This window comes from Acinetobacter sp. YH12233, from assembly GCF_013417725.1.
In the GTDB taxonomy this organism is placed as follows: Bacteria; Pseudomonadota; Gammaproteobacteria; order Pseudomonadales; family Moraxellaceae; genus Acinetobacter.
Genome location: NZ_VPDK01000015.1, coordinates 1 through 57,671 on the forward strand (window position 1 = coordinate 1; position 57,671 = coordinate 57,671).

The window sequence follows — 57,671 nt, forward strand, 5'->3', positions numbered from 1 at the left end:
GCTCATTGATTCGTGCCAGCGTGCTTCGGGGAATAGACTTTGCTCCGAGATGACTTAGCTTTTCCTGTTGGCACTCCAAATTGGATTGAATATCTCTCAGACTTTGCCTACAAGAGAATTGAGACATCAATATGGCAATAAACTGATCCCACCGGGAAGCCGCTCTAAATTTCTGTCCAACATGGTGTACTTTAGCAAGTTGTTCAAAATCCTGTCGCACAACAGGTTTAATTAGCTCATGAAATACGGTATTCTGATGTGACAAAACCTGAATCCTGGTCGTTAAAGTGTTTGTTTGCACTCATATTTTAACTGTTAGGACTCAGGTTTTTTTATTTAAAGCAAACTATGGGACAGCAGTGGGAACTCCTCTCCTTTATTAAAGGAGGGGTTGGGGGAGGATTTTAGATTTTAAAGATTAACGCTGTTTCCGCTTTCGATATTCAACCGGTGTTTCATTGGTCCAGCGTTTAAACGCACGGTAAAAAGTACTTGGCTCCGAGAATCCAGTCAGATAAACAATCCGCTCCACACTTTCATTGGTACTCGCCAATAGACGTTTAGCCAGACGACAGCGATAATCAGACAGAATCTGCTGGAAACTGGTATTAGCCTCACTGAGCTGGGTACGTAAACGGCGTGGGGTAATATTCAGTTGAGCGGCTACAGTTTCCAAAGTCGTTTCACCACTTTCTAAAGTAGAACCGATTGCACGACGTACTTCCCCGACTAAATCGTAACGAGCCAGTTCCTGTAATTTTTCAATTGCCAGCTGTTCATGTAGCTGCAACAGTTCCGGTTCTGCCTGCCAAAGCGGGAAATCAAGAATGCTTGGATCAAAATACAAACGGGTTTCTTTCTGTCCCAGACTTACCGGACATTCATAAACCCGGAAATATTCTTCATCTGCCGCGCCTTTGGAAAAATTGAAATCGATATAGATCGGTTCAAAGCGGCCTTCAGTAATAAATTTAAAGAAACGCAGCACACCCGACATCGCACATTCGGTAAAGTGACGATTGACCAGACTTTCAGCAAAAGGCTGTTCACCATTGGTCAGATAGCAGCGATCGTCTTCGACCACCAGCTTGGCATGAAAGGCATCACTGATCAGACGCTGATAAGCCAGTGCACGTTTCAAGCCTTCACCAAAATTCTCTGATGAAATAAACAGATGCTCGATCACCTGTCCGCGATAGAGCGGCAAATGTTCACCCAGATGCAATCCGATATCCGGGTCCTTACTGACCTCTTCTGCGGCAACCCAGAAGGCATACTGAGCACTGAGCGGAGTACGGTCATTGGTCTCCACCTGATTTAAAGCGACTCCTGCTTTTGTCAGAAGTTCTTCTGTTGGCAAACCTGCACGACGAATCGCTTGATAGCCTAAACGCAATACGACTGATGCATCCGTTAGCTGACTCACTCAAAAACCTTCCTTGTATGTACTTCATTTATACTTAAAAAGATTGAAATTAGATTAACTGTGATTGACCAAACTGACAACAGATACCATACGCTTTTTAGTTAAAAAGTTTAAACTCACACTTCGCTTATTTTACTGACAGATGATCAGTCTAACGCCCGTTACACCTTGTGTTTTGCGAAAAAATTGACTATAATTTGCGCCTTTCCAATTTATTCATTCAGGTAGGCTATGGCCAATAAAGAGGAACTCATCGAGTTCGAAGGCGTTGTCACCGAGACGCTTCCTAATACTATGTTCCGTGTACGTTTAGAAAACGGTCACGAAGTAATTGCCCATATTTCTGGTAAAATGCGTAAACACTATATTCGTATTTTGACTGGCGATAGCGTGAAGGTCGAAATGACTCCTTATGATTTGACTAAGGGTCGTATCACATACCGTGCGCGCTAAGTTTTAGCGGAAGCAAAAGCCACTCATCCAGTGGCTTTTTTATTGTCTTTTCTTTTATATCAATTCCCCTGCACATTCCCTATACTGCATTCGAAGATAATAATTTCTATTTTTCCTCTAATAAAAACAGTGAATCATTCATGCAAAAAATCTTGCTTTCTCTGATCCTAGGAATCAGCCTGACTGCCTGCGCCACTACCAATTCGACAAAATTACGACAAATAGATCAGCAGTTATAGCAATATATCGGCCAATCTGCAGAGTCGATTCGCAAGGATCTGGATTTAACTGCACTCGGTTTTAAGACCTCAAAAGCACCTGTACAAACGGAAAAACGTCTGAGTTATACCGTACTTCGCACCATTGAACTTCCGCTGGGAACACCGGCCATTCAGCAAAGTGTCAGTATAGGTGCCCCTGTACGACTCGCAACTGCACCCGGCCCGGGTTATCAGGTTAAAATGCCCTGCCAGATTCATTTTCAACTAGAACAAGGGATTGCTCAATCCGTGCAATATAGCGGACGTGCCTGTTAAGACTTATTTTTGCGTTTTATTCATTTTAAAGTGGATATAAGAGCGTTCTAAGTTGTCTTGAATTTGACAGCTACAGCTAACTGCCTGATTGATCCTGTCTTGCCTAATAATAAATTACAACAGTTCCTCTCACACTTTGCTACTACACTGTTTTTAAGCGTTCCTTGAGTAGGAGTGATGTGATGTTGTTAAGCAAAGGTACTTCTCTGGTATTGGGCTTGAGCATCCTGTTGCTCGGTCTGTCAGGGTGTGCACAAACACCCACGATCAGCCAGACTGACCGTGAAACTTATTTACAGCAATTTATTGGCCAGAGCAGCCAGTATATTGATCGCAATTTAGATCTGAAACGTTTGGGTTATCAGCAAATCAGTGAGCCTGAGCTCAGCTCCCAACAGCTCAGCTATGTCGTAGAACGTCCTGTGACCGTTCCCTTACCAATTGCCCAGTTTCCGGCAGCAGGTACAGGCACAGTTCCGGTTCCAGTCACTGTGAGTCCTGCATCAGGTTATGATGTGAATTTGCAATGCAAGATTATCTTTTTGCTCAAAGACAATATTGCAACTTCTGTCAGCCTTTCGGGTCGAACCTGTTAATCAAAATCAGTCGTAAAAAACGCAGCTCAAGGCTGCGTTTTTTACGTGGAACTAATGTGTAACTTAGTTCAATGCAGTTACCACTGCCTGACCCATTTCCACTGTACCCACTTTAGTCATGCCTTCAGACATGATGTCAGCAGTACGCAGACCTTGGTCTAAAACATTCCCTACTGCATCTTCAATCGCTTTAGCGGCTGCTTCTTCACGGAAGGTATAACGCAGCATCATGGCTACAGACAGAATGGTTGCCAATGGGTTTGCCAGGTTTTGACCTGCGATGTCTGGTGCAGAACCATGGCAAGGTTCGTACATCCCTTTACCATTTTCATCCAATGAAGCTGATGGCAACATACCGATTGAACCAGTCAGCATTGCAGCTTCATCAGACAGGATGTCACCGAACAGGTTAGACGTTACGATCACGTCAAACTGTTTAGGCGCACGTACTAACTGCATCGCAGCATTGTCTACATACATATGAGACAGGTTAATGTCCGGATATTGCTCTTCTTTCAGTGCAGTCACGGTTTGTTTCCAAAGCTCAGTCACTTCAAGCACGTTGGCTTTATCAACTGAACATACTTTACCGCCACGCAGACCAGCAAGTTCGAACGCAACCTTGGCAATACGTTTGATTTCAGATTCTGCATAAACGTCAGTGTTGAAACCTTGTTTTTCGCCATTTTCCAGTTCACGGATCCCGCGTGGCTGACCGAAGTAAATACCACCAGTCAATTCACGTACGATCAGAATATCCAGACCAGAGACGATTTCCGGTTTCAAGCTAGAGGCATCAGCCAATTGTGGATAAAGAATTGCTGGACGCAAGTTCGCAAACAGATTCAATTCACTACGTAGTTTTAACAGGCCACGTTCTGGACGGATTGAACGCTCAATCGTATCCCACTTTGGACCGCCTACAGCACCGAGCAGAATCGCGTCTGCTTTTTTCGCCTGTTCAGACGTTACGTCTGGATAAGGTGAACCGTGTGCATCAATCGCAGCACCGCCCAACAGACCTTGTTCCCATGTTAAACCCAGATTGAATTTTTCATTAACTCGTGTAAGCACCTGTTCTGCGGCTTTTACAATCTCAGGGCCAATACCGTCACCAGCTAAAATCAAAATTTGTTTAGACATGAGCTTTTCCATTTATAAGGTCAGGCATCCACCTGACTAGGTTAAATTTTTTTTTCTACAAACTCTGCAATGCCATTGATGACATTATAAGGTTTGCAAAAACGACGAATCACTTTCTGCTCTTGCAACAGGTCCACACACAATGGATCAGGTGCAGAGGCATTTAATAAACTGGTGCTACGTGCATTTCGGTCACGGAACATTTTCAGGGTATAGCGTTTATTCGCCTTAAACTGCTGGAACAGATGCAAGGTCTCAGCCTTATCCTTGCTAATCGGATAGAAACGCACCACCAGTTCATGCTGCCCTTCCGGCACAGATAAATAAATCGGATTATCCTGTTTCAGGTTTTTGGCCTGCAGACGAACCAGACGCTGATCCAGCGCTTCTGGGCTGATTCGCTTGGTGGACTCATCCACAATCATGGTCCGATTTAAACGTTCAAACTGACAATCCGGTGTGCCTGCACAATAAATCAAGGCATTGGATTTGCTTTCTGCATCTTCTTTGGCATGTTTAAGTTTGAAGGTATCAATGCTCTGACACGCGGTCATCAGCACTGATACTGCACTTAGAGCAAGCCACTGTTTCCAATACGTTGCCATGATGTCTGTATTAACCTATCAAAAAAAATTAATAATCTTCTGATATTAGCAAGGCCTTCGCAGTCATGCCATGACAATTTTTGCTGTTTTATGAATGAATTTCAGCAAATACCCATGGGCGTGATTGTTTGGTTTTTTCTTCGTAGGCACGAATATCATCTGCTGCCTGCAAAGTTAAGCCAATATCATCCAAACCATTTAACAAACAATGCTTACGGAATGGGTCCACTTCAAACTTGAAACTTTCGCCATTTGGTGTACGAACTTCCTGCGCTTCCAGATCAATCGTTAACTGATAACCTTCAGCTGCTGCACATTCCTTAAATAACCGATCAACCGTTTCTTCCGGCAAGATCACCGGCAACATGCCATTTTTAAAACAGTTATTAAAGAAAATATCAGCAAAGCTTGGTGCAATCACAGTACGGAAACCGTATTCATTCAATGCCCACGGCGCATGCTCACGGCTTGAACCGCAACCAAAGTTAGCACGAGAAATTAAAATCGATGCACCTTGATAACGTGGCTGGTTTAACACGAAGTCCGGGTTAATCGGACGAACCGAGTTATCCTGACCCGGATAACCTTCATCCAAATAACGCAATTCATCAAACAGGTTTTCACCGAAACCGGTACGTTTGATCGATTTCAAAAACTGTTTTGGAATAATTAAATCTGTATCGACATTGGCACGGTCTAAGGGTGCAACAATACCTTGTTCAACGGTATAAGCTTTCATATTTCTGCTCCTGCGTACCAATTAAAATGAACGGACATCAACAAAGTGACCGGCAATCGCTGCCGCCGCCGCCATGGCTGGACTCACCAAGTGGGTACGACCGCCATTACCCTGACGACCTTCAAAGTTACGGTTTGAAGTTGAGGCACAATGTTCGCCTGGCTGCAACTTGTCAGCATTCATTGCCAAGCACATAGAACAGCCTGGTTCACGCCATTCAAAACCAGCTTCGATAAAGACTTTGTCCAAACCTTCAGATTCTGCCTGCTGTTTCACTAAACCCGAACCCGGAACGACCATGGCCTGCTTAATGCTAGAAGCCACTTTACGGCCTTTGATTACTTCAGCCGCAGCACGAATATCTTCGATACGTGAGTTGGTGCAAGAACCGATGAATACACGGTCTAACTGAATATCTGCTAAAGGCTGACCTGCAGTTAAGCCCATATATTGATAAGCACGGTTCCAGTCATTGCGCTGTACATCATCTTTGGCCTGTTCCAAAGTTGGAACCGCTTGAGACACCGGAATCACCATCTCAGGAGAAGTCCCCCAAGACACTTGCGGTTCAATCTCTTCACCTTGTAACACTACAACTGTATCGAAGTGAGCACCTTCGTCGGAGTGCAAAGTATTCCAGTACGCAACCGCCTGATCCCATTGCTCGCCTTTCGGTGCATATGGACGGTCTTTAACATACTCAATGGTTTTTTCATCGACTGCGACCATACCGACACGTGCACCCGCTTCGATTGCCATGTTACACACGGTCATACGGCCTTCAATCGACATGTCACGGAACACCTGACCACCAAATTCAATCGCGTGACCTGTACCGCCCGCAGTTCCGATTTTACCAATAATGGCTAAAACCACATCTTTCGGTGTTACGCCCTGACCCAATTTACCGTCAACGCGTACCAACATATTTTTCATTTTCTTCTGAACCAGGCATTGGGTTGCCAATACATGTTCAACTTCTGATGTTCCAATCCCGTGTGCCAAGCAGCCAAATGCACCATGTGTTGCAGTATGTGAGTCACCACATACAACGGTCATACTTGGCAAGGTTAAGCCTTGCTCAGGACCAACAACGTGCGCGATGCCTTGACGAATATCGTTAATATCAAATTCAACAATATCGAACGTCTTACAGTTATCATCCAGGGTTTGTACCTGGATACGTGAAGTATCATCTTCAATCCCAGCCACGCCCTGCTCACGCTCTTTTTTAGAGGTCGGTACGTTATGGTCAGGTGTCGCAATATTGGCACTTAAACGCCATGGCTTACGGCCAGCAAGTTGCAAGCCTTCAAAGGCTTGTGGCGAAGTCACTTCATGCAATAAATGACGGTCGATATAAAGTAGAGCTGAACCATCATCTCGTTGTTTTACTAAATGGTCATCCCATAACTTATCGTATAATGTTTTTGCTGTTTGGGTCTCGCCTGCCATGTCGATGTGCTCCACTGGACTGGGTAAATTCTTTCGCTAATTTTGATTATATCGCTGCATTCACATAAATCTAATTTATCATTTTTATTAGTTAAAAAACTTTTTGGAATCTTTTAAAACTTAAATTAAATCATGGTTTAGCTCTCTTTTTATAAATCTAATTTTCCGATCGTTTTATTAAAAATATTCGTTTTTACAAATTAAATGAGAATTATTATTATTTCCTCATCGGCACAGATCATTTGTTTTGAGGAAGATCCACATGGCACATATTCAACGTTTCGTAGACAACAATCAGCGCATGTTCAAAAAGACATTTAGCTATTACATCATGCACATCACTGTCGCGATGTTAGTGGGCTATTTTGTCACAGGCAGTTTAACCATGGCGATTGCCTTGAGTTTATTAGAACCGACTGTACAGGCAGTTGCTTTCTTCTTCCACGAGAAAATCTGGGAAGCAAAAAGCCAGCAACAGGATGAGGAAATCACCGCATAATTTTTTGTCGATCTTCCTCTTTGAGCCACCTACCCTCGGTGGCTTTTTTTATGACATAAAATAAAACATTTAAAAATGTGTATTAATTCAACATTAAACCAATAGTTCTATATTTTTACTTTGATTTATTCTTAAATTATTACAATAATAAACTTAAGCATAAAAAAACTTTATAGGTGATCAAGATGAATCTCGCAGCTTTTGAAGCCTTTGTAAAAGTCATGGAAACAGGTTCGATTTCTTTGGCTGCAGATCAGCTTTTTATTACCCAACCGGCTGTGACCAAACGTATTCACAGTCTGGAAGAATATTTTGGGGTGAAATTATTTGAATCTGCGGGCCGTGGTGTTCAGGCCACTCATGCGGCACATTCCCTGCTGCCTAAGGTAAAAAACTGGCTGAACGAGTTGGGTGATATTCACTACACCCTGAGTCATGAACAAGGTCAGGTCCAAGGCAAACTGAAAATTGGCACCAGCCATCATATTGGCCTGCATCATTTACCGAGCCATCTGCGTGAATATGTACAGCAATATCCAAATGTGACGCTAGATGTACATTTTGTAGATTCTGAACAGGCGCATGAACAGGTCATTGCCGGTGATCTGGAACTGGCTTTCCTTACTCTGCCACCGCATGGTGATGAACGCCTAAAATATGTCACTATCTGGAATGATCCTCTGGTTTTTGTGGTCGCACCATTCCATCCACTGGCTCAGCAAAAAAACCTGTCTCTTGAAGATCTGGTGAATTACCCAAGCCTGCTGCCTTCTGCGCAGACCTATACTACGCAGATTACGATGGCCGAGTTTGAAAAGCAGGGCATCAAGCCGAAAACGACCATGAGCAATAACCCGCTTGAATCCATCCGGATGCTGGTTTCGATTGGTTTAGGCTGGTCAGTCTTGCCCAAAACCCTGGTCAACCATGACCTGCAAGAACTGGATCTGAATCTGGAAATGAACCGTCAGCTCGGTATGGTCTGGCATCCGGGTCGTACTCAATCGAAGGCGGCTGAAGCATTGGTTCAACTGATGCAAGGCCCATCAATTTAAAATTAATTTTCACATTTCTCTGCTGCATCGATATCGATGCAGCATTTTGTTACCTAAATACATCGCATCAGTTGCTTCCTTTCAAGTACTTTTAAAAGTATCAAATTCATTTTCCTGAAGATGAAAAATTAAAACGTATTCAAGGAAGCACAGAATGCAGATCAAATCTTCTGATTCCAAAACTTTATTATCTTCTTCTCATGACCTGCTCGAAGAAATGGGTTTATGGAAACCGCTTAAACCAACGCTACACCCGACTCCCAACCTTGATTTTGAAGATGAACCGACAGCGCGTGCCGTATTACGTGATTATTTTCTAAATACCTTTGACACCTATGAGCAACTGTTTGACTGTCTGAAAAATGAAGAAGCCTTTTATGACAAACCGATTGCCTTACGTCATCCACTGATCTTTTATTTTGGTCATACTGCCACTTTTTTTATCAATAAGCTGTTGCTGGCTCAACTGATCCCGGAACGTTTAAATCCGCATCTGGAAAGTATCTTCGCGATTGGTGTAGATGAAATGAGCTGGGATGATCTGGATGAACAGAACTATCACTGGCCTAGCATTCAGGCGGTACGTGATTACCGGCATCAGGTGCGTGCCCTGGTCTTGAAAGTGATAGAACATGCGCCGCTACAACTTCCATTGAACTGGCACAATCCCTGGTGGACCATCATCATGGGCATTGAGCATGAACGAATTCATCTGGAAACCTCTTCAGTTTTAATTCGCCAGCATCAGTTACGTTATGTACAGAATCATCCGCAGTGGCGTGCCAATGTCATTACCGGTATTGCGCCTGAAAATAGTCTGGTAAAGGTACCGGCAGGTCAGGTCAATTTACATAAAAATTTCGAACATGCTTTTTATGGCTGGGACAATGAATACGGCCACCATCATGCCGAAATTGCAGAATTCGAAGCCTCTAAATATCTGGTGTCCAATCAGGAGTTTTTAGCCTTTGTTGAAGCAGAAGGTTATCAAACAGCTGACTACTGGACTGAAGAGGGCCAGCAATGGTTAGCATTTTCTCAAGCCACACATCCTACCTTCTGGGTCAAAACGGAACTGGGTTGGTCCTTAAGACTGATGCTGGAAGAAGTTCCAATGCCTTGGGACTGGCCAGTCGAAGTGAATTATCATGAAGCCAAAGCTTTCTGTAACTGGAAATCAACACAGACCGGAGAATCCATTCGTCTGCCCACTGAGGATGAATGGTATCGATTGTATGCAGTTTCAGGACTGGATCCAAAATTACCAAGTCCTGAGCAAGCCAATATTGAATTAAAATATGGCCCTAACTCTTTTCCGGTGGATCATTTTCAGCATGGCGATTTTTATGATGTTCAGGGCAATGTCTGGCAATGGACCGAGACCCCGATTTATCCTTTCGAAGGCTTTCAAGTCCATCCCTTCTACGATGATTTTAGTACCCCGACCTTCGATGGCCAACATCATCTGATTAAAGGCGGTTCCTGGATTTCAGCTGGCAATGAAGCCCTGCACAGTTCACGCTATGCGTTCCGGCGACATTTTTTCCAGCATGCCGGTTTTCGTTATGTTGCCGCGGAAGAGACATCACCGCAGTTTCACTCTCAATATGAAAGTGATCAGCTGATTTCCCAATATCTGGAATTCCAGTATGGAGCAGAATATTTTGCTGTTCCAAACTTTGCCCAAAGCCTCATTCAACTGGCCCGTCCCTATTTTCAAAACATTCCGTGTCATAAAGCGCTGGATATCGGGTGTGCAACCGGACGCGCCAGCTTTGAACTGGCCCAAGATTTTGATCAGGTCACCGGTCTAGATTTTTCAGCCCGTTTTATTCAGCAAGGTGTGGTGCTGGCGCAAGGAGAGACCCTGCGCTATAGCATTCCTGTTGAGGGTGAACTGGTGGAATATAAATCCTGCTCACTGGCAGAACTTGAACTTAAACAGGTTGCCAATAAGGTCGAGTTTTATCAGGCCGATGCCTGCAACCTGAAACCGCAGTTTAAAGATTATGATTTTATTCTGGCAGCCAACCTGATTGATCGTCTGCATCATCCTAAAGCTTTTCTAAGTGAGATTCATAATCGGCTGAATATGGGCGGAATCCTGATGCTAGCCTCGCCTTATACCTGGCTGGAAGAACATACAGCACGCAGTGAATGGATCGGCGGATTTAAGCAGGCGGGAGAAAACCTGAGTACCTTAGAGGGTATCAAAGCTTTGCTAAGTCCACATTTTGAAATGCTGGACGAACCTGTGGATGTGCCTTTTGTGATCCGAGAAACAGCGCGTAAATATCAACATACCCTGTCCCAAATAACTTTATGGAAAAGGGTACGATAATTCCAAAATGAAAAAGCCAATCAGTTGATTGGCTTTTTGTTCACTACTCAATTCCGCTAGTGGCATCCTCATGCAGAGATTCATTGAGCTGATCCACCACAATGGCCCATTCTCCATCTGAAGCAATTTTTTCAGCCAGGAACTGGCGCTGTGCATCTGACCAATACGGCGCCTCCATCAGGTTTACATCTTTGGGTAATTGATGCTCATGAATAAATTTGGCAATCCCTTCTGCACTCGAATCCAGACCTAACTGTGCAAATAGATGAGTCATACGCGGTCTAACTTGGGTCATTTTCATTACCTCAGCGCTTGCTATCGTTATTGTCGACTTGCTTTATTTATTCTGAGCATAGCATGTTTATTCAGCAACGGGCATGTCAAAAAGTACCCTATTCTGCTTATAAAAAAGCACAACCGAAGTTGTGCCTGATTAAATCAAAAGAATTGCTTAAATCGACCAGTCCTGAATTTCCCAGCCCTGTTCTTTGGCCAGTGCTTCCAGACGCTCATCCGGATTTACGGCAATGGCATGATCGGCATATTCCAGCAGAAAACGGTCATTGATTGAATCTGAATAGGCCCAAGACTCAGTCACGCCACGACCAGCCAACCATTGATTCAGACGGGTCAATTTGCCTTGCTGATAGCAGGCGATATTGGTCACCTTACCGGTATATTTACCGTCAATGACTTCAGCATTGGTGGCAATAATTTCAGTAATCCCAAACTCACGGAAGATCGGTGCAGTAATAAAGTCCGAAGTTGCAGTAATGCCTACAATTTCATGCCCTGCATCTTTATGGCGCTGAATCGCTTTAAAACCTTCCGGACGCATCTGGGGGCGAATGACTTTTTGCATGAACAGTTGATGTAATTCGGTCAGATAATCATGGTCATGTTGGGTCAAAAACTGGAATACAAATTCATTATAGGCATAAGGATCCAGTTGACCCTTTTTATAGTCCTCATAGAACTTGTCATTCATGGCGCGGTGATGAACAGGATCCACCAGGCCTTCATTGACCAGGAATTCCCCCCAGGAATGATCCGAATCGGTGTTTAACAGGGTGTGATCGAGATCAAATAGCGCCAATTTCATGAAAATACTCGTAAAAACTGAAATTTAAGAAAAAAATTGTAAATCTATCTCCGCTAGTCGATAGAAATTCGTTAAGATCATAGCAATTTTAACATTTTTAAACTTTGCTTTTTTTCGAGTTGGATAAAGAAATAATATTCCCCGAAAGCAAAGGCATAAATTAAACAATTTTAGGTAGCCAAATGATCGACTCAGAAGGTTTCCGACCGAATGTCGGGATCATTTTGGCAAACGATGCTGGACAGGTTTTATGGGCAAAACGCATTGGTCATAATGCATGGCAATTTCCACAAGGAGGTATCCAATATGGAGAAACCCCTGAGCAGGCACTTTATCGTGAGCTGAGAGAAGAAGTTGGCTTACTGCCTGAACACGTCCAGATTATCGCGCAGACCAAAGGATGGTTGCGTTATCGTTTGCCGTATCGATACATTCGCACGGATTCAGATCCGGTATGTATCGGTCAAAAACAGAAGTGGTTTTTACTCAAACTGACGGCGCCCGTACAGAACATTCAACTTGATCTGTCCGATCCGCCCGAATTTGATCAATGGCAATGGGTCAGTTACTGGTATCCATTAGGCCAAGTGGTGAATTTTAAACGCGATGTTTATCGCAAGGCCATGATTGAACTCTGTCAGCAATTACCACAACAAAAACCTTAAAAAAATCGCGTGCATGTGCAGATTTTTTGCTCGGCTATTGTTATAAATAAACTAAATTACCGGACTTCTAAAAAAATACGGAGCAGCTCCCATGTCGAATATGCAACTGGATACCCTGAGACGCATTGTCCAAGAGATTAATGCGTCTACCAGTTTGCATGAATCACTCGATATTATGGTCAATCAGGTCGCTGAGGCCATGCATGTGGATGTCTGCTCCATTTATCTGCTCGATGAACGCAACCAGCGCTATCTGTTGATGGCATCTAAAGGCCTGAAGCCTGAAGCTGTCGGTCATGTGTCTCTACATACCGGTGAAGGTCTGGTTGGTCTGGTGGGTCAGCGTGAGGAAATCGTTAACCTCGACAATGCCCCTAAGCATGATCGTTTCCTGTATTTACCGGAAACGGGCGAAGAAATTTATAATTCCTTTCTGGGCGTTCCGGTCATGTACCGCCGTAAGGTCATGGGCGTACTGGTGGTCCAAAATAAAGAATCCCAGGATTTTAGTGAAGCGGCTGAATCGTTCCTGGTTACGCTATGTGCCCAGCTTTCGGGCGTAATCGCTCACGCCCATGCAGTCGGCAATATTGATGTATTCCGCAAGCCAAATAATTTACCGGCATATAAAACCTTCCAGGGCGTATCGGGTTCTGGCGGTATTGCACTCGGCCGTGCCATTGTGCTTTATCCACCTGCAGATCTGGGCGCTGTTCCGGATCGTGAAGCGGATGATATTAGCGAAGAACTGGCTTTGCTGGATAATGCCTTAAATTCGGTACGTGAAGAAATTCAGTTCCTGGATGACAAGATGCAGGATGCGCTGATGGCCGAAGAACGTGCTTTGTTCAGTGTGTTCCTGCGTATGCTGGATGAAAATACCCTACCATCGGAGATTAAAGCACTGATTCGTGATGGTCACTGGGCACAAGGTGCGGTTCGCATCGTGATTGATAACCATGTGGCGCAGTTTGCCCAGATGGAGGATGATTACCTGCGTGAACGTGTCGCTGATCTAAAAGATCTGGGACGTCGTATTCTGGCCAAGTTGCAGGAAGCCGATGAAAGCCATCGCGAACTGACAGATGAAAGTATCCTGATTGGTGAAGAAATTTCAACGGCTGCGCTGGTGGAGTTACCTGTCGATAAGATTGCCGCGATTGTCACCACTGAAGGTGCCATGAATTCGCACATGGTGATTGTGGCACGCGCACTCGGTATTCCGACTGTCGTGGGTGTGACTGAACTGCCAATCAATACCCTGGATGACGTCGAGATGATTGTCGATGCGCATCAGGGCCGTATCTTTATCAATCCACCACGTCGTCTGCGTACCCGCTATAAAGAAATTCAGAAAGAAGAAGAACAGATTGCCAAAGATCTACGTCAATACGAGACCAAAGATGCAATTACGCCAGATGGTACCGCTGTACGTCTGTTTGTAAATACCGGCCTGATGATTGATGTGGTTCGTGGTGTACAGCGTGGTGCCAAAGGTGTTGGCCTATACCGTTCGGAAATCCCGTTCATGCTACGTGACCGCTTCCCGGGCGAAGAGGAACAGCGAGCCATTTACCGGCAGCAACTGAGTCACTTTGCCAATAAACCGGTAGTCATGCGAACGCTGGATATTGGTGCAGATAAAGACCTGCCATATTTCTCGATTGAGGAAGAAAATTCAGCATTGGGCTGGCGCGGAATTCGTTTCACGCTGGATCATCCTGAAATCTTTTCTTCACAGATTCGCGCCATGCTAAAAGCCAGTATTGGCCTGAACAATCTGCATATCCTACTGCCGATGGTGACCAGTGTCAGTGAAGTTGAAGAAGCGCTGTATCTATTAGAGCGTGATCATCATGCCGTTCAGGAAGAAGAACAGGTGAAGATTACTAAGCCACAAATCGGGATTATGGTGGAAGTACCAAGCGTACTGCATCAGATTGATGAATTTTCTGAACTGGTCGATTTCTTTTCGGTCGGGTCTAACGATTTGACTCAATATTTACTTGCCGTAGACCGGAATAATCCACGTGTGGCCAATGTCTATTCACACTTACATCCAGCGATCCTGCGTGCCCTGACCCGTCTGGTAGAGGATTGTCACCGTAATAACAAACCGATCAGTATCTGTGGTGAAATGGCCGGTGATCCTCTATCGGCCGTACTATTAATGGCCATGGGATTCAATACCCTGTCCATGAGTTCTAGCAATATTTTGAGAGTCCGAAAAACGATTTGTCATGTACCGATGCCTGATGCACAGGAATTACTCAAACATGTACTAAAACTGGACAATCCACTCATGGTAAAAAGCTGGATGGAGCATTATTTTAGAACACATGGTTTAGGAGATATGGTGAAATCCACCACCCGTATGGTCAGCGCTTAAGGAGGAACTTTTCCATGTTCCTCTGCATCAGTCGAGGTACTTATGGAATTTGTGCTTATCCTGCTTATGCTGGCTGCAGCGTTTTATTTTATTATTGTTGCACCGGCCTTACGTTCGCAAAAATCCAGATATACATCTTCTGGTGGTCGTAATAATACAAATACCAGTCACCAGTATATCCGTGAAAGTGAACGTCCTAAAGCCTGTCCCTTATGGGGAATTGAAATTTCTCGTACCCAGCAACGGCGTTTAGGCAAGAATGATCCATCGGTCATTGCGGCAAAACTGTATCGGCAACAGCTAGGAAAATTTGCCAGTTTTCAACAGACCCGGCCTATGGCTGATGCTGATCCAAATAGATCTTCGAGTTCTGCGACCCTGCCCCGTTTTTTTCAAAATATGTTTCCCGAACAAGCTTCTTCAACCACCCGGCGGACTTCACCGCATTCTTCGAAAAGAAATTCATCTTTTCACTATACCCTCCAGAATCCCTTAAAGTCAGCTCCTGTCCAAAGCAGATCTACGTCTTCCTGGCCGCCCTAAGCTGCCCATAAAAAAGGGCGATCATCTTGTTGATATCGCCCTTGTTTGTGTTTGGTATAACCACGTTTTGCATTTTTCTTCCGGTCTACAAAAACCTGGCTTTTATTGACTTCATGCATATGTTTGGCCACGAAGTTTGGCATGACTGCCTCTACAGTTTTTTTCTTTGCCATCTTGCTCTCTGTTTAATTTGGGCTAAGGAAATGATCCGCTCGGGATGTGAAATAATTATAGGGGCGACTGGCCAATTTTCAAGCAGATCAGAACTTAAATATTTTCCAGAAAATAGATAATTTGGTAGATATTCTTGCTGTAAAAATCAGAAAATTGTGAGCAAGATAATAATGTTTTAGCTGCCTGTTTAATCTTTATATTTTAATTTCAAATCTAGCTATTTTAAAAATATTTATATAATTAATGGCTTACGCAATAATTTATAAAAAAATAAAAGAAATATTGAAATGTTTTTCTGACTTAGAGAAGACATCTTAAATTCTGATTTTCTTACTTAATCATTTTAAACTGAGTGAAAAATTTGCATATTTTAACATTGTCACATTTCTAGAAATATCTTATGTTCAAATTAGATTATTTATTTTCAATGACTTAATTTTTATTCATTTAGGCAGTATTTTCTGAAGTTACAGAAAAACCAAACTTATTGCCAAAACACCCAATTCAACAACTCACTTAATTAAAAATCTGTTGGAAATAAAGCCCCTAATGTTATTCCTGCGCTTATAGATGATTTTTTTGAATGCTGGAATAACGAATAAAATTCTCAACGCTTGGAGAGAAATATGAGCCAAGATATGAAAAAGTGCCCTGTCACCCATCTGACTACTGAAGCTGGCGCACCTGTAGTCGACAACCAGAACAGTATGACGGCAGGTAGCCGTGGCCCATTGCTGGCCCAAGATTTATGGCTGAATGAAAAACTGGCTAACTTTGTTCGTGAAGTGATTCCTGAGCGCCGTATGCACGCAAAAGGTTCAGGTGCATTTGGTACCTTTACCGTAACCAATGACATTACTGAATATACCCGTGCAAAAATTTTCTCGGAAGTCGGTAAAAAAACCGAACTCTTTGCCCGTTTTTCGACCGTCGCCGGTGAACGCGGTGCAGCTGATGCAGAACGTGACATTCGTGGTTTTGCCCTGAAATTCTATACCGAAGAAGGGAACTGGGACCTAGTCGGTAACAATACACCGGTATTCTTCCTGCGTGATCCACGTAAATTTCCTGACTTAAACAAAGCAGTAAAACGTGATCCGAAAACCAATAAACGTAGCGCCACCAATAACTGGGATTTCTGGACTTTATTGCCGGAAGCACTACATCAAGTTACCATCGTAATGTCCGATCGTGGGATTCCGGCTGGTTACCGTCATATGCACGGTTTCGGCAGTCATACCTACAGTTTTATCAATGCCCAAAATGAACGCTTTTGGGTAAAATTCCATATGCGTACCCAGCAAGGTATCAAGAATCTGACTGATGCTGAGGCAGCAGAGTTGATTGCTAAAGACCGTGAAAGCAGTCAAACCGACCTGTTTGATGCGATTGAACGTGGCGATTATCCGAAATGGAAAATGTACGTTCAGATCATGCCTGAAACAGATGCCGAGAAAGTGCCTTATCATCCGTTTGACCTGACCAAAGTCTGGCCGAAAGGTGATTATCCACTAATTGAAGTAGGTGAATTCGAACTCAACCGTAATCCGGAAAACTATTTCCAGGACGTAGAACAAGCCGCTTTTGCGCCAAGCAATCTGGTACCAGGTATCAGCTATTCACCGGATCGCATGCTACAGGCACGTTTGGTCAATTATGCTGATGCAGCGCGTTACCGTGTAGGTGTGAATCATGCCCAGATTCCGGTCAATGCCGCACGTTGCCCGGTACATTCAAATCACCGTGATGGTTTGGGCCGTATGGATGGCAACTATGGTTCATTGCCGCATTATGAGCCGAACAGTTTCAGCCAGTGGCAGGAACAGCCAGAATTCAGAGAGCCCCCCCTCAAAATCACGGGTGATGCAGATTTCTGGGATTATCGCAAAGATGATAATGACTACTTCAGCCAGCCACGTGCCCTGTTCAACCTGATGAATGATGAGCAGAAACAGGCTCTATTTAATAATACCGCAGCCGCAATGGGTGATGCGCTTGATTTCATCAAGTACCGTCATATCCGTAACTGTTATGCCTGTGATCCCGCCTATGGTGAAGGTATTGCTCAAGCTCTTGGGATGAGCGTAGCTGATGCCCAGATGGCTCGAGCAACTGATCCAGCTAAAGGCCTACCAAGCTTTCTCTAAGTTTTTTAGCTTGAACTGAGCGAATAAAAAACCACCCGAGGGTGGTTTTTTTATTGGTGTTAAATTAAAGCATTAGGAATATGAATTGCAGTTCATTTCAGGTCATGTGTTTGACGGTCACGGATTTCAAAAAGGTTCTTCTACCGGTACCCAGATCTTTTTCATATCCATCAGATTCACGAAGAAATCATTGCTCAACATACCCACCCGATCAGTCAGTATGCCATGCTTGTTTCCACCACGATTGGCACCTGTACCCTTCAGCATAGGATTTAATCCTATACAAATGAGAGCTACTCTATATGCTAGCTAACGACTCAATCGTTATACAGGAGTGATCTTAAGCCCTTAGACAATAATCCGTTTGCCTTCACGAATACAGTAAAACGGGTTAATCAGCTTGGATGAATGCTGAATAATATGCTGCAGTTCATTTTCAGGCTGGTCACGTGCTTCATCAGTGAGCTGGAAGGTCCGATAATGAATGGCCATAGAACAACGTGCCATTAAGTCCTGATGGGCATGAAAAGCATCTTCCGGATTCATATGAATATTGCGCATCAGTTCACGCGGTTCATAGGCACCGATCGGCAACAGCGCAATTCGTGGTGGTCCCAGGCGTTTGCGAATTTCCTTGAAATGCGGCGCATAGCCGCTATCCCCAGCAAAATAGCAATGATCCTTGCCATTCAATAAGGAAAAACCGCCCCATAATGCGCAGTTCTGGTCACGCATTCCACGTCCTGAAGCGTGCTGTGCTGGCGAATAGACAATCTGGATATCTTCAAAAAATGCATTTTCCCACCAGTCCATTTCAATGACATTATAGTCTTTAGGCAGGTACCAGCCATTACCAAGGCCGGTATAGATCGGCATTTGATAGGTCTGATGCAGCCAGGCCAAGGTCGCCAGATCCATATGATCATAATGGTTATGGCTGAGCAATACGGCATCAATATGCGGCAGCTCATCCAGGGCAATGCCAGCAGGAATGACGCGCTGTGGCCCTCGGGATGCAGAAGGACTGGCATATTCACACCAGACCGGATCAGTCAGAAAATTATACGGCCCGATCTGGATCAGAGCGGTAGCATGCCCAATAAACCAGATTTGCCAGTCATCTAAAGTGGCTTCCGGCCGATTTTGTGGTAAAGCACGCGGACGTGAAAAAAACTCGGCACGTTCCTGTTCCAGATTTACTTCCCAAGTTCTGGATTTTCTGGTGAATAACCATTTATACAAGTCAAAGCGACTCTGCTCGAGCGAATGATGCTCCAGATTCTTAAACCGCTCACCATCAAAATGATCGGAATGTAGATAATCAAATACCGGCTTGGACCAGAGATGTTTCCAACTGGACTCAGTCTCAAGCTGAAATTTTTTAGTCTTGAAAAGATCTTGCATAAATATCCACTATTTATTATTTGTTATATGCAAGACAGCATCCACCTGGAATTTTCAAACGGAGCATCTCTTTAAATCGCATACAAACTTATATACTTCGGTATTCCAGCATAGTATGAAATACGTGCCTAAGATTCATTTATGTTTTTGTTATTTTTAGCAAAACATCGAGCCCATGGAAAGACCAAAACCGATGAAAAGCTTCTAAAAAAATGAATACTCGAGATCAAGTTTGTGTCCATTCTTCTTTCTAAAAAGACAGGAGAATGATCGATATTCATCCGATAATTCTCACTCCATACCTGACTGTACATGATTTCATGACCTAAATTTTTATCCCGTATTCATGTAATCACGCTTGATGCCCTCCTGACTATCCGACGAAAGTTATCTGCTGAAATCTTCACTTCCTCAAATACGACCTTGGGTCCGTTCCAGCCATACCGCTTTGGTTTGAGGTTTCACAAACAGAGTAATAATTTCAGGGTGTAGCTGTTTGATCTGCGCTTCAATCCGGTTGACGCAAGCTTCGATTTCATCAGAAGTCAGATCGTCTTTAAATTCCAGACTTAAGGAGGCAATCACCTGATGCGCGCCCATCTGCTCGGTGAGTACACCATTGGCGCTATAGACCGCAGCATCCTGCTGAGCAATGTTAAGTACATTTTCACGCAGTCTAGGATCTGCTGTTTCTCCCAGTAATAGGCCTTTGGTTTCACGTGCCAGTAACCAGGCTGATACCGCCAATACAACACCAATCAGAATAGAGGCAGCACCATCCAGCTCAGGAATATTCAGTTGATGAGCCAAGAAAATCCCGGTCAGGGCAATAAAAAGACCCACTAGCGCAGCAGTATCTTCAAATAACACAGTAAAGGTGGTCGGATCTTTACTGCGCCTAAAAGCTTCAAAATAGCCCATCTTGCCTTTCATTTTACGGAAGGTTCTTAAAGCTACGGTCCAGGAGAATCCTTCACACAGAATCGCAATACCCAGCACGATATAGTTGATCATCGGATCCTGCATTTCTTCAGGATGAATGATGTGCAGGATACCTTGATAGATCGACACAATGGCACCTAGAGCAAAGACCATCAAGGCCACGATAAAGGCCCAGAAGTACAGTTCACGACCATAGCCAAAAGGATGGTGGGCATCTGGGCGCTGCTCTGCCTTTTTCATGCCGTACAGCAACAGAATTTCATTCAGGGTATCAACCACCGAGTGAATCGCTTCACTCAGCATCGCAGAACTATTGGTGATATAGGCCGCAATAAACTTCACCAGCGCAATAGCCAGGTTGCCAAATAATGCTGCATAGACCACAATTTTATTAGATTCAGATGACATTCAAAGTTGTCCTAGTTTTTCCTCAAACAGATGGATCTATTTGATTTTTCATTTTATCTCTTTGCATCTTAATAAACTGCTGACATAAATTGTTTATTGTTTTGTTGTTCTCATTTTTAATCGGAATCTTCATGCCTGTGATTATCCCTACTTCTGCCGATCGTCATCCTCAGCTCCTAGAACTATGGGAGCAATCCGTACGTGCTACGCATCATTTCCTGAATGACGAGCAGGTCCTGAAGATTCGCCAGCAGATTATCCAGCATAGTTATTTTGCTCAGGTGCAACTGTTCCATGTGGAACATCAGCAGCAGATTCTGGGTTTTATGGGCATTGCAGGCAGCAAACTGGAAATGCTGTTTGTCTCTCCTGCGGCATTTAGAAAAGGCATAGGCAGCCAGTTATTACAACATGCGCTTGCTCTGGGTGTGACTGAAGTTGATGTGAATGAGCACAACCCTAATGCGATTGCTTTCTATTTAAAACATGGTTTCAAGATCATCAGCCGCTCAGAAACCGATGCTGAAGGTAATCCCTACCCAATACTGCATCTAAAACTGCAAAAATAAAAAAAGGAAGCCAAAGCTTCCTTTTAGGTCTGAATTTAACTTGAACAATCTATTTTAAGATTTAGAAAAATACTGCTCGCGCCATTCTTTCCAGAAGTACATCACGATCCCGAACATCACTACCGCAATACCAGCAAAGGCATGACTGCTGATCACTTCGTTATTCAGGGTTGCACCGAGAATCAGGGCAATGATTGGCGTCATCACATTGCTGAGGGATACGGTGGATGCAGCCAGACGGCGAATCAGCCAGAAGTAACACAGCATCGCCACAATCGAAGACAGGATCATGGTAAAACCAAAGCCGAACAGCGCCTGCATACTTGGCATTTGTGTTGGGAAAGATTGCCAGATAAATGGAATGATTAGCAATGATCCCAATGAGGAAACAATCAAAGAACCGGTGGCTTGGGACATCGGTTTTAACGGTGCATTGATCTGCTTCACCCAGAAAATCGAGCTGATATAAGACACCATGCTAATCAGCATTAGCACCACACCCCACGGATTCACTTTACTATCTGCTGACTCCGCAAAGACAAAACTTAAACCACCGACGGCAACTGCCATACCGAGCCATTGCAGCCAGATCAGACGGTTGGTTTTCAGGATGACATGCCCGATCAGACCTGCAACCAGTGGTGAGAAACCGAAAATTAAGGCCATTAAGCCAGAGGTCAAATAATTCGCAGCCAGGTAGATAAATAACTGCGCGCCGATCAAGTTCAGGCTACCTGCTACATAGCTCATCATGGAGGTTCGATCAAATGGCAATGGATTACGCATGGCAGCCAAGATCGCCAGCGCCAGCAGAGAAGCGCCGAAATAACGGATGATCAGCACCCACATCGGGTGCACTTCCTGCACGCTCCAGACAATCGCCAGTGGCGTTGCTGCCCAGATCAGCACCAGCAAGGCATAAATACTTGCCGTCACCAGCATGGGAGATGAATTTGAATTCATAAAAGACTCAATTAAATTTTTTTAGAAAGAATTGAACTAACTTCTCGTTCAAATCCACAATCGACAATACTGATGGCGGCAGGGATGCCGCCGCTAAACTGGGATATAGGGATATATCCTCAGTTTAGCAAAAGATTTTTATTACTTTTCATCTTTGAAAAGTAAGCCAAACCTACACAAAGCCATTTCAAATCACAATAGAATGTGAGGTCATGACAGCACAATCTGACAGACATAAAAAAGCAGACCCAAGTTGCCCAAGGTCTGCCCTTTTGTAAACTTATCAATAAAACAAAGTTATTTCACAAGTTTACGAAGATCCTGGCTGAGATCTAAATATTTGTCTGCTTCAAACGCTGCATTCTTGCTGATCAGCTTTTTCAGGTGACGCATTTCTTTTGCCGCATTGACCGTAATACCGCCAACAATAACGCCATCAGTCACACCAAACATCACGAATGATGATTCAGCGCGAAGCTCTGGATTGATTTCACCGCGAACTTGCCATTCAGCAGCAGCCATGTCACCCACGAACTGGTAGTTGATGTCCAACTGATCTGTCCAGAACCATGCTGGATTTGGAGTCGGATGCTCAACGCCCATCACATGGCGCGCAAAGATGCCTGCTTGAAGGTTGGCATTTTCCCAAGTTTCGACACGACGGTGGTTACCGCAGTTACGAAGTTGAGTTGCCACATCACCCGCTGCATAAATGTCTGCATTTGAAGTCTGGCAGTTTTCATTCACTTTAATCGCGAAATCAACATCCAGGCCAGCTTCTACAGCCAATTGTGCATTTGGCACAATCCCAATACCATAAACTACAGCATCAGCACGAAGCTCTTCACCACCCTCAAAGGTAATCACCACTTCTTCACCATCCAGTTTGCAATCTGCAATTTTGGTTTCCAGACGAACGTCGATCCCTGCCAAACGTTGTTGTTCAAGCAGGAATTCGCTCAGGATACGAGGTGAACAACGGCCCATCACCATAGGACCCATTTCGATCACAGTTACCTGACACTCTTTGAAACGTGCTGAAGAAGCCAGTTCCAGACCGATCACGCCACCACCAATCAGGACAATACGACGGCCTGATTGCAATACTGGAACCAGTGCTTGTGAATCTTCTAGGTTACGTAGCGTATAAACATGTTTACCCAACGCATCGAAGTTCGGCAGACGACGAGCTGCGCCGCCTGTAGCAAGCAACAGTTTGTCATAAGCAACAACGTCACCATTTTGAAGTTCAACCGTTTTCGCTTCAGCGTTGATTTTTTTCACGCCATTGCCACGAATGGTTTCAACCCCAAGTTCCGCCAGTTTTTCTTCTGACAGGATTTCAATCTTGGTTTCTTCAGGTTTTAGAATCACGTCTTTAGACAGTGGTGGACGCTCATAAGGAAGATGCGTTTCATCACCGATCAGAATGATTTTACCTTCGTATTTGTTGCCACGAAGTTCTAAAATCGCGCTTGCACCTGCCTGGCCAGCACCTACAATTACGATGGTTTCGATGTTGCTCATGTCTTTAACCTTTTAACTCTGCAGATACGATGCCGAAGCCCGCAATCCATTCACTGATTTCTTCATAACAGTGCGTTGTCATTTCGTACTCGCCCATTTCGCTTAAAGCAGCAAATGCCGCCATCCACGAACGGACTTCCTGACCACCACGGCCACCATCACGGCGGATTTCAGCTTCAGTCATGGCTTCTAGTGCAGCGAAGTCGGCATTCTTGAATTTTTCAAGCAATGCGATATCCCATTCAGCATTCAGAGGAACTGCAACAGAGGTATCGCCCGCTGCCAGTTTCTGGCCCACTGCAATAATTTTTGACTGACGCGCGTTACGTGCTTCAGGTGTCGGGTTACGACCTGCAATCAGGAACTCTTCCACTTCTGGTGGTACAGAACCCATTTGCGGAGTTGGTGGATCGTGTGACAGACCACCTGTACCTAAAACAAGGACACGCTCATTTTCAAGGTTCAGAGATTTGATGAACTGACCTACAGCACGGCCTAAAGCGATGGTACGCTTCGTGGTTGGCATTGGTGCTGCAGCGCCATTAATGAAAATTGGAATCGTTGGATAACGATCAAGTTTGCCGTCGCACAGGAAGTGCAATGGCTGAGTCACACCATGGTCAGCTTGCATACGGTAAGAATACGCAACGTCCACGCCCTCATCGAGTACACGACGCACTAAGCCCAGTGCTTTGTCTTCTGGTACATCAATGTGTGCATTGTCTTTACCATAGTCCCAGTCACCTGCAGCAGTCGCGCGAATGCCCACACAGAAGCTCGGCATCAGGTCATAGAAGAAACCATTGAAATGGTCAGGACCAAAGGTAATGATCAGGGTTGGGTCGTAAGCTTTTACTTCAGCAGACAGTTTTTCAAACGCTTCACGAACAGCCTGTTCTTTGCGTTTTTCCTGCGGTGAAGCAAATTCCATTAAAGGACTGTGCGATGCACAAATAAGTTTAACGGCCATGAGAGACTCCTTAAAAGGAAGGCAGCCAAGAACAGGCTGCCGAAAAGTCCATTTCAGACTAGATTTTTATTCGTCAAAGAAACCGGCACGTGGCTGACGTAAGCCGCGAATACCCAGACCGCATTCTGCATTGATCAGAACACCAGTCAAAGGACGGTTATTTTGACGAGATGCCAAGAGCACATATGAACCTGTCATATCTTCCGGCTCAGGTAAGAAATTCAGTGGCATGCCACGGGCGATTTTCTCAGGATCACGTGCATCGAGCAGGCCAAGATTTTCCTGACCTAAGGATGCAGCACCTTTGATGTTCACATTCATACCTGATGGCGCAACGGCGTTTACGCGGACTTTAGGTGCAAGTTCGTAAGCCAGTTCTTTCATAATGCCCACACCCGCATGTTTCGATGCTGTGTAAACTGGACCGCCACCTGCAGAATACAATGCAGAATTTGACAGCGTGAAAATGATCGAACCTTCAGATTTAACGAGCTCATCCAGTGCAGCTTTCGCACCTAAGATCAGAGATTTGGTATTAATCCCCATAATCTCATCAAAGGCTTTTTCCAGCTGCTCACCTGAAGTATTGACGATATCGGCATAGTGATCCCAGATACCGGCATTACCCACGAAACAGTCGAGTTTACCGTAACGCTCTACAGTCGCTTTAACAGCGCGGACGTTGTCTTCATAGCTGGCCACATCACCTGCGATTGCCAGCACGCGATCACCAAAATGTGCATTCAGTGCATCGACTTTAGACTGTGAACGTTGAAGAACGGCCACTTGTGCACCCTCTTCCAGGAAACGTTCTACCAGTGCCCAACCGAGACCTGAACCACCACCAGTGATCAGTGCAACTTCGCCTTGTAGCCAACCCATGATTACTCTCCTGCCATCTCTACGTATAACGCACCATCTTCAAGTACAACTGGGAATGTTTGAATTGGGTCAGTTGCTGGTAAGCAAAGTGCCTGACCTGTTTTCAAACAGAAACGAGCTGCATGAAGTGGACATTCCACTGTACCGTCGTCTTCAAGGTAGCCTTCAGACATAGAAGCATTACCGTGTGAACAGCGGTCGTTCATTGCGAAGAATTCGCCACCGTTGTTGAATACTGCAAGCGCTTCGATACCGTTTACGCCACAATCCACTTTTAACGCTTCGCCTTCGTCTAATTCGTCAACTTGGCAAACAAAAATCTTATTCATTAGAAGAACACACTCAGGTTATGTGAGTTATAGGTAACTTGGTCAAGCGTGATCTTACGGTTGAAGATCTGGAAGCCCAGGCCGCCTTCAACTTTGCGGATCTTGTCATGACGTTTACCACAGTAAATCGTAACGTCTTTCTCTTTCTGGGTACGGTACAGTAGGTATGTCACGTATACATCGTATTCGCCTTCAACTTCAGTCGGCTCAACAATCACGTTGCTCACCATGTGAGTGGTACGTGATGGAGGCTCTTCAGCCCAAGCCATACCAGTTTCCAGACGTGCAACACGACGTTCCAGAAGATCTTTCGTATCGTTGAATACCCAGGTAGTAGGTGGTTCAACTGAACGACGACGGTCACGCGTTTGAGCGTTTGGTGTAGTACGTAGCGTGTAAGAAATATCTTCAGCTAGCGTGTCTAACCACTCGCGGAATTTCCAGTCATCAAGAAGCTTGGCTTCTTGATACAGGAACTGACTAATTTGGTGATGAAGTTCTAAACTGATTTGACTCATTTCATAAGCTCCTTCTCGTATTCGTCAGCCGCAGCTTCAACGTCTTCCCATTTTTCATGAATCAATAAATCTGCCCAACGGCGGTACATACCACGTGCTGCAGTTTCAGAGAAAATATAGTTAGTGATACCCGGGATACCATCTTCACGTACTTTCTCGTTACCTTTACCCATTTCCATAATGAGTTTGTTTTGACGCGCTTTGTAACCACGTAAAACTTTTTGGATTTCGATCCAGTTTTCAGAGTCATCTTGCTCTAGGAAACCAGCAGGACCGAAGGCACGAGTTGCAGAACGTTCAAATGCTGCTTGTACATCTTCTGGCGCGTCCGCATCACAGATACAGAATGCCCAAACTTCAGTTTTGTTTGGACCACGTGGGTGCCATACACGAAGAGTCGCAGTACCGTTCAACCAAGACAATGTAGGGAACATGGTGTTGTGACCTGCAAGACGCAGCGCACGAGTTTCACCTAGGCGTTCTTTCACTTCTTCGTAAGTTTCGCGGAAGTAGTTTGCTACTTCACCATCAACCCATACGTTTGCGTCTGGTTTCTCTGTGAAGAAGAAGCCTGAACCGTGACCACGTGAACCGTATTGGATCGCGTCTTTCGCAGTTTCCCAAACTGGACGAGCAGTTTGTGCAGCACCTAATTTCTTAGAAGATTCGTCGTCTGGTTTCGCACCAAGCACCTGAATTGCAGATGCGTGAGAGAACAACGCGTGATATTGGTCAGATGCGAACTGTTCAGCTGCAAATTTCCAGTTACACTCGATTTCCCATTTGTGTACACCACCCACAATCACAGTACCGCCTTCACGACGATCTACAACGCCGTCCAGGTACCAAGCGATATCGCCCATGTATTCTTCTAGATCTGGAGTCGTTTCATCCCAGCATCCGAAAATCAGGCCTTTGTATGATTTAACACGGTTAACTTCTACCAGACCCCATTGCTCTTTACATGCACCATGTGGGTAAGCACGATCTTCAAGCGGGATGTCTTTTAGAGAACCATCAATACCGTATGACCAGCCGTGGTATGGGCAAGTGAACGCACGTGTATTACCACAGTCTGCGAAGCTTACGCGCATAGAACGGTGACGGCATTGGTTTAAGAATGCTTTGATTGAGCCATCTTTTTGGCGTGCCACGATGATTGGATCTTCACCCATGTAGGTATTGAAGAAATCGCCAGCCTTAGGAATTTGGCTTTCATGGCAAAGGAATAACCATGTACGACCGAAGACACGTTCAAGTTCTAATTCGTAAATGTCAGGATCTGTATAGATAGATGGCGTGATACGTCCATTTTGTGCATCGACTAAAGCGTCGATTTCGCGCACATCAATTTTTCCACTCATGAAAAGCTCTCCTGTGACCAGTTATGGCACAAAGTAATAGACTCAACTTTTCAACGATGATGGATTTTAGGGCGGTTTTGGGGAAATATTTTTTTTGTTTCAATTAATAGTTTTAAGCAATTATTCTAGGCGTGTATTTTTATATTAAAACACTAATCAATCCCTCCAAAGCATTTACTTTCTAAATGACAAAATAATCTTCACGACATAGTTGTTTATAGATTATACTCTTCTGAAATTATAGTAAGACATTTTTTGGATTACTCGACGGGCTGATGATATGGAATTACGACACCTCCGCTACTTCATTACTGTGGCTGAAGAACTCAACTTCAGTAAGGCAGCACTCAAACTTTACACGGCTCAGCCATCACTTAGTCAGCAAATCAAAGATTTGGAAGAAGATGTCGGTGTCAAACTGCTACACCGTACCAAGCGTAAAGTCGAACTGACCGAAGAAGGTGCTGTATTCCTAGAACAGGCCCGCCTGACGCTGGCACAAGCTGATAAGGCGATTGCCATGGCCCGTCAGGTCTCACAAGCCAAGCAGCAGATGCTACGCATCGGTTTCGTCCCTGTCGCGGAAATGAAAATCTTCCCGTATATCCTGCCGAATCTGCGCGTGCAAAACCCTGATTTAAAAATTGAATTGCTCAGTCTGAACAATAATGAGCAAATGCGATTATTGAAGAAAGGCGAACTGGATCTGACCTTTACCCGTCACAATTTCCATAGTGATGAAATTGAAAGCCAGTTTGTGATTCGTGAGCCATTGATCTTCATTTTGCCGAAGGATCATCCTTTAGCGAAATACGACCGTATTCCAGTTAAATTACTGAATGGTATAGATTTTATTATTCCATCTGCAGAACAGTCACTCACCCTGCACAATACGATTATGGAATTTGCCAAGACCAATGGCATTGAGCTTAATATTGTGCAAAAGGCGGATAATATCCTGTTCAATATCAACTCGATTGGAATGGGCTTGGGCTGTGCCATCCTGCCAGGCTATATCGCACCATTGACCATGAACAATACTGTAATCCGCCCGCTGGATGTAGAACTTCCCTTTTTAGATCTTTATGTTAGCTATCGCAAGGATAGTAATTCAGTCGCAGTGAAGAAGTTCCTGGAACTCCTGACTCGCGTATTCTACCTAGACATTAACCGCGACGAACCACATTAATTTTCTATTTTTATAGCAGCACACGTAATTTCCTCTGAGAATACGTGTGCTTTTTTGTTTTTATTTTTTCTGATCAAAATTTCATTTTATATTCATTTTTCCTATGACAGACCACATCTAGCTTGGCTTCCAACATCTCCGACCATGGCTTATTAGGTTTAATTTTTGCTCAAATTAGGCTTCTTTTACAACTTAAGTCTAATAAGAAGTCTAAGGCCCATTTTAATTTTTGAAATTCTGATTAATAGCTAAAAGGCATTAAAAACATTCAAAAAATTCACTGAATGAAATGACACTCATTTGGCAGCAGTAAATCAAATATTTTAGAAAGAAAAAAGGATGACCGAAGCCATCCTTTTTCTAAACTGTTTACGACTTATTTTACGCCGTGTACAGCCAGGTAGTTTTTGATCACAGTGTTGAACTCATCTGATTTTTCAACTTGAGACCAGTGACCACATTGACTGAAGATGTGTGCATCAGCATTTGGCACGATGTTCAGGATGTCCCAAGTACGAGAAACCGGAATGACCACGTCTTGAGTACCATGAATCAATAATACAGGTACAGTGATGTCTTTCATTTTTTCGAAGTCTAACGGGAATTCGAAACGGTCACGGTCACGTGCGCCCACTACATCCATCAAACGATTTGATGCATAGTCATTTGCAGCAGAAGCAAAACGTACTTTCACCAGTTCGTCAGTGATCAGATCTTTGTTCACGACAAACATAGAAAGTGTTTTCTTAATACCTTCTTCAGTCAGTACAGGGTTTGCATGCGCTTTAAGTGCAGCAGTCTGTTTTGCACCGCCAGTACCCATAGACACGATACCTAGAACACGTTCAGGATAATCAAGTGCCATCTGGAATGCCAACCAGCCACCCAGAGAGTTACCCACTAACCAGGTTTTTTCGATACCTAATGCATCTAGAGTACGTACAGCATGATCCACCCATGCACGGATACCATAAGCAGTACCTGGTGCAACCACAGTTTGACCATAACCAATGGTATCGATTGCGATACAACGTGCTTGTTCACCAATTGAAGGCAGGTTTAACCACCAGTTTGCAGCAGCAGATACACCCGTACCTGAACCGTGCAGGAACAGAATAGGCGTACCTTCACCAATTTCATGGTAGTGAGTCAACTCACCTTCTGCAGTTTCAATCCATTTGTCTTCTAAGCCGAAGAAAGGATCTGTTTTATAATCAGGGATTTGAACAGTGCTCATCATGATTCCTCTTACAGTTTCTTGCTTGCGTGTTCCTCGATGACGAGAATTCGACGTCAAGTTGACTCATTAAAAATGATCTTTTTACCGTCTTATATTAACCGCTCTACTGTCTTCAACTGATATAAAATTACGATTGCATACTACAAAAAATATATTATTTAAGTATTTGTTTTAATTAATTATTTTAAATTTAAAACCTTGTTTAATTTAAGGCTTTGATTAAGTTCTTAACTCAAAAAAAAGCAGTCAGAATACTGACTGCCCTTAAAATGCGCTTAACTTAGAATTTATGGGTATAAGTCGTCGCTACGCGGTATTCTTGAAGATCTGGTTTAGTAGGATTAGCAAAATTCACATCGATATACATCGCTTGAATGCCTAATCCTTTTAACTTACCCTCTGGAACAGTGTAATTCGCAATCAGATTTAACTCATCAGTATTAAAGTTTTGATCACCTGATTGAGCATCATAACCTTTGAAATAAACTGCAGTCGCATTTAAGCCTTTGGCACCCATTTCAGAGAAGTCATAGCCATAAGAAATATTCCATGACTTTTCTTCTGGTGCAGTAAAGGTTGCAACGCCCCAGTTCACCAGATAAGGCTGCGGCACCCAGCCGCCAAGTGTTGGAAATGCAGTATCACCAAACATTTGCTGATAACCCAGACCTACGGTATGCGCACCATGATTAACTTTTGCCCCTACTGACAATGCCTGATTATCAATATCACCATACAGTTTGTCACCTGAATCTGAGTTATCAAAATAACGCACATGGCTATCTAATTTGGTTTTTTCGCCTAGCGCAGTTTTGTAATTCACACCCAAGTAATGCTGTTGGTAGATGTCTTGAACATCTGCATACCAGTAGCTACCACCAATTTCAGGCGTGAACTGGTGATCTACACCGGCAATCCACATACCATCAGATTCAGGACCTAAGTCATAATGACCTTGTGTACCATCAGGTAAAGTTCTACCTGGAGAAAATAAAGCTAAATCACGGAACTGATTGTCGTAACGATTATTAATTTTATCAATATAAGCCAAAGTCAGTTTGGTATCTTTAATCTCTTTAGATTCTAACCATGCACCGCTATAAGTAGTGATGAGCTGACGAGATGGATCAAATACTAGCACTGGAGATACAGGCAATAACTCACCCACTTTCAGCTCAGTCTCAGAAACTTTAGCTTTTAAGGTTGCGCCAACTTTACCAAAATGATCTTTAGATTCTTTACCATCGTGAGGCAACACCCAATCCGGATTTTGATCACGGCCTTTGAGTTTAACTGCATGTTGAACCAGAACATCTGCACCAACCTGCACCCCACCACCAATATCGTGATAGCCTGATTTGGCATCTAGAGTCACGCCTTGTGACCAAGAACCCCAATTACGTGAAGAAAAATCATCTTGATACTGACGATCTAGATAAAAGTTTTTAAATTTAAGCTGGACATTACTATCGTCAATAAAATCTGCATTTGCTGCAGTTGTTCCTAAACTTGCTGTTGCAGCAAGCATTGCTATCCATAAGTTTTGACGACGCATGGCTTATTCCTAGTAATCAAATTAAGCTATGCCGCTATCATGCTCAACTCTAGTTTTTTTAAAAATCCGACTACAGTATTAAAATTTTTCTATTAATCTCTATAGATAGAATAAGTATGCTGAAATTTGAAAAAGACTTATATTTATAAACAATTAACTAAAATAAAAAATTAACCAGATAATCAATATAAATCCATGTTTTCTCTTATATAAACAGCCATTATTTTTTTATAATTTAAAAATAACTTTTTATTTATCGTTTTTATGTTTAAGGAAATGTGTTTGATTATTTTCTTAAAATAAATAGTAATAATTAAAATATCTTATTCTATCGTTTTAATATCTTATTCATTTTATTCAAATAAATAAAAAAGCGCCCTTTCGGACGCTTTTTTTAAAATTTAGCTTTTAACTATTAAGCTTGAAGCTCTTTCGCTTTAGACATAGTCAATGCCAAATCTTCAATCATATCTTCCTGACCGCCAACGGTGCCACGACGACCAAGCTCAAGCAGAATTTCACGAGCAGATACGCCATATTTTGCTTCAGCACGTTTAGCGAACAGCAGGAATGAAGAGTAAACACCCGCATAACCTAAAGTTGCAGCATCACGGTCCGCACGGATCTGATGAGTCATCATTGGAATGATCAGATCTTCTGCAACGTCTTGTACTTTAAACAGGTCAACACCAGTTTCCATTTGCATACGATTGGCAACCGCAACAAACAGTTCAAGTGGCGTATTACCTGCACCAGCACCCAGACCAGCTGATGCCAAGTCAACACGTGTTGCACCTGCTTGCACTGCTGAAACAGAGTTCGCAACACCCATACCTAGGTTATGATGACCATGGAAACCGATTTCGATGTCTGAACCTAAGTTAGCACGTAAAATACCAACACGGTCAGTCACGTCTTGCGGCAGCATATAACCTGCAGAGTCAGTTACATAGATACAGTTGGCGCCGTAAGACACCATTTTTTGCGCTTCTTCAAGCAGTTTTTCTGGAGAAGCCATGTGTGCCATCATCAGGAAGCCCACAGTATCCATACCCAGTTTACGAGCAGCAGTAATGTGCTGTTCAGAAACGTCTGCTTCAGTAGAGTGAGTTGCAACACGGATGGTTGCTACACCTACATCATGCGCCATTTTCAGGTGATCAACCGTACCAATACCAGGAAGTAACAGCGCAGATACTTTTGCTTGTTTCAGGTTTGGAATAACCGCTTTTAGGTATTCTTCATCAGTTGCAGCTGCGAAACCGTAGTTCACAGAGTTACCGCCAAGGCCGTCACCGTGTGTTACTTCAATCAGCGGTACACCTGCATCATCCAGCGCAGTTGCAATCGCAACCATTTGCTCAGGTGTAGTTTGATGGCGCATGGGATGCATACCATCACGTAAAGTCATATCATTAATAATAATCTTAGACATGAAGGTGCTCCTTAAGCTTCAACTGCATTTAAAACACGTTCTGCGAACATTTCTGCGGTACGTGCAGCTGCTGCAGTCATAATGTCGAGGTTACCTGCATATTTAGGCAGGAAGTCACCCAGACCTTCAACTTCAAGGAAGATCGATACGCGGTTGCCATCAAATACAGGACCGTTCACCAGTTTGTAACCTGGTACGTATTTTTGAACCTCGAGGATCATCGCATGTACAGATTCAGTGATTGCCGCTTGATCTGGTTCACCTTCAACGAGGCAGTGAACAGTGTCGCGCATCATCAGTGGTGGCTCAGCAGGGTTAATGATGATGATCGCTTTACCTTGTTTCGCACCACCCACTTTCTCAATCGCACCAGCAGTCGTACGCGTGAATTCGTCGATGTTTTTACGTGTACCAGGACCAACTGATTTAGTAGATACAGTCGCAATGATTTCGCCATAGTTCACAGGCTGAACGCGAGAAATCGCTGCAACCATAGGAATCGTTGCCTGACCGCCACAAGTTACCATATTGACGTTTGGCACTTCACCTTGTTCAAGCAATGCTTCAAGGTTGACAGGTGGTACGCAGTAAGGACCAATTGCAGCTGGTGTTAAGTCAATCATTAACACGCCAAGCTCGTTCAGCTTACGGCTGTTTTCAGCATGTACATAAGCAGAAGTTGCATCGAAGGCGATTTTGATGTCATCTTCAACTACTTGAGGCAGCAAACCGTCTACGCCTTCAGCAGTGGTTTTTAAACCCATTTTTGCTGCACGTGCTAGACCTTCAGAAGTTGGGTCAATCCCCACCATCCATACTGGTTCTAACCATTCGCTGCGTTGCAGTTTATAAAGCAAATCAGTACCAATATTACCTGGACCGATCAATGCACATTTAATCTTTTTCATGAATGTACTCTCTTGTATTCCCTTATTCAGCAGCAAAAGCAGCTGTTACTGAACCAAAGCCTTCAATTTCAACTTTGAATTCGTCGCCAGGCTGAGCTACAACCATTGGACCCAAAGCACCAGTCAAAATAATGTCGCCTTTTAGCAATGGACGGCCACGGCGTACCATTTCATCTGCCAGCCACACAGCAGCATTTAACGGGTTTGCCAGACATGCTTTACCCACGCCTTGAGAAACCACTTCGTCGCCACGTGTCATGACCATCTTGCAGTTCACAAGATCAAGGTTTTCCAGTTTGACAGGCTTAGAGCCCAGAACGAATGCAGCAGAAGATGCGTTATCAGCTACGGTATCAATCAGGCTGATTTTCCAGTTTTCGATACGGCTATCGACCACTTCTACAGCAGGAAGTGCATAGTCAGTTGCACTAATGATGTCTGCATACGTATGTTTTGCTTTAGTCAGATCTTCTTTGATGACCAATGCGATTTCAGCTTCAACTTTCGGTTGAATCAGCAAACCTGCAGGGATTGCTTCACCATCGCCATAGGCCATGTCGGCAAACAACATACCGAAGTCAGGCTGATCTACGCCAAGCTGTGCTTGAACCACTTTCGATGTCAAACCAATTTTACGACCTACCAGACGGCGACCTTCCGCCAGAGCACGCTCGGTATTTACTTCCTGAACGGCATAGGCAATATCTACGTCAGCACTTTCACCACCAAGTTCCGGGCGAATCGGTGCGATCGCAGTTTTTGAGAGTTCAGCAGTACGTAATGCTTGTGCAACTGATTCAACAACAGCAGAATTCGACATCAATGTTTCCTTAAACTGCAAAAATGAGGCTTATGCCGAGAACTAAGACAGGCAAAATGTTCTGACCTGATCATTTCGATCATTCCAATAAACAATTGCGCCTAGTACGGGCATATGAATAAACAGTTTTAGGATGGGAAAAATACGACTTGAATGCCAATAGTTATTTTATTTTTTGCAATAGCTATTATCTATAAATTAAATTTATAAAAATCAATTAAAAACATAATCTTATAATTATGAATTAAGTTATATCCAACTAAATAACTCAACAATCATGACAGAACAAAACCACTGTAATCACAACTTTAGACTAAAAGATAAGACCAGTTGTTCAAATCTACCGCATTGATCCGCATCTTCCGTTTCAGAAAATGCCGGATCTTGAATAATGACTAAGATACTGAATTAAATGGCTTCTTTCCATTGGACTTTAGCCAATAAAAAGTCATGCAAACTGCTGACATCCTTCACAATCGACAGTGGATTAAACTGTGCCAAAGTTTCCGGTGTATGTACGCCATAAGTCACACCTACACTTGGCATGGCAATGTTCATCGCCATTTCCAGATCATAAGAAGTGTCACCGACCATAATCGCTTCATGCGCATTGACACCAGTTTCAGTCAGAATTTCAGCCAGCATTAAAGGATCAGGTTTGGAGCGGGTTTCACTGGCAGCACGAGTGGCATGGAATAGTTCCAGACTATTCGTTTGTTTTAGTACCCGGTCTAAACCTTTACGGCTTTTACCTGTTGCCACCGCTAGCTTAATCCCTTCATCTTTTAAGCTATACAGCATCTCAGCTACGCCCTCAAACCAGGCATCATTGACTGAGTTCATCACATAGTGATCTGAATAGGCCTGCAAAATATCCGCATGTAATTCTGGCACACTTGGGAATAGCCGTTGTGCGACTTCTGGCAAACCCAGCCCGATAATGCTTTTCGCATCTGCATCAGTTAAAGGTTGCTGAAACTGTTGCGCAGCAAACTGTAAACTCGACACGATCTGACCCACTGAATCAAATAAAGTGCCATCCCAATCAAAAATGACCAGTTTTATAGGTGAATTCATATAAGGTTCCTAGTATTTGATTCAGTGTCTTTAAGCCCTCTCCTTCTAGGAGAGGGTTTGGGAGAGGTGAGTTAAATTAATTCCCCACCACAATTAACATCAGTGAGCAGCTGTTTTCGTATAGGTATTATCTACTTTTCAAGGATGAAAAGTAGCAAAAATCCTTTGTTACTCTGATGGCACGTCCCTGTGCCACAGAGTAACGGCGCCATCCATGTCGCCCTTCATTGATTTAGAAATTGTCTTGAATCATCTCTAATAAAGAGGGAAATTTCTCCCACTCAAGTAAAGCAAGATAAGACTCATTAAAAAGCTAAAAATTACTCGTCATCTTCCGTAGGTATTACCACCTTATCCGCCTTTTGCGCACGAAGCTGAGCTACAAGACTCTGCATATCTTCAGGTAACGGTGCTTCAATCGTCGGATAACCCGGAATTTCTAAGCGCATCGCATGCAGACATAAGCGGCGTGGTTTTGGCCCACGATATTCAGTTTCATGTCCGTATTTTTCATCACCTACCAGCGGATGACCAATGCTGAGACCATGTACACGAATCTGATGGGTACGACCAGACAATGGAGAAGCATACACCAGTGTCGCATGCATAAAACGCTCTGCCACATTCCACTGGGTTTTAGACTCTTTGCCTTCTTTAGAGACACGGACACGGCGCTCACCATTAGAAAGTTCATAACGATGCAAAGGTGCATCAATGAGTTGCTTATCTAGCGTTACCTGCCCTTTCACGACAGCGGCATAAGTTTTTTTAATCTTATGTTCACGTAATAAATCTTGTAGCGTTTTTAAGGTACTGCGCTTTTTCGAGATCATCACCAGACCCGATGTGTCACGGTCAATACGGTGAATCAATTCCAGGTATTTTTTACCTGTTGCAGCACGTAGGCCTTCAATCAGGCCATACGCCACACCGCTACCGCCATGCACAGCAATACCCGATGGTTTATTGACAACCATCAAGCCTTCATCTTCATATACCACACGTGACAGAAGACCTTGAGCCACCTTGTCCGAAATCGGCGCTTCTGATTCATCTTTTTGTTCATAACGAATAGGTGCCACACGAATCTGGTCGCCAATCGCCAGTTTGGTTTCGGCCTTAATGCGTTTTTTATTGACGCGAACCTGTCCTTCACGAATCAGACGATAAATCCGACTTTTAGGCACCCCTTTCAGACGACTGAACAAGAAATTATCGATTCGCTGTCCATCTTGATGTTCATCCACTTCAAACCAAGTGACGCTTTGCCATTGTTGTGTAGAATTCATACAGTTACTATGACCCAAAAATTACTAAAATTGATTAAAAACTGATCACTTAGGTTATGCTTTACACAAGAAACATAAGCTTAGCCCATAGGCAGATGATGCAAGGTTTGATATAGTCAGCGCACGGAAACCATCGTTTGTGAGTAAAAGTTGAAGCATTTCAGATTTCTCTGAACTTGATTATTCAATTAAAGACTCACATGATACGGGAAGGTCCCAAAAGAATTATGCCGACGCCGAAGGCTTATTATATCGGCAAACAAAGCAAACTGTTGCGTTTAATTGTACCTCAGGTACATAAATCAGTTTGTCTGAAAAAATATGTCGCCAACCTAGTTGGTTTTTAAACGTAAACTGATACACATCAGATTAGTCGCACCCTGAAGACGACTTCAGGCTACAGCGTTTGATGCATTGGATCTGCACAGTTTGTAAAGATACGACGACAATTCCGTATCAAGACACTTTCTATAAAGAAGGGATGATCTTCGAGCAATGTGACAGTGAAAGTTACTCACATCTAATGCACCGCTTGTCCGCCAGTGAAACGTTCAGGTGACTTTAATCGTTTAAAGATTGAAGCCGTATTGCCATCATCAATACGTGAATCAAAATACCGAAGCTGATCTATATTCAAGTAGACGCCGGGAATAAAAGACTCAGACCACAATGAAACTCATTGGAGATCTGAGCCATTGATCCGTGATGTGTGATGTTCGCTACGTGAATAGCGATTTTTTGCTGTGTATCACTATAAGGTGTTACACCCATGAAACGTATGTTGATTAATGCAACACATGCCGAAGAAATTCGCGTTGCACTTGTCACTGGTCAGCGTCTTTACGATTTCGATTTAGAGAATCGTACCCGTGAACAAAAAAAATCTAATATCTATAAAGGTCACGTGACTCGCGTTGAACCTTCTTTAGAAGCTGTATTCGTTGAATACGGCGCAGGTCGCCAAGGCTTCCTGTCTATGCGTGAAATCGCAAACTCTTATTACAAAGCCGATCCTCGCCAAACTTCAAATATCCGTGAACTGATTACTGAAGGTACTGAACTTCTGGTTCAGGTGGAAAAAGAAGAGCGCGGCAATAAAGGCGCTGCTCTCTCAACTTTCATCTCTTTAGCTGGTCGTTATCTGGTTCTGATGCCAAACAACCCGAAAGGTGGCGGTATCAGCCGTCAGATTTCTGGTTCAGTACGTGAAGAACTGAAAGAAATGCTGGCCTCTTTAAATGTGCCACGTGGTATGAGCGTCATTGTTCGTACAGCAGGCATTGGCCGTTCTCAAGAAGAATTACAGCTTGATCTGCAACATTTGCTAGACCTTTGGGCACAAATTCAAAGCACTGCAAATTCAGGTCCATCACCTATGCTGGTCCATCAGGAAGCAGGTGTGGTAACTCGTGCCATCCGTGATTACCTGCGTGATGATGTAGCAGAAATCCTGATTGACTCTGAGCAAGCCTATAACGAAGCTTATAACTTCGTTAAAGCAGTAATGCCGCTTCAGTTAGACAAACTGAAAACTTATACATTGAATGAGCCTTTGTTTGCGCATTTCGGTATCGAAAGCCAAATTCAAACTGCTTATGAACGTGAAGTAAAACTGCCTTCAGGCGGTTCGATCGTGATCGATCAAACTGAAGCTTTAGTTTCAATCGACATTAACTCGGCAAAATCAACTCGCGGTCAGGACGTTGAAGATACAGCGTTAAATACCAACCTTGAAGCCGCTGAAGAAATTGCTCGCCAATTACGTTTACGTGATATCGGTGGCTTAGTTGTCATCGACTTCATCGACATGACCAAAGACCGCAACCAGCGTATGGTAGAAGCGAAACTGCGTGAAGCAACTCAAAGCGACCGCGCACGTATCCAGTTCGGCCAACTGTCTCGTTTCGGCCTGATGGAAATGAGCCGTCAACGTCTGCGTCCATCGCTTGAAGAAGCAACTGGTTATGTCTGCCCACGCTGTCATGGTACCGGTATGGTACGTGACCTGCGTTCTCTATCACTTTCAATTATGCGTAAAGTGGAAGAAATCGCACTACGTGAACGTCATGGTGAAGTTCAGGTTGAAGTACCGGTAGAAATTGCGGCGTTCATGCTCAATGAAAAACGTCACAGCCTGGTATATCTGGAACAAACTTCAAATACACGTGTGACTGTACTTCCACATCCACACCTGGAAACACCTCACTACGAAATTTCGTATAATCCTGAAGGTTTCGCACCGACAAGTTACGAGCGTACTGAAGCAACCCGTTCAAGCGAAAAAGAACTGGGTTATGAGTCTTCTGAGTGGCATTTAGAAGAAGAACATACGCATACCGCTGCACCAGCACCTGCACAGCAGCAAAACAACGGCAAAAACAATAAACGCCGCAATAACCAGAACCAGCAAAACGTACAGCAAGCACCTGTTGCACAACAGGCACCTGCTCAAGTTGCCGCACCTGCTGCCAGCCCATGTGCATGGTTAGAAAACCTGTTTGTACAAAAACAGGCAACTACTGTTGATCAATCTCGCACAGCGAACAATGCTGCTGCTGCTATTGAACAGATGGTGAATGGCGGTGCAGTGAGCCGTGGCCAGTTTGGCCAGGTTGCTCCTGTAACACCAGCAGTATCCGCACAGCCAACAGCTGTTGCAGCACCAGCAACTACCGGCAATGCTTATCTGGCGCCATCGACTGTAGTCCATAAACCAGAGCGTGATCAGTCTGAAAAAGCTGAACGTGAAGAGAAATCACAGCGTCATAACAAGAAAGCACGTAGCAACAAGCACAAAGAGCCACGTGAACAGGCGCAGTCTGATAATGCATCACAACATCAGGTGCATGAAGAAGTGGTTCAGGTTTCTCGTCAGGAACAACGTCAGGAAGCGCGTGAAAACAAACGCAACTCTCGCCGTCAGCACCACAATGAGTCTGCACAGCAAAGCGATACTCACAGCAATGAGCAACAGCAAAACGTGCCACGTCGTGACCGTCGCAACCAGCAACGTCCAGAACGTCCAAATCGCCACCGCGATCCAAGTGTTCTAAATGAACAAGCTGCACCTCAAGCACCTGCTGCCGTTGAAGCGCCAGCAGTCAATGAAAAGCAAGTTCGTGTGGAACTGGTCGATGCTCCTCGTAAAGAAGTGATGCCAACAGCAATGGTGGTAAATATTGACGAGGCGAAAAGCGAAATTGTGGCATTGAATGACACTGCTCCAGTCGCAAAACCTGCTGTTGAAGTGACTGCCCCTGCCGATGCTCCTGTAGAAGCACCAGCTGCGGAAGAGTTCCTGACTGAAGTGACTGCATCTGCTCCTGCAGAGAAAACGCCTGAAGCTCAGTCATCATCAAAACAGCGTGCCAGCAATGACCCACGTCAACGTCGTCGCGACCGTCGTGCTGTACAAGGCCAACAGGCGAAAACTCAGCAATTGACACCATCACAGGTGCCAACACTTGGCCAATACACTATTGGTAGCCTGATTCGCCATGTTTATGGTGAAGACTGTTCAGTCCTGATTGAACAGTTCGGTCTGTTGCCAACGTTTAACCGTGCATTGCAAAAGTTCACGCAGGAATATAATGCGACTTTAGCAACGGTTTCGACCGCGACCACAGAGAAAAAACCTGTAACTCGTGATGTAGAAGTCAGCAAAGCGCAGCCTGAAGCAGAACCTGCTCCTGTGCTGGATTTAACTCCGCCTGCACCAGTTTCAGAGAAACGTGTGGCGAATGATCCACGTGAGCGTCGTCGTCTCGCCAAACTGGCTGCCGAGCAAGCATTACAGCAGGCTAAACAGCAAGCACAAGCTGAAGCAGAATCTACTGCGGCTGAACCTGCTGCAGAAGCAACGGCTCCAGCGGAAGAAGCGAAAGCTGAAAGTGCTGAAGCTGCACCTGCTGAAGCTCCGGTAGCTGCAGTAGAAAGTGCTGATACAACTGAAGCGACTCAAACTCCTGAGCCAGCTGCGGAAGCATCTGTAGAAACTGCGAAAGCTGAACAGGCTCCCGCTGAAGAAGTCACTGAAACAACTACAGTTGAAGTAACTCCAGCAGAAAGCGAAGCTACGCCTACCGAAACTCCGGAAGCCGATAAAGCTGAAGAAGCTGTAGCAAAAGCTGAAAAACCGGCTGCCCGCCCACGTCGTCCACGTGGCCGTCCACCGAAAAAAACCAATACTGCAACTGAGTCATAATTCGCCCAATTGCAGTTAACTAAAAAACCTAGTCATTTCGGTGGCTAGGTTTTTTTTGCTAGATTTTGTCAGAATAGGTTGATTACTCTAGTTTCAACACGCTAAAAGATGGCTATCATCCGTTTATTGCATATAAATTAAACGCATTGGATACGAAAAATAATAGGACGCCCATGACCCAGACGAACCAACCCGATCTTATTGGCATTGCAGATGTCGCAGCCAAAATCCCTGCCTTCATCAGTAAGGTCCCTAATCTGCTGAACGGACTGCGACAGGCTTATTTACGTACTCCCAATACGCCCGCAGGCCTGGGTTTAGCTTTTGAAAAAGCAACACAGCGTAATTCTGAAGGTATTGCATTACGTTTTGAGGATCAGTCCTATACCTATGCTCACCTAAATGGCTGGGCGAACCAGATCGCACATTTCTACCTTTCTCTCGGTGCACAGAAAGGTGATGTGGTGGCTGTAATGGTCGAGAACCGTCCGGAGTTCATTGCCAGTGTGATTGGTCTGGCCAAGCTAGGCATCACGATTGCGCTGGTGAATACCTCTCAGGTCGGTAAAGTCCTGACACATAGTATTAACCTGGTGAAACCGATTGCAGTCATTGTCGGTGAAGAGTGCCGTGCTGCCGTTGATGAAATCCGCAATAATCTCAATATTGCCGCTGACCGTTTCCACTGGTTTGCCGATCAGAACACACAAGAAAATACCGGACAAGCACCTGAAGGGTTTATCAACCTAGCAGAGCAGATTGACCAGTTCCCGAAATTCAATACACCGACTACGCATTCGGTACAAGGCAAAGACGGCCTGTTCTATATCTATACTTCAGGTACTACCGGCTTACCTAAAGCGGTGATCTTTACCAATAGCCGCTGGACACTCGCCTATGGCACCTATGGCCATGTCCTGAACCTGAATAAAGATGATGTGATGTACTGCACCCTGCCGCTTTATCATGCGACAGGCATTGTGGTGTGCTGGTGTGGGGTGATTGCCGGAAGCAGTACTTTTGCCATCCGCCGCAAGTTTTCCACCTCTTCTTTCTGGAAAGACGTGAAAAAATTTGATGCTTCTGCGATTGGTTATGTCGGTGAACTTTGCCGCTACCTGATGGATGCACCACCGTCTGAACTGGAAAAAGGCCATCGCGTTACCAAGATGATTGGCAACGGCATGCGCCCGAATATCTGGGATAAATTCAAATCCCGTTTTGGCATCAAGGAAGTACTGGAACTGTATGCCTCAAGTGAAGGTAATGTCGGTTTCAGCAATGTCTTTAACTTTGACAATACTGTCGGTTTCTCACCAACACCTTATGCCATTATCGAATTTGACAAAGATAAAAATGAGCCTGTGCGAGATGCCAAAGGTCGCTGCAAACGGGTGAAAAAAGGTGAAACCGGTTTATTGATTGGCAAAATTACTCGCCGCTCCCCTTTCGATGGCTATACCGATCCGGAAAAGAACAAGGCAGTCATCATGCATGACGTGTTCAGCAAAGGTGATTCCTACTTCAATACGGGCGATCTGGTACGTAATATCGGTTTCCGTCATGCCCAGTTCGTCGACCGTCTCGGTGATACCTTCCGCTGGAAAGGTGAAAATGTTTCAACGACTGAAGTCGAAAACATGCTGACCGAGTATGACAAAATTATCGAAGCTGTGGTTTATGGCGTAGAAATTCCGAATACCAATGGCCGTGCTGGCATGGCTGCAATTACCCTGCAACCGGGAAGCACCCTGGATGAGCAAGACCTGAAAAATATGGTCAGCACCTTTAAACGCTGTCTGCCTGCATATGCAGTTCCAGTTTTTCTGCGCATTCAAGAGCAGGTAGAAACGACCGGTACCTTCAAGTATCAGAAAAACAAACTGAAAGAACAGGCTTTTGATCCAAACAAAACCGATGAACGCCTGCTGGTTTTATTGCCAGGGAGCGATGCGTATTGTGAGCTGACTCAAGAAATTTTTGAGAACATTCAAGCCTATCAATATCGTTTCTAAGTGCTGAAGTTGCCTATTTTTTGTTTAGATAAAGCAGAATTGTTGTATTTATAATCAAACATAGGCAACTTTGTTATTTTTTACTTGCGCTGTAATGAGATCTTGCTACAATACGCTCCATCAAACAAAGTGGTGCTTTCAGAACTCTTTTAGTTTCTCTTGCACTGCACAATTAAGTCTTGCTTGATTGTTGGTTCAGGGCCGTTAGCTCAGTTGGTAGAGCAGTGGACTTTTAATCCATTGGTCCCGCGTTCGAGTCGCGGACGGCCCACCATTAAATTTGATATCCCCTGATGGGCCGTTAGCTCAGTTGGTAGAGCAGTGGACTTTTAATCCATTGGTCCCGCGTTCGAGTCGCGGACGGCCCACCATCATTTCTAAAATCTCTTTTTAGAAACTTCAATCAAAGCTACTTTGATTACCCGAATGGGCCGTTAGCTCAGTTGGTAGAGCAGTGGACTTTTAATCCATTGGTCCCGCGTTCGAGTCGCGGACGGCCCACCATTCTCCCCTCTATATTTATTTCTTCTTTCAATATTCTTATAATATTTCCTATATTATTCAGTTCATTCTTTTTATTTAAGCGCAATTCATCCTGACAATTTTAGAATCGCCATTTCCATTTACTCTGTTTTTAAATTTTTTACAGATTTTATCGCTTTTATTCTGTCATCTTAAATTCAGAATCTTTGACCAACTCATACGCTTTAGAAGGTGCAGGATAACCCTGATCAAATAACTGCTGGTTTGCCCGTTCTTTTTCGTCATAAATTTTTTCCAGATTCATGACCAGATGGGTTGGGCTTTTAATTGTATAATAGAATTTTGCCCCCTCTTTACGGTCCACGATCAGTTCAGTTTGTTCCGGATTAATCGTCCAGCGGTCCTTACGATAGGTCACATTGCTTTCGGTCTGAACTCGTCTGGAATTATTCACAAAGACTTTGCCATAATGCACGATACTGCGATGCACTGTACCATCTGGCAATAAAGTCAAAATAAACACCGACTTCCCTTCCGTACAAGGTGCAAACCGTCCGTCACAATCAATCTGGGTAAGATAACGCCCGACATAGCTTTTGGCATAATCCGGTACAGGTTTAGGATCGACATTTGGTTCTACAGGCAATGCATTATAGGTTGCAGTCTGGGTGAGCGATTTAGCATTACGGGTGTCATAACTTTCATTGGCGGCGGAGATGACTACGCCATCTTGTGCCAAAGTTTTCGTAGTATCAGGTAAGGGTTTGCTTTGATGGTCATCACAGGCAATCAGTCCTGCAACACTTCCCAGCACAAATCCAAGCCGGCATAAACCACTTAAATGATGCGATACATTCGATTTCATTTTAAAAATATACCTGAAGGGGTGCACATCTATATAGGCAGACGACTCACTGAAAACTTATAAGTTTTAATAATGAATTCAATGGAATTTTTATGATCTTAGTGATTTTTTAAGGATTATTTAATCTCCCGTAACATTACTTAACGAATTTATTTTCAATAGATACTTTAAAAATTCAGATAAAACTCCATTCTTATAAATACGAGTCATTTTTTAGACTCAACCTTATTTTTTCTATCAGGAGACTTGGATGGCCAATGTTGGTTTATATCGCTCTAACCGCTCAAACATGATTGCAGGTGTAATGGGTGGTATTGCTGAACGTTTTGGTTGGAACGCAAATTTATTACGCCTGATCTTTGTGATTATTTCAGTCATGAGTGCCGCTTTCCCGGGTATTCTGGTTTATCTGGTTCTATGGCTGGTGATGCCAAAAAAGAATTCTATGCCTGATTATGCCGCGAGCAGAACTGATTATGAACGTCCTGTGCGTACCGTGAATCAGGATAAAGACTACCGATAAAATCGTTTCCTCTTTCACCTAAATATTCATATGGTGAAATTTTTATGCCACGGTCCTTCCCCCAAAAGATCGTGGTTTTTTTTTGCCTGATTTTTAGGTTTTGGTCTTATTACCATTTTATGCTTTACCCTGCTCACCTGTTCAGGGTAAGTTGATACTTTATTCTTGAAATGGATTTCAGATGACACAGGCAGAATGGATTGTGCTTTGGCTGTGTGCGATCGCGGCATTACTGCATGGGGTCAGTGGCTTTGGCTTTCCTATGCTGAGTACGGCTGCCTTATCCAGTGAATATGCCTTAAGTACAGCAGTCACCCTGGTGATTCTCCCCTGCCTGTTATTGAATCTTTGGATGCTCAATAGTGATCCAAAACATGGCCTGTTGCAGAGCATTCGCTATTATGCCTCACGCTATTGGCCACTCATGCTCAGCAGTCTGGTCGGTAGTGTGCTGGGGGTCAAACTACTTATCTGGATCAATGAAGGCTATCTTAAATTATTGCTGGGTCTGGTGATTATCTTTTATGTGCTGGATCAATTACGTCCTACTCCGCTTCGGGTCAGTAGCAGCCAGCTCAGTATGCTGGGATTCGGTTTACTGGCCGGCATGATCGGAGGTGCAACCAACGCCATGGCCCCCTTCCTGATGATGTATCTGCTTAGCTGCCAGCTCTCCAAAACTGATATCGTCATTATCAGTAATCTCAACTTTATTGCCAGCAAACTGGTGCAGTTGACCTTACTCTTCCCGATCCTCATTTCTTTGCAGACCCATCAGCGGCATATCCTGCTCGGAATCACGTTATTTGCACTCATCGGTGTCTGGCTGGGTGGAAAAATACGGCATCGACTTTCCCAGCAACATTTCAAATATCTGGTGCTGTTTTTTCTATTTGGACTGGGGATTTACGCACTTTGGCAAAGTGTGGGATTATTACAACACTCTACTATACTGTTTAAATAATATCTTTTTTAATCAAAACACATATTCACTTTTATAAGAATTTCAAAAACGCTTTTAAATAAAAAAGTTGAGCAAGGAGGTTGTATGAACGACCCTTTACGCACCCCGACTGATGCCATGCCAAAAGGAATTCGCAAAGGCTGGATTTTAATTGTGATCGCTGCCGTGATCTCTTATGGCTTGTATCATATTTTACCCTATGACGAAAATGCCAATAAGGGATTGGCCCTACTGACCTTTATCGCCATTCTATGGCTGACCGAAGCCCTGCATATTACGATTACAGCCCTACTCATACCGGTACTGGCGGTTGTATTGAGTATGCCGATGGCAGATGGTGATGAACTGGTACCGATTAGCATGCAGGCAGCACTCGCTACCTTTGCCGATCCCGTGATTTTCCTGTTTTTTGGTGGTTTTGCTTTGGCTACGGCGCTGCATATCCAGAAACTGGACAAGAAGATTGCCACATGGATTATCTCGCTCTCCGGTGGACATCTCGGTGCTTCGGTACTGGCTATCTTTTTAGTAACTGCTGCCCTGTCGATGTGGATTTCCAATACCGCCACCGCAGCTATGATGTTGCCTCTGGCGCTGGGTTTACTTGCGCATCTGGATGCCGAAAAAGAACGTAAAACCTTTGTATTTATTCTGCTCGGGATTGCCTATTCAGCCAGTATTGGTGGCTTGGGCACCATCGTCGGTTCTCCACCGAATGCGATTGCAGCCAAAGCCCTCGGTTATGACTTCGCTGACTGGATGAAAGTCGGCCTACCAATGATGTTCATTATTCTGCCAGCAATGTTGATCAGTCTGTATCTGGTGCTGCGTCCAAAGCTGAATCATAAGGTGAATTTTGTCACCGAAAATATTCCCTGGACCACCACCCGTATTGCGACGATGGTGTTGTTCCTCTGTACGGCGATGGCCTGGATTTTCAGTAAAAAATTGACTGAAAATTTCGGTATTTCACAGCCTGATACCTGGATCGCGATTCTGGCAGCCTGTCTGGTGGTGATTCTGGGTACGGCTACATGGAAACAGGTTGCTGAAAATACCGATTGGGGCGTGCTCTATCTGTTTGGTGGCGGCTTGACCTTAAGTGCTGTCTTGAAGGATTCAGGCAGTTCTCTGGTTTTAGGTCAAACACTGGCAAATGCTTTCGGTGACTCCTCGCCTCTCGTAATTATCTTCGTTGTGGCAACCTTCATCATCTTCCTGACTGAATTTACCAGTAATACTGCCTCAGCTGCCTTACTGGTTCCGGTCTTTGCCGCCATTGCCGACCAGATGGGTATGCCTAAAGAGATTCTGGTGATTGTGATCGGGATTGGGGCTTCTTGTGCCTTCATGCTACCTGTGGCGACACCACCGAATGCGATTGTGTTTGGTACTGGCCATATTCAACAAAGTGAAATGATGAAAGTCGGCTTTGTCCTGAATATCATGTGTATTTTCTTGGTTTCCCTGTTTATTTACTGGTTCTTTATCTAAGTTTAAATAAATCCAGATTCCAAATTAAAAAGCACCCGAGGGTGCTTTTTTTTTCAGAACTATTCAAAACAGCTTTAAGCTCTCATTTTAAAATGGTTCAGTTCCTGATTCAGCGCAGCAATAATATCTGCGCGGCTGATAATTCCGACCAGACGCTGCTCACTCACTACCGGAATATAGTTAAAGGAACGCTCCACAAAATAGGGCACCAGATCCTGAATCGGCTGCAATGGCTGCACAGTGACCACTTTGCGGGTCATAATATGTTTGACTTGATGTTCCCAGCTGCTGCGCACATCTGCAGCACGTTTAAACCATTCTACCACCTGATACATGGCCAGCGTTCCCACCAGCTTGCCTTCCGCATTAACCACCGGCAGGCTCATCAGGTTCATTTCTTTAAATTTATCCAGTGCATGCTGAATATTATCATTGGCATGCAGGGTCACCACGTCTTTAGTCATAATGTCCTGACAGGTAAACTGGTTGACCGCACGGGCATTGGCTCGGTCCTGCGCTTCCAGAATAATCTTTTGCAGGTCATATTCACTAATGTCCAGCAGCTCGGTTTGCTGATCTAGTACTTCCTGAATATCTTGCGGCTGAATAGTGACTTTCTGGGTCGGGGTCGGATCTTTGGAACGGGTATTCAATTGCGCCTGCTGCGGATAACGCTTGCCAATCATTCGATTAAAGACGATCGCAATTACCATCAATAAGATCGAATTCAGCAGCACCGGATAGAAAACGAAAGCATAGCCGAGTTCATGCACCGCATTGCCGCCGAGTACCGCCGTAATAGCCACAGCACCACTCGGTGGATGCAGGGAATCGGTGGTCATCATCAGGATAATAGCCAAAGCTACCGCTAGAGTAAAAGCTTCGGTCGGACTGGCAATAAACAAGGCACAGGTCACACCCACTACCGCAGCAATAGTATTACCTACCAGAATATTCCAGGGCTGTGCCAAGGGACTGGCCGGAACTGCAAACAGCAGCACAGATGAGGCCCCCATCGGCGCAATATACCAGGCTTCAAAATCACCCAGAATCCATAAACTCAGTAATGATGATACCGTGAGACCCAGTAGTGCCCCAATACCGCAGAGTAAACGGTCCTTGAGTGGAAGAACTTTAAAATTCGGTTTTAAGGTATTGAGCCAGTCGAGATTGGAATGGAACACGGCGCGCCTGATTTTAATGTTTACAGATTTTGCGCATTATAAAACTAGTCGCTTTAAAGATGTATTTATTTTATATCTTTTAATTACACTTAAATGGATGCTGTTTAAAAAGCTAAGTCACACACCAGAGAAAAACCATCCATCTAGTCCTATTTTACTATTCAATCTCTCATAGGATTTTCAATAAGATCATTCATGTCAGGTAATTTTAGCCTCAGCGCCGCTATCGCATTCAGGTTTAATCAGAGGCTCGATTTTAAGCAGCTCGACCTGACCATAATAGGTTGAAAATGCTACATCTCCGGCATCTACCCCAGTACCAATGCGAATCAGCTCGTCGACCGGGGCTAAACGGGTCGGATCAAACTGTACCCATCCTCCTTCCAGATAGGCTTCAAAAATGGCATGAAAATCGGGTAAAAATTTTTCAATTTCCACATAACCGACCACCATGCGTGCCGGAATTCCTAAAGCACGACACAGCGCAATGCCCAAATGAGCAAAGTCACGGCATACACCTGCTCGGTGGACCAGCACATCCGTTGCAGTCGTAAACTGATCAGAACAGCCAGAGACATAAAAAATATTGTTATAAATCCACTGTTCGATGGCTTTTACACGCGTATAGCCGGGTATCATCCAGCCAAATGAACGTTTCGCCATTTCTAGTAATAAATCTGAATTGCAATAGCGGCTGGCCAGCAAATAAGGTAGTACTTCATCCGGCAGGTCTGGAATTTTGACTTCACTCAAGTTTTGCCTCAGATCATTCGGAATGCTCGGCTGACGGGTAACTGTCGCGCTATAGTTCAGTTCAAATGCCTCACAGGGTTCGAGTTGCAACCGGATATGACGGTTTTGATGCTGAGCATCCTGAAATTCATGCCACTTGACCGGCATATTCATAGTGAGCTGTTCTCCGAGAATATTCTGATCGGGATGATGGGCGACCTGAACCATAAAAATAAATTCGGTAGGTTGCACAATCTTGTATTTTAAATGGCACTGAATTTGGTAAGTGGTCATGAAGTTCCTTATTATTAGGCATTATTATATTGTGTGAAGATTAAACTAATTCTAAGACCGCAATCGTATGAGATCAGTTTAACTTTATCGCGCTTCAGTGAACAGGATGCTATACATCTGATTTATTCCTGATTTTTGGATCTCATCCCATTGCTATTCCAGCATAAAATTGCAGCAAAGCCGCGCAAAATCTGGCATGAATGAAGACCATTTTAATTTTTTCCAAAATATTTTCAGCGTATTAACCCTTTGCCACTCCCCTGTAAAATCCTTATAATCAAGCACAATTTTTCTCTAATTTTAAGTGGATGACCATGAGTCGCGCCATATCGCATATTGATACCTTCCAAGGCTTAATTCTTGCCTTACAAAACTACTGGGCGGAGCAAGGCTGCGTCGTGTTACAGCCTTACGACATGGAAATGGGTGCAGGGACATTCCACACTGCAACTTTCCTTCGTGCGTTAGGTCCCGAAACCTGGAATGCTGCTTATGTTCAGCCATCACGCCGTCCGAAAGATGGTCGTTATGGTGAGAACCCGAACCGTCTGCAACATTATTACCAGTTCCAGGTTGTGCTTAAGCCAAACCCGGACAACATCCAGCAGCTTTACCTAGATTCTTTAAAGGCAATCGGTATTGATCCTTTAGTTCACGACATCCGTTTCGTGGAAGATAACTGGGAATCTCCAACACTGGGCGCATGGGGTCTAGGCTGGGAAGTTTGGCTGAACGGCATGGAAGTGACTCAGTTCACTTACTTCCAGCAAGTCGGTGGTGTTGAATGCTACCCAGTAACCGGTGAAATCACTTATGGTCTGGAACGTCTGGCGATGTATCTGCAAGGTGTAGACTCAGTTTACGATCTGGTTTGGACCAAAGGTCAGTTCGGTACTGTGACGTATGGCGATGTGTTCCATCAAAATGAAGTAGAACAATCGACTTATAACTTCGAATATGCACCAGTAGAAAAAATGTTCGAACTGTTCGATTTCTACGAAGCTGAGGCGACCCGTTTAATCGAAGCTGAACTGCCATTACCTGCTTATGAGCAAGTGATTAAAGCATCACACAGCTTTAACCTGTTAGATGCGCGTGGCGCGATCTCTGTGACTGAACGTCAGCGTTATATTCTGCGTGTGCGTACTTTGGCACGTTCAATTGCGACCAGTTATGTAGCAGCACGTGCGAAACTTGGTTTCCCAATGGCAGAACCTCACCTACGTGACGAAGTCCTGGCTCAGCTTAAAGCTCAAGTAGAAGCAGAAGCGGCTCAAGCAGAAAAATCAGCGGAGAACAAATAATGTCTAAACATACAGTTTTATTTGAACTTGGCTGTGAAGAACTTCCTCCAAAAAGCCTGAAAAAATTACGTGATGCTTTAAAAGCTGAAACTGAAAAAGGCTTAAAAGATGCGGGTCTGGCTTTCGATGCGATCGAAGCTTATGCAGCGCCACGTCGTCTGGCACTTAAAATCGTAAATGTTGATGCTGCTCAAGCGGATACGCAAAAACGTTTTGACGGTCCTGCTGTGCAAGCGGCTTATGATGCTGAAGGCAAACCAACCAAAGCACTTGAAGGCTTTATGCGCGGTCAAGGCATTACGGTTGATCAGGTGTCTACTTTCCAAGCCGGTAAAGTTGAAAAAGTCTGCTACCTGAAAGATGTGAAAGGCCAAAGTCTGGACGTTTTACTGCCACAAATCCTGCAACATGCTCTGGATCAATTGCCAATTGCAAAACGCATGCGTTCTGCTGCTAGCCGTACTGAATTCGTTCGTCCGGTAAAATGGGTGGTGTTGTTAAAAGACAGCAATGTGATTGATGCAACCATTCAGGATCATAAAGCAGGCAACGTGACTTATGGCCACCGTTTCCATGCGCCTGAAGCGATTATTCTGGCCAATGCAGATGCGTATCTGGATGCCCTGCGCGCTGCGAAAGTGATTGCGTCTTTTGAAGAGCGTCAAGCAATCATCGATCAGCAAGTCAAAGTACTGGCTGATGAAGTGAATGCGATTGCCATTGTTCCTGCGGATCTCCGTGACGAAGTCACTGCACTGGTTGAATGGCCGGTTGCATTACGTGCCAGCTTCGAAGAACGCTTCCTTGCAGTTCCACAAGAAGCGCTGATCACTACCATGCAGGACAACCAGAAGTATTTCTGTCTGGTGAATGCTGAAAACAAATTACAGCCTTACTTCATTACCGTTTCTAATATTGAGTCTAAAGATCCGACTCAAATCATTGAAGGTAACGAAAAAGTAGTTCGTCCGCGTCTGTCAGATGCAGAATTCTTCTTCCTGCAAGACCAGAAACAACCGCTTGCGTCTCGTAAAGAGAAACTGGCCAACATGGTATTCCAGGCACAACTGGGTACTTTGTGGAACAAGTCTGAACGTATTGCCAAACTGGCTGTCGCGCTGGCTCCGATTACAGGTGCAAAAGCTGAAGATGCTGAAAAAGCGGCTCTTCTTGCAAAATGCGACTTAACGTCTGAGCTGGTGGGTGAATTCCCTGAACTTCAAGGCATCGCCGGTACTTACTACGCGCGTCTTGAAGGTGAAAATGATGAAGTGGCTGAATCTTTAGGTGAGCAGTATTTACCTAAATTCGCGGGTGACGTTCTGCCTAAGACTAAAACTGGTACAACGATTGCTCTTGCGGATCGTTTAGATACCTTGACTGGTATTTTCGGTATCGGTCAGGCACCAACAGGTTCTAAAGACCCATTTGCGCTACGTCGTTCTGCGATTGGTATCCTGCGTCTGGTGACTGAAAACGAACTTGATGTATCCATTGAAGACCTGATCAAACTGGCTCTAGCTGCTTATGGCGATGTATTGAAAGACCATGAGAAGACTTTGACAGATGCAGTTGCATTCCTTGAAGGTCGTTACCGTGCGAAATACGAAGACCAAGGCGTTGATGTTGACGTGATCCAGGCTGTTCAAGCACTGTCACCTAAATCACCTCTTGATTTTGACAAGCGTGTAAATGCGGTAAATCACTTCCGTGCATTGCCTGAAGCTGCTGCACTTGCTGCTGCCAACAAACGTGTTGCCAACATCCTTGCCAAAGAAGCTGCACCTGAAGGTGCTGTGGTTGAAGCCAATCTGGTGGAAGATGCTGAAAAAGCATTATTTGCTGAACTTGCAAAAATCACACCAGTGGTTGAGCCGCTGTTTGCTTCTAAAGATTACACTGCTGCGTTATCTGCATTGGCTGCCTTACGCGCACCAGTAGATGCGTTCTTTGACGGCGTCATGGTGATGGCGGATGATGCTGAACTAAAAGCAAACCGTTTACGTCTGCTTGCTCAGCTTCGTGACCTGTTCACTAAAGTTGCGGATATTTCAGTGCTTCAACACTAAAACCTAATTGGTTGTAAAATACACGAAACCCCGCTATAAATTAGTGGGGTTTTTTATTAATATTGCTATGAAAACACTAGAAATCTTTTTATTCAATCTATTCATGGTGGGGGAGGATTTTTCAAATATTTCTGAAACAAGACGCTCTAGAAATACAACAATTATTAAGTGTGAAGGATATATTTTTGAATTCAAACAAATTGATATTCACTTTAACCAATATAAATTTCTAAACCAGCAAAAAATCACAACAGTAGTAAAAATACTGAATGTTCAATCCACGGAAATTGAATCTATATTACAAATTATTGATGATCTTTGTTGGTTACTTTCATTTTGTCAGCAATCATATGTTTGCAGAGCTGGTTATAAATACGATAGCGGAGAACATTGGCATGGCACTTTAGGTACTATAAATAATAAAAACAATATCATAGAAAATAGAGGTCAAGACATTAGATACTTCATTGAGCAAGTTTATCCAACATTTAAAAAACTAAAATCGAAAAGGCAATTAACAGTAATCTTTGGCTATATTTGTGAGGCATATCGCCCATCATTAGCTTATGAGATTTCTCTAATTTCTCACTACGTTGCTATAGAAAATTTGAAGCAGACATTTGCCTTAGATAAAGGATATAAATACTCTAGAGGATATTTTTCACATAAAGATTATCCTGCTTTAGATGTTGCACCTAAAGACTTAGAAAATTATTTCCCGCCTACCAGAAAAACGAAACAATATATACATAAAAAATTCGGGCAAGTTGGTTCAGCAGAAATGACTAGGCGCATGTTTGAAGACATTGGAATATCTAGAGACAACCCTATGGTTAAGTTTTCCCTTAAAAATCGAAACGATCTGATACATGAGGGCTTAGTATTTCCATTTGGACATGAGAATTACTTTGAAAAAGCTGAAAATGATTTCCATAATGTAAGTAATCTATTAAGAAAATATATTTTAACCTTACTAAATTACAAAGGTGAATATTACTTAAGTGAAGATCGAATCGGTCCTTCAGGCTTGATTACTTAGGGTCAAAGGTCAAATTAGCTGATCTTTACATCTCCCATAAGATCACAATAAAACCATGAAAAATAGAAAATCCCTTTCAATAGCTCAATATTTGATGATTGGTATTCTCCCCCCAATCATCACTGAAATTTTAGTATTTGCAGGGATTCAACGTACTTTTTGGCTACATTTTTTTAGCTTTATTATGATCACCGTTTTGGTGATCCTATATAACTATGCACGAAAAAAAACAGACCATACACCTTAGCCCTTAAGCTCAAAAACTATAGGCATATCCCTATATATTTCATATACTCACCCTAACAACACTCAACAAGAAAGAAGCGCATGAAATTTCAAACACTCATTATGACGACTCTTGCGGGTATCGCACTTACAGCATGTACATCTCAACCGACCATTCCACAGCTGGAACTGGGTGTATTACAGGAAGTACAAAATCTCGAAGTTATTCCAGAAACAACCAACAATAAGGCGAAACTGACCAAATTCCTCGACAAATGCGTGATTGAATTTACTGGCGACATCGGCAACAACCGTTCAGTTGAACAATGGTCATTTAAAGGCCTGACCCTGATTGATGCCGGTTCAGCAACTTTCCAGCGTGACGGTACCAGCACGGCACAAAAATTTGACCTGCACGATACGGCAGTACAAAAGAACTTTGTAATTCTGCGCAATCATTTTGCTAAAGATGCCCTAACTCAATGTGATTAAATAGATCGCCCTGTTTTTATGATGAAAATAGGGCTATTTATTTGAATGAACAGAAATTTAATTTTTCTTCTGATTTAAACTGCCTTTTCTTCCTTTTAAAAATTATAAGATCCTCGCATCAAACTACGCTGAACCTATACTCTCTCCATAGCTTATTCATTGTTTTTGGCTGATTATCCGTTACACTGAAAACCAAACTCAGACCGCTCTTTGACGAATTCGAGGTCGATCCATAATGAATATCAAAACCCCAATTATTTTAACGACAGCTTTAATGTTCTGCGCACCTGTATTTGCACAGACCGAAACCACTCAGACCAACAAACCGATTGCACCTTATGGTGAGAATCCGAACCTGCTGCATGTGTTTGCCTATAAAGCACAGGAAGGCGTTATCAATACCGCTGAAAAAGTAGGTGAAGTCACTGAAAAAGGCATTGCCAAAATCAAACCGGGTGTAGACCGTGCCTGGGGCAATACCAAGTCTGCAGCATCAGATACCATCCAGAAAGTAGATCAGGGTGCGACTCAGGCAGCACAGCAAACGGGTCAGAAAATTCAGCAAACCCGAGAAGTCTGGCGCGGCAATTCACAACAGGCACCGATCGTGCAGCAGCCTTTGAGTCAGCCATCTACCTCAACTCAAAATTCATCGGTATCACAGCCCCAGTCAAGTTCCGGTACAGCGACCAGTTATGCAGTAGATGATCTTTAAATCATCGCATTGAAAAAAGCCCATTACGGGCTTTTTCTTTTAAGCATTGAAGATAGTTGAGTCTTTCTTTAGACTGAACTCAAATAAAATCATGAGAAGATAATAAAAATGAAAAAAATTCTCCTCAGCTTTATCGCCGGCATTCTGTGTGGTGTAGCCATCCTGTACATCACTTTACTGGTTTCAGGTGAAACCGTGACCTCAATTGCTGCGATTGATGATGAATTATCCTCCATCCCGAGCCTGTCTAGTGCGAATCCTTATAACCATAAAACCGAAGGCGAAAAAATCCAGCATATAGAACACTTGGAGGAAGCTGAATTTAGGCCCGCATCTGGCAATAATGCCGACCTGTATCGGATCAAGGATATGTGTAAATTAAGAATCGGGACTCAAGGAGATGACATTTATAGCTATCGAACTGCTTATTTTTCGCAGAATCATCTGATTTATATGTTTGAAACCCATTATCGAACATCTTATGACAAGCGTCCCGATGAACGGGTACCCGAATTTAAGCGCGTCTATCAGGAAATTATATTTAACCCCCGGTCTGCACTGGTTCAGAGTGAATTTTTAAAGCTATTAGATAAATATATTACGCCAGAAAACCGAAAAAAATGCTGATCGAATTTAATCAGCATTTAGTTTTTATTTGGCAGTTTTTAATTTACCTGACGGATAGGCTGACCCTGCTTAAAGGCTGCTACATTTTCCACCATCTGATCCACAATGCGTTGACGGGCATCGACACTACCCCAGGCATTGTGCGGTGTAACAATCAGGTTAGGAATTGAAGCATCAAGCAATACATTGCCTTCTTTTGGTGGCTCAACAGTTAGTACATCCGTCGCAGCACCGGCAATTTTGCCTTCGCGTAAGGCTTGAGCCAACGCCTGTTCATCAACGATTCCGCCACGTGCACAGTTAATTAAAAATGCACTTGGTTTCATCGCGTCCAATTCGGCATGACTGATTAAATGACGGGTATCTTCCGTTAAAGGGCAATGCAGGCTTAAAAAATCCACTTGTGGCAATAACTCTGCAAATGGAATACGGGAATCATCTGCTGGACGGTTGGGCAAAGCTGTAATCAGTACTTTCATGCCAAAGGCTTCTGCCAGTCTGGCAACTGCATGGCCCAGCTCACCATAACCAACAATACCTAAGGTCTTGCCTGCCAATTCTACAATTGGCGCACCCAATAGACAGAACTGGCTGGCCTTTTGCCATTCGCCCTGCTGTACTGCACGTTGATAGGTTAAAAATGAAGTGGCCAGATTGAGCATCAGCATAAGGGTATGCTGAGCGACGGCAGAGGTGCCATAAGCCTGACAGTTACACACCACAATGCCACATGCCTTGGCCGCAGCCAGATCGACATTATTGGTGCCCGTAGCAGAAATCAGGATCAGTTTCAGTTGAGGGCATTGCTGGATGGTTGCCGCGTCAATCATAACTTTGTTGGTAATGATGACATCGACATCGGCCACACGAGACTGAATCTCTGCAGCCGATGTGGCCGGGTATAAGACCAGCTGATCAAATACTGCATGTAGTGCCTGAAAGTCCAAATCCTGTTGGTCTAAAGAAGCATAATCTAAATAAGCGGCTTTCATGGCGCTACCCTCAACCTTGTTTGACAATTTATTTTGATTGCCATTTAAAACAAGTCCTGCAGGGTTTTCAAGCAACTTACTGTCAGAAGTGGTTAATCTACAGACTTATCAATATGGTTACGCAGAGAACGGCGCACCTTATAAATCACATATACACTGAGAAAGATCAGAAAAATAAGAGAAGAACTGAGCA

Annotated in this window: 52 protein-coding genes, 3 tRNA genes and 1 pseudogene (1 of these 56 running past the window's edge); 25 read left to right on the forward strand and 31 right to left on the reverse strand. The window is 43.9% G+C overall.

Translation table 11 applies throughout. The annotated features are described in order from the left end of the window. Both FTV12_RS08365 and FTV12_RS08370 read right to left on the reverse strand, forming a co-directional pair. Nucleotides 1-265: DUF4372 domain-containing protein (locus tag FTV12_RS08365; RefSeq protein WP_128841197.1), on the reverse strand; the 265-nt coding region annotated here is incomplete at its 3' end. Nucleotides 266-418: 153 nt separating this feature from the next. Beyond that, a complete protein-coding gene (locus tag FTV12_RS08370) occupies nt 419-1,426 on the reverse strand; it encodes an AraC family transcriptional regulator (protein ID WP_004781856.1) in 1,008 nt (335 codons plus the stop codon). 231 nt (nt 1,427-1,657) lie between these two features. Here FTV12_RS08370 and infA point away from each other — a divergent pair, with 231 nt between their 5' ends. Together infA and FTV12_RS08380 are read left to right on the forward strand one after the other, a co-directional pair. Continuing rightward, entirely contained in the window at nt 1,658-1,879 is a 222-nt protein-coding gene (gene infA / locus FTV12_RS08375; protein WP_001284370.1) for a translation initiation factor IF-1, read from the forward strand. 718 nt (nt 1,880-2,597) lie between these two features. Then, a complete protein-coding gene (locus FTV12_RS08380) occupies nt 2,598-3,011 on the forward strand; it encodes a hypothetical protein (RefSeq protein WP_180033849.1) in 414 nt (137 codons plus the stop codon). Between the two features lie 63 nt (nt 3,012-3,074). On the opposite strand, the gene leuB is transcribed toward FTV12_RS08380, so the two are convergent. The 4 genes from leuB to leuC form a co-directional block, all read right to left on the reverse strand. Then, on the reverse strand, nt 3,075-4,154 hold the full coding sequence (gene leuB, locus FTV12_RS08385) for a 3-isopropylmalate dehydrogenase (protein WP_004781852.1): 1,080 nt from the start codon (nt 4,152-4,154) through the stop codon (nt 3,075-3,077). A 41-nt stretch (nt 4,155-4,195) separates the two neighbouring features. Next, nucleotides 4,196-4,759, reverse strand: a complete 564-nt coding sequence (locus FTV12_RS08390) for a hypothetical protein (RefSeq protein ID WP_034702380.1) — start codon at nt 4,757-4,759, stop codon at nt 4,196-4,198. An 88-nt stretch (nt 4,760-4,847) separates the two neighbouring features. Continuing rightward, on the reverse strand, nt 4,848-5,498 hold the full coding sequence (gene leuD, locus FTV12_RS08395; protein ID WP_034702382.1) for a 3-isopropylmalate dehydratase small subunit: 651 nt from the start codon (nt 5,496-5,498) through the stop codon (nt 4,848-4,850). Between the two features lie 21 nt (nt 5,499-5,519). Then, complete coding sequence (gene leuC / locus FTV12_RS08400) at nt 5,520-6,953, reverse strand: 3-isopropylmalate dehydratase large subunit (RefSeq protein ID WP_180033850.1); 1,434 nt, start codon at nt 6,951-6,953, stop codon at nt 5,520-5,522. A 262-nt stretch (nt 6,954-7,215) separates the two neighbouring features. Between leuC and FTV12_RS08405 the strand changes: the two genes are divergently transcribed. The 3 genes from FTV12_RS08405 (at nt 7,216) to ovoA (ending at nt 10,848) form a co-directional block, all read left to right on the forward strand. Next, the gene (locus tag FTV12_RS08405) at nt 7,216-7,452 is read left to right on the forward strand and encodes a DUF2061 domain-containing protein (RefSeq protein ID WP_159123642.1); all 237 of its coding nucleotides are present in this window, start codon (nt 7,216-7,218) and stop codon (nt 7,450-7,452) included. 185 nt (nt 7,453-7,637) lie between these two features. Beyond that, nucleotides 7,638-8,507 (forward strand): LysR family transcriptional regulator, encoded by an 870-nt coding sequence (locus FTV12_RS08410; protein WP_004781845.1) that lies wholly within the window; start codon nt 7,638-7,640, stop codon nt 8,505-8,507. A gap of 217 nt (nt 8,508-8,724) precedes the next feature. Then, the gene (gene ovoA, locus FTV12_RS08415; protein ID WP_257220879.1) at nt 8,725-10,848 is read left to right on the forward strand and encodes a 5-histidylcysteine sulfoxide synthase; all 2,124 of its coding nucleotides are present in this window, start codon (nt 8,725-8,727) and stop codon (nt 10,846-10,848) included. 43 nt (nt 10,849-10,891) lie between these two features. On the opposite strand, the gene FTV12_RS08420 is transcribed toward ovoA, so the two are convergent. Beyond that, a complete protein-coding gene (locus tag FTV12_RS08420; protein ID WP_180033852.1) occupies nt 10,892-11,143 on the reverse strand; it encodes a DUF2789 domain-containing protein in 252 nt (83 codons plus the stop codon). 156 nt (nt 11,144-11,299) lie between these two features. After that, nucleotides 11,300-11,950, reverse strand: a complete 651-nt coding sequence (locus FTV12_RS08425) for an HAD family phosphatase (RefSeq protein ID WP_180033853.1) — start codon at nt 11,948-11,950, stop codon at nt 11,300-11,302. A gap of 182 nt (nt 11,951-12,132) precedes the next feature. Here FTV12_RS08425 and FTV12_RS08430 point away from each other — a divergent pair, with 182 nt between their 5' ends. The 3 genes from FTV12_RS08430 to FTV12_RS08440 all read left to right on the forward strand — a co-directional run bounded on the left by FTV12_RS08430 (nt 12,133) and on the right by FTV12_RS08440 (nt 15,547). Further along, nucleotides 12,133-12,615, forward strand: a complete 483-nt coding sequence (locus tag FTV12_RS08430; protein WP_004781838.1) for an RNA pyrophosphohydrolase — start codon at nt 12,133-12,135, stop codon at nt 12,613-12,615. Nucleotides 12,616-12,706: 91 nt separating this feature from the next. Then, nucleotides 12,707-15,004: a phosphoenolpyruvate--protein phosphotransferase gene (ptsP, locus tag FTV12_RS08435; protein ID WP_180033854.1), complete on the forward strand. Its 2,298-nt coding sequence runs from the start codon at nt 12,707-12,709 to the stop codon at nt 15,002-15,004. A 42-nt stretch (nt 15,005-15,046) separates the two neighbouring features. Beyond that, nucleotides 15,047-15,547: a hypothetical protein gene (locus FTV12_RS08440; protein WP_180033855.1), complete on the forward strand. Its 501-nt coding sequence runs from the start codon at nt 15,047-15,049 to the stop codon at nt 15,545-15,547. On the opposite strand, the gene FTV12_RS08445 is transcribed toward FTV12_RS08440, so the two are convergent. Continuing rightward, entirely contained in the window at nt 15,544-15,720 is a 177-nt protein-coding gene (locus FTV12_RS08445; protein WP_171431270.1) for a hypothetical protein, read from the reverse strand. The two genes, FTV12_RS08440 and FTV12_RS08445, sit on opposite strands and share 4 nt — an antisense overlap. Nucleotides 15,721-16,347: 627 nt before the next feature. Between FTV12_RS08445 and FTV12_RS08450 the strand changes: the two genes are divergently transcribed. Next, nucleotides 16,348-17,868, forward strand: coding sequence for a catalase (locus FTV12_RS08450; RefSeq protein WP_004781832.1), 1,521 nt, complete (start codon nt 16,348-16,350; stop codon nt 17,866-17,868). A 144-nt stretch (nt 17,869-18,012) separates the two neighbouring features. Here FTV12_RS08450 and FTV12_RS08455 read toward each other — a convergent pair. The 3 genes and pseudogenes from FTV12_RS08455 to FTV12_RS08465 all read right to left on the reverse strand — a co-directional run. Continuing rightward, nucleotides 18,013-18,132 (reverse strand): annotated as a pseudogene (locus FTV12_RS08455) (catalase-peroxidase 2); the annotation flags it as partial. Between the two features lie 84 nt (nt 18,133-18,216). Then, nucleotides 18,217-19,272, reverse strand: a complete 1,056-nt coding sequence (locus FTV12_RS08460) for an MBL fold metallo-hydrolase (protein WP_034704696.1) — start codon at nt 19,270-19,272, stop codon at nt 18,217-18,219. A 411-nt stretch (nt 19,273-19,683) separates the two neighbouring features. Next, the gene (locus FTV12_RS08465; protein ID WP_180033856.1) at nt 19,684-20,622 is read right to left on the reverse strand and encodes a cation diffusion facilitator family transporter; all 939 of its coding nucleotides are present in this window, start codon (nt 20,620-20,622) and stop codon (nt 19,684-19,686) included. A gap of 131 nt (nt 20,623-20,753) precedes the next feature. On the opposite strand from FTV12_RS08465, the gene FTV12_RS08470 reads away from it, so the two are divergent. Continuing rightward, nucleotides 20,754-21,191 (forward strand): GNAT family N-acetyltransferase, encoded by a 438-nt coding sequence (locus FTV12_RS08470; protein ID WP_180033857.1) that lies wholly within the window; start codon nt 20,754-20,756, stop codon nt 21,189-21,191. A gap of 54 nt (nt 21,192-21,245) precedes the next feature. Here FTV12_RS08470 and FTV12_RS08475 read toward each other — a convergent pair whose 3' ends face one another. The 7 genes from FTV12_RS08475 to hcaE form a co-directional block, all read right to left on the reverse strand. Then, nucleotides 21,246-22,154: a DMT family transporter gene (locus tag FTV12_RS08475; protein WP_125279397.1), complete on the reverse strand. Its 909-nt coding sequence runs from the start codon at nt 22,152-22,154 to the stop codon at nt 21,246-21,248. A 297-nt stretch (nt 22,155-22,451) separates the two neighbouring features. After that, a complete protein-coding gene (gene hcaD, locus FTV12_RS08480; protein ID WP_180033858.1) occupies nt 22,452-23,681 on the reverse strand; it encodes a 3-phenylpropionate/cinnamic acid dioxygenase ferredoxin--NAD(+) reductase subunit in 1,230 nt (409 codons plus the stop codon). Between the two features lie 4 nt (nt 23,682-23,685). Continuing rightward, nucleotides 23,686-24,651, reverse strand: coding sequence for a 3-carboxyethylcatechol 2,3-dioxygenase (locus FTV12_RS08485; protein WP_004781819.1), 966 nt, complete (start codon nt 24,649-24,651; stop codon nt 23,686-23,688). 66 nt (nt 24,652-24,717) lie between these two features. Then, the gene (gene hcaB, locus FTV12_RS08490) at nt 24,718-25,533 is read right to left on the reverse strand and encodes a 3-phenylpropionate-dihydrodiol/cinnamic acid-dihydrodiol dehydrogenase (RefSeq protein ID WP_004781818.1); all 816 of its coding nucleotides are present in this window, start codon (nt 25,531-25,533) and stop codon (nt 24,718-24,720) included. A gap of 2 nt (nt 25,534-25,535) precedes the next feature. Next, nucleotides 25,536-25,862, reverse strand: a complete 327-nt coding sequence (gene hcaC, locus FTV12_RS08495; RefSeq protein WP_004781817.1) for a 3-phenylpropionate/cinnamic acid dioxygenase ferredoxin subunit — start codon at nt 25,860-25,862, stop codon at nt 25,536-25,538. Beyond that, a complete protein-coding gene (gene hcaF, locus FTV12_RS08500) occupies nt 25,862-26,380 on the reverse strand; it encodes a 3-phenylpropionate/cinnamic acid dioxygenase subunit beta (RefSeq protein WP_004781816.1) in 519 nt (172 codons plus the stop codon). The genes hcaC and hcaF overlap by 1 nt, the downstream gene beginning before the upstream one ends. After that, nucleotides 26,377-27,744 (reverse strand): 3-phenylpropionate/cinnamic acid dioxygenase subunit alpha, encoded by a 1,368-nt coding sequence (gene hcaE / locus FTV12_RS08505; protein WP_004781815.1) that lies wholly within the window; start codon nt 27,742-27,744, stop codon nt 26,377-26,379. The genes hcaF and hcaE overlap by 4 nt, the downstream gene beginning before the upstream one ends. Nucleotides 27,745-28,024: 280 nt before the next feature. Here hcaE and hcaR point away from each other — a divergent pair, with 280 nt between their 5' ends. Continuing rightward, nucleotides 28,025-28,933 carry a DNA-binding transcriptional regulator HcaR gene (gene hcaR, locus FTV12_RS08510; RefSeq protein WP_159123907.1) on the forward strand — a complete coding sequence of 303 codons (909 nt, stop codon included), beginning with the start codon at nt 28,025-28,027 and terminating at the stop codon, nt 28,931-28,933. A 376-nt stretch (nt 28,934-29,309) separates the two neighbouring features. On the opposite strand, the gene FTV12_RS08515 is transcribed toward hcaR, so the two are convergent. The 7 genes from FTV12_RS08515 to FTV12_RS08545 all read right to left on the reverse strand — a co-directional run bounded on the left by FTV12_RS08515 (nt 29,310) and on the right by FTV12_RS08545 (nt 37,257). Continuing rightward, nucleotides 29,310-30,170, reverse strand: coding sequence for an alpha/beta fold hydrolase (locus tag FTV12_RS08515; protein WP_004781813.1), 861 nt, complete (start codon nt 30,168-30,170; stop codon nt 29,310-29,312). 283 nt (nt 30,171-30,453) lie between these two features. Continuing rightward, nucleotides 30,454-31,728 (reverse strand): OprD family outer membrane porin, encoded by a 1,275-nt coding sequence (locus tag FTV12_RS08520; protein ID WP_180018461.1) that lies wholly within the window; start codon nt 31,726-31,728, stop codon nt 30,454-30,456. 415 nt (nt 31,729-32,143) lie between these two features. After that, a complete protein-coding gene (gene dmpG, locus FTV12_RS08525) occupies nt 32,144-33,163 on the reverse strand; it encodes a 4-hydroxy-2-oxovalerate aldolase (RefSeq protein WP_166138095.1) in 1,020 nt (339 codons plus the stop codon). A gap of 11 nt (nt 33,164-33,174) precedes the next feature. Then, nucleotides 33,175-34,071: an acetaldehyde dehydrogenase (acetylating) gene (locus FTV12_RS08530; protein ID WP_180018644.1), complete on the reverse strand. Its 897-nt coding sequence runs from the start codon at nt 34,069-34,071 to the stop codon at nt 33,175-33,177. A 22-nt stretch (nt 34,072-34,093) separates the two neighbouring features. After that, complete coding sequence (locus FTV12_RS08535) at nt 34,094-34,891, reverse strand: 2-keto-4-pentenoate hydratase (RefSeq protein WP_004781809.1); 798 nt, start codon at nt 34,889-34,891, stop codon at nt 34,094-34,096. A 408-nt stretch (nt 34,892-35,299) separates the two neighbouring features. Next, nucleotides 35,300-35,968 (reverse strand): HAD-IA family hydrolase, encoded by a 669-nt coding sequence (locus FTV12_RS08540; RefSeq protein WP_180018642.1) that lies wholly within the window; start codon nt 35,966-35,968, stop codon nt 35,300-35,302. 320 nt (nt 35,969-36,288) lie between these two features. Next, nucleotides 36,289-37,257: an RluA family pseudouridine synthase gene (locus FTV12_RS08545; RefSeq protein WP_004781807.1), complete on the reverse strand. Its 969-nt coding sequence runs from the start codon at nt 37,255-37,257 to the stop codon at nt 36,289-36,291. Between the two features lie 769 nt (nt 37,258-38,026). Here FTV12_RS08545 and FTV12_RS08550 point away from each other — a divergent pair. From FTV12_RS08550 to FTV12_RS08570, 5 genes are all read left to right on the forward strand, one after another. After that, nucleotides 38,027-41,461 carry an Rne/Rng family ribonuclease gene (locus tag FTV12_RS08550; RefSeq protein ID WP_180031169.1) on the forward strand — a complete coding sequence of 1,145 codons (3,435 nt, stop codon included), beginning with the start codon at nt 38,027-38,029 and terminating at the stop codon, nt 41,459-41,461. Nucleotides 41,462-41,634: 173 nt separating this feature from the next. Continuing rightward, the gene (locus FTV12_RS08555) at nt 41,635-43,476 is read left to right on the forward strand and encodes a long-chain-acyl-CoA synthetase (protein ID WP_180002997.1); all 1,842 of its coding nucleotides are present in this window, start codon (nt 41,635-41,637) and stop codon (nt 43,474-43,476) included. 198 nt (nt 43,477-43,674) lie between these two features. Continuing rightward, nucleotides 43,675-43,750, forward strand: a tRNA-Lys gene (locus FTV12_RS08560). Between the two features lie 21 nt (nt 43,751-43,771). Next, nucleotides 43,772-43,847: transfer RNA gene (locus FTV12_RS08565), tRNA-Lys, on the forward strand. Nucleotides 43,848-43,904: 57 nt separating this feature from the next. Next, a tRNA-Lys gene (locus tag FTV12_RS08570) sits at nt 43,905-43,980 on the forward strand. A gap of 157 nt (nt 43,981-44,137) precedes the next feature. Here FTV12_RS08570 and FTV12_RS08575 read toward each other — a convergent pair. Beyond that, nucleotides 44,138-44,824 carry a hypothetical protein gene (locus FTV12_RS08575; RefSeq protein WP_159123913.1) on the reverse strand — a complete coding sequence of 229 codons (687 nt, stop codon included), beginning with the start codon at nt 44,822-44,824 and terminating at the stop codon, nt 44,138-44,140. A 250-nt stretch (nt 44,825-45,074) separates the two neighbouring features. Here FTV12_RS08575 and FTV12_RS08580 point away from each other — a divergent pair, with 250 nt between their 5' ends. From FTV12_RS08580 to FTV12_RS08590, 3 genes are all read left to right on the forward strand, one after another. After that, on the forward strand, nt 45,075-45,347 hold the full coding sequence (locus FTV12_RS08580) for a PspC domain-containing protein (RefSeq protein ID WP_034169835.1): 273 nt from the start codon (nt 45,075-45,077) through the stop codon (nt 45,345-45,347). A gap of 181 nt (nt 45,348-45,528) precedes the next feature. Further along, on the forward strand, nt 45,529-46,311 hold the full coding sequence (locus FTV12_RS08585) for a sulfite exporter TauE/SafE family protein (RefSeq protein WP_180031167.1): 783 nt from the start codon (nt 45,529-45,531) through the stop codon (nt 46,309-46,311). 84 nt (nt 46,312-46,395) lie between these two features. Next, complete coding sequence (locus FTV12_RS08590; protein WP_180031165.1) at nt 46,396-47,805, forward strand: DASS family sodium-coupled anion symporter; 1,410 nt, start codon at nt 46,396-46,398, stop codon at nt 47,803-47,805. A gap of 74 nt (nt 47,806-47,879) precedes the next feature. On the opposite strand, the gene FTV12_RS08595 is transcribed toward FTV12_RS08590, so the two are convergent. Then, nucleotides 47,880-48,989: an HPP family protein gene (locus FTV12_RS08595; protein ID WP_180033859.1), complete on the reverse strand. Its 1,110-nt coding sequence runs from the start codon at nt 48,987-48,989 to the stop codon at nt 47,880-47,882. Between the two features lie 198 nt (nt 48,990-49,187). Beyond that, the gene (locus tag FTV12_RS08600) at nt 49,188-50,015 is read right to left on the reverse strand and encodes a transglutaminase family protein (RefSeq protein ID WP_180031163.1); all 828 of its coding nucleotides are present in this window, start codon (nt 50,013-50,015) and stop codon (nt 49,188-49,190) included. A 314-nt stretch (nt 50,016-50,329) separates the two neighbouring features. Between FTV12_RS08600 and glyQ the strand changes: the two genes are divergently transcribed. The 6 genes from glyQ (at nt 50,330) to FTV12_RS08630 (ending at nt 56,486) form a co-directional block, all read left to right on the forward strand. Next, nucleotides 50,330-51,319 carry a glycine--tRNA ligase subunit alpha gene (gene glyQ, locus FTV12_RS08605; RefSeq protein ID WP_005232423.1) on the forward strand — a complete coding sequence of 330 codons (990 nt, stop codon included), beginning with the start codon at nt 50,330-50,332 and terminating at the stop codon, nt 51,317-51,319. Continuing rightward, nucleotides 51,319-53,388, forward strand: coding sequence for a glycine--tRNA ligase subunit beta (gene glyS / locus FTV12_RS08610; RefSeq protein WP_180031161.1), 2,070 nt, complete (start codon nt 51,319-51,321; stop codon nt 53,386-53,388). The genes glyQ and glyS overlap by 1 nt, the downstream gene beginning before the upstream one ends. Nucleotides 53,389-53,455: 67 nt before the next feature. Beyond that, nucleotides 53,456-54,427 (forward strand): hypothetical protein, encoded by a 972-nt coding sequence (locus FTV12_RS08615; RefSeq protein WP_180031159.1) that lies wholly within the window; start codon nt 53,456-53,458, stop codon nt 54,425-54,427. A 327-nt stretch (nt 54,428-54,754) separates the two neighbouring features. Next, nucleotides 54,755-55,144 carry a hypothetical protein gene (locus FTV12_RS08620; protein ID WP_180011895.1) on the forward strand — a complete coding sequence of 130 codons (390 nt, stop codon included), beginning with the start codon at nt 54,755-54,757 and terminating at the stop codon, nt 55,142-55,144. Nucleotides 55,145-55,379: 235 nt separating this feature from the next. After that, on the forward strand, nt 55,380-55,859 hold the full coding sequence (locus tag FTV12_RS08625; protein WP_180031153.1) for a hypothetical protein: 480 nt from the start codon (nt 55,380-55,382) through the stop codon (nt 55,857-55,859). A 108-nt stretch (nt 55,860-55,967) separates the two neighbouring features. Then, nucleotides 55,968-56,486 carry a hypothetical protein gene (locus FTV12_RS08630; protein WP_179992852.1) on the forward strand — a complete coding sequence of 173 codons (519 nt, stop codon included), beginning with the start codon at nt 55,968-55,970 and terminating at the stop codon, nt 56,484-56,486. Between the two features lie 38 nt (nt 56,487-56,524). Here the strand turns inward: FTV12_RS08630 and FTV12_RS08635 are convergent, their stop codons facing one another. Both FTV12_RS08635 and FTV12_RS08640 read right to left on the reverse strand, forming a co-directional pair. Further along, complete coding sequence (locus FTV12_RS08635) at nt 56,525-57,478, reverse strand: 2-hydroxyacid dehydrogenase (RefSeq protein ID WP_180033860.1); 954 nt, start codon at nt 57,476-57,478, stop codon at nt 56,525-56,527. A 92-nt stretch (nt 57,479-57,570) separates the two neighbouring features. Then, nucleotides 57,571-57,671, reverse strand: partial view of a hypothetical protein gene (locus FTV12_RS08640; RefSeq protein ID WP_005232434.1) — the 3' portion only. The gene runs 94 nt beyond the window's last position; the window shows 101 of its 195 coding nt (coding positions 95-195); its start codon lies beyond the right edge, outside the window; its stop codon occupies nt 57,571-57,573.

Excerpts from the sequence above, each read along its gene's own strand:
- infA (WP_001284370.1), top strand. The coding sequence starts at position 1,658 with ATGGCCAATAAAGAGGAACTCATCGAGTTCGAAGGCGTTGTCACCGAG.
- FTV12_RS08380 (WP_180033849.1), top strand. The coding sequence starts at position 2,598 with ATGTTGTTAAGCAAAGGTACTTCTCTGGTATTGGGCTTGAGCATCCTG.
- leuB (WP_004781852.1), bottom strand. The coding sequence starts at position 4,154 with ATGTCTAAACAAATTTTGATTTTAGCTGGTGACGGTATTGGCCCTGAG.
- FTV12_RS08390 (WP_034702380.1), bottom strand. The coding sequence starts at position 4,759 with ATGGCAACGTATTGGAAACAGTGGCTTGCTCTAAGTGCAGTATCAGTG.
- leuD (WP_034702382.1), bottom strand. The coding sequence starts at position 5,498 with ATGAAAGCTTATACCGTTGAACAAGGTATTGTTGCACCCTTAGACCGT.
- leuC (WP_180033850.1), bottom strand. The coding sequence starts at position 6,953 with ATGGCAGGCGAGACCCAAACAGCAAAAACATTATACGATAAGTTATGG.
- FTV12_RS08405 (WP_159123642.1), top strand. The coding sequence starts at position 7,216 with ATGGCACATATTCAACGTTTCGTAGACAACAATCAGCGCATGTTCAAA.
- FTV12_RS08410 (WP_004781845.1), top strand. The coding sequence starts at position 7,638 with ATGAATCTCGCAGCTTTTGAAGCCTTTGTAAAAGTCATGGAAACAGGT.
- ovoA (WP_257220879.1), top strand. The coding sequence starts at position 8,725 with ATGGGTTTATGGAAACCGCTTAAACCAACGCTACACCCGACTCCCAAC.
- FTV12_RS08420 (WP_180033852.1), bottom strand. The coding sequence starts at position 11,143 with ATGACCCAAGTTAGACCGCGTATGACTCATCTATTTGCACAGTTAGGT.
- FTV12_RS08425 (WP_180033853.1), bottom strand. The coding sequence starts at position 11,950 with ATGAAATTGGCGCTATTTGATCTCGATCACACCCTGTTAAACACCGAT.
- FTV12_RS08430 (WP_004781838.1), top strand. The coding sequence starts at position 12,133 with ATGATCGACTCAGAAGGTTTCCGACCGAATGTCGGGATCATTTTGGCA.
- ptsP (WP_180033854.1), top strand. The coding sequence starts at position 12,707 with ATGTCGAATATGCAACTGGATACCCTGAGACGCATTGTCCAAGAGATT.
- FTV12_RS08440 (WP_180033855.1), top strand. The coding sequence starts at position 15,047 with ATGGAATTTGTGCTTATCCTGCTTATGCTGGCTGCAGCGTTTTATTTT.
- FTV12_RS08445 (WP_171431270.1), bottom strand. The coding sequence starts at position 15,720 with ATGGCAAAGAAAAAAACTGTAGAGGCAGTCATGCCAAACTTCGTGGCC.
- FTV12_RS08450 (WP_004781832.1), top strand. The coding sequence starts at position 16,348 with ATGAGCCAAGATATGAAAAAGTGCCCTGTCACCCATCTGACTACTGAA.
- FTV12_RS08460 (WP_034704696.1), bottom strand. The coding sequence starts at position 19,272 with ATGCAAGATCTTTTCAAGACTAAAAAATTTCAGCTTGAGACTGAGTCC.
- FTV12_RS08465 (WP_180033856.1), bottom strand. The coding sequence starts at position 20,622 with ATGTCATCTGAATCTAATAAAATTGTGGTCTATGCAGCATTATTTGGC.
- FTV12_RS08470 (WP_180033857.1), top strand. The coding sequence starts at position 20,754 with ATGCCTGTGATTATCCCTACTTCTGCCGATCGTCATCCTCAGCTCCTA.
- FTV12_RS08475 (WP_125279397.1), bottom strand. The coding sequence starts at position 22,154 with ATGAATTCAAATTCATCTCCCATGCTGGTGACGGCAAGTATTTATGCC.
- hcaD (WP_180033858.1), bottom strand. The coding sequence starts at position 23,681 with ATGAGCAACATCGAAACCATCGTAATTGTAGGTGCTGGCCAGGCAGGT.
- FTV12_RS08485 (WP_004781819.1), bottom strand. The coding sequence starts at position 24,651 with ATGGCCGTTAAACTTATTTGTGCATCGCACAGTCCTTTAATGGAATTT.
- hcaB (WP_004781818.1), bottom strand. The coding sequence starts at position 25,533 with ATGGGTTGGCTACAAGGCGAAGTTGCACTGATCACTGGTGGTGGTTCA.
- hcaC (WP_004781817.1), bottom strand. The coding sequence starts at position 25,862 with ATGAATAAGATTTTTGTTTGCCAAGTTGACGAATTAGACGAAGGCGAA.
- hcaF (WP_004781816.1), bottom strand. The coding sequence starts at position 26,380 with ATGAGTCAAATCAGTTTAGAACTTCATCACCAAATTAGTCAGTTCCTG.
- hcaE (WP_004781815.1), bottom strand. The coding sequence starts at position 27,744 with ATGAGTGGAAAAATTGATGTGCGCGAAATCGACGCTTTAGTCGATGCA.
- hcaR (WP_159123907.1), top strand. The coding sequence starts at position 28,025 with ATGGAATTACGACACCTCCGCTACTTCATTACTGTGGCTGAAGAACTC.
- FTV12_RS08515 (WP_004781813.1), bottom strand. The coding sequence starts at position 30,170 with ATGAGCACTGTTCAAATCCCTGATTATAAAACAGATCCTTTCTTCGGC.
- FTV12_RS08520 (WP_180018461.1), bottom strand. The coding sequence starts at position 31,728 with ATGCGTCGTCAAAACTTATGGATAGCAATGCTTGCTGCAACAGCAAGT.
- dmpG (WP_166138095.1), bottom strand. The coding sequence starts at position 33,163 with ATGTCTAAGATTATTATTAATGATATGACTTTACGTGATGGTATGCAT.
- FTV12_RS08530 (WP_180018644.1), bottom strand. The coding sequence starts at position 34,071 with ATGAAAAAGATTAAATGTGCATTGATCGGTCCAGGTAATATTGGTACT.
- FTV12_RS08535 (WP_004781809.1), bottom strand. The coding sequence starts at position 34,891 with ATGTCGAATTCTGCTGTTGTTGAATCAGTTGCACAAGCATTACGTACT.
- FTV12_RS08540 (WP_180018642.1), bottom strand. The coding sequence starts at position 35,968 with ATGAATTCACCTATAAAACTGGTCATTTTTGATTGGGATGGCACTTTA.
- FTV12_RS08545 (WP_004781807.1), bottom strand. The coding sequence starts at position 37,257 with ATGAATTCTACACAACAATGGCAAAGCGTCACTTGGTTTGAAGTGGAT.
- FTV12_RS08550 (WP_180031169.1), top strand. The coding sequence starts at position 38,027 with ATGAAACGTATGTTGATTAATGCAACACATGCCGAAGAAATTCGCGTT.
- FTV12_RS08555 (WP_180002997.1), top strand. The coding sequence starts at position 41,635 with ATGACCCAGACGAACCAACCCGATCTTATTGGCATTGCAGATGTCGCA.
- FTV12_RS08575 (WP_159123913.1), bottom strand. The coding sequence starts at position 44,824 with ATGAAATCGAATGTATCGCATCATTTAAGTGGTTTATGCCGGCTTGGA.
- FTV12_RS08580 (WP_034169835.1), top strand. The coding sequence starts at position 45,075 with ATGGCCAATGTTGGTTTATATCGCTCTAACCGCTCAAACATGATTGCA.
- FTV12_RS08585 (WP_180031167.1), top strand. The coding sequence starts at position 45,529 with ATGACACAGGCAGAATGGATTGTGCTTTGGCTGTGTGCGATCGCGGCA.
- FTV12_RS08590 (WP_180031165.1), top strand. The coding sequence starts at position 46,396 with ATGAACGACCCTTTACGCACCCCGACTGATGCCATGCCAAAAGGAATT.
- FTV12_RS08600 (WP_180031163.1), bottom strand. The coding sequence starts at position 50,015 with ATGACCACTTACCAAATTCAGTGCCATTTAAAATACAAGATTGTGCAA.
- glyQ (WP_005232423.1), top strand. The coding sequence starts at position 50,330 with ATGAGTCGCGCCATATCGCATATTGATACCTTCCAAGGCTTAATTCTT.
- glyS (WP_180031161.1), top strand. The coding sequence starts at position 51,319 with ATGTCTAAACATACAGTTTTATTTGAACTTGGCTGTGAAGAACTTCCT.
- FTV12_RS08615 (WP_180031159.1), top strand. The coding sequence starts at position 53,456 with ATGAAAACACTAGAAATCTTTTTATTCAATCTATTCATGGTGGGGGAG.
- FTV12_RS08620 (WP_180011895.1), top strand. The coding sequence starts at position 54,755 with ATGAAATTTCAAACACTCATTATGACGACTCTTGCGGGTATCGCACTT.
- FTV12_RS08625 (WP_180031153.1), top strand. The coding sequence starts at position 55,380 with ATGAATATCAAAACCCCAATTATTTTAACGACAGCTTTAATGTTCTGC.
- FTV12_RS08630 (WP_179992852.1), top strand. The coding sequence starts at position 55,968 with ATGAAAAAAATTCTCCTCAGCTTTATCGCCGGCATTCTGTGTGGTGTA.
- FTV12_RS08635 (WP_180033860.1), bottom strand. The coding sequence starts at position 57,478 with ATGAAAGCCGCTTATTTAGATTATGCTTCTTTAGACCAACAGGATTTG.